The organism is Streptococcus infantis (assembly GCF_019929575.1).
GTDB classification, from domain to species: domain Bacteria; phylum Bacillota; class Bacilli; order Lactobacillales; family Streptococcaceae; genus Streptococcus; species Streptococcus infantis_L.
In genome coordinates this window covers 1-55829 of the sequence record NZ_JAHZPU010000012.1, presented here as the reverse complement: position 1 = coordinate 55829, position 55829 = coordinate 1, and the positions used below count along the sequence as shown (strand labels likewise).

Annotated in this window: 65 protein-coding genes and 2 pseudogenes; 7 read left to right on the top strand and 60 right to left on the bottom strand. The window is 39.6% G+C overall.

Going from position 1 to position 55829, the window contains the following annotated elements:
* Window positions 1-110: 110 nt before the first annotated feature.
* Window positions 111-752 (bottom strand): amino acid ABC transporter permease, encoded by a 642-nt coding sequence (locus tag K1I67_RS05720; protein WP_006154309.1) that lies wholly within the window; start codon window positions 750-752, stop codon window positions 111-113.
* 215 nt (window positions 753-967) lie between these two features.
* On the opposite strand from K1I67_RS05720, the gene plsY reads away from it, so the two are divergent.
* Window positions 968-1609 (top strand): glycerol-3-phosphate 1-O-acyltransferase PlsY, encoded by a 642-nt coding sequence (gene plsY / locus K1I67_RS05715; protein ID WP_049504383.1) that lies wholly within the window; start codon window positions 968-970, stop codon window positions 1607-1609.
* 30 nt (window positions 1610-1639) lie between these two features.
* Here the strand turns inward: plsY and K1I67_RS05710 are convergent, their stop codons facing one another.
* From K1I67_RS05710 to K1I67_RS05670, 9 genes are all read right to left on the bottom strand, one after another.
* Window positions 1640-2596, bottom strand: a complete 957-nt coding sequence (locus K1I67_RS05710; protein WP_049509105.1) for an ABC transporter permease — start codon at window positions 2594-2596, stop codon at window positions 1640-1642.
* Window positions 2597-2598: 2 nt separating this feature from the next.
* A complete protein-coding gene (locus tag K1I67_RS05705) occupies window positions 2599-3657 on the bottom strand; it encodes an ABC transporter permease (protein WP_006148712.1) in 1059 nt (352 codons plus the stop codon).
* A complete protein-coding gene (locus tag K1I67_RS05700) occupies window positions 3650-5185 on the bottom strand; it encodes an ABC transporter ATP-binding protein (RefSeq protein ID WP_223339201.1) in 1536 nt (511 codons plus the stop codon). Before K1I67_RS05700 ends, K1I67_RS05705 begins: the two co-directional genes overlap by 8 nt.
* 140 nt (window positions 5186-5325) lie before the next feature.
* Window positions 5326-6378, bottom strand: coding sequence for a BMP family lipoprotein (locus K1I67_RS05695; RefSeq protein ID WP_223339200.1), 1053 nt, complete (start codon window positions 6376-6378; stop codon window positions 5326-5328).
* 90 nt (window positions 6379-6468) lie between these two features.
* Window positions 6469-6858: a cytidine deaminase gene (locus tag K1I67_RS05690; protein WP_223339199.1), complete on the bottom strand. Its 390-nt coding sequence runs from the start codon at window positions 6856-6858 to the stop codon at window positions 6469-6471.
* Entirely contained in the window at window positions 6845-7507 is a 663-nt protein-coding gene (deoC, locus tag K1I67_RS05685; protein ID WP_223339198.1) for a deoxyribose-phosphate aldolase, read from the bottom strand. The genes K1I67_RS05690 and deoC overlap by 14 nt, the downstream gene beginning before the upstream one ends.
* Window positions 7508-7524: 17 nt before the next feature.
* Window positions 7525-8808 (bottom strand): pyrimidine-nucleoside phosphorylase, encoded by a 1284-nt coding sequence (locus K1I67_RS05680; protein WP_223339197.1) that lies wholly within the window; start codon window positions 8806-8808, stop codon window positions 7525-7527.
* Window positions 8805-9395 carry a class I SAM-dependent methyltransferase gene (locus K1I67_RS05675; protein ID WP_223339196.1) on the bottom strand — a complete coding sequence of 197 codons (591 nt, stop codon included), beginning with the start codon at window positions 9393-9395 and terminating at the stop codon, window positions 8805-8807. The genes K1I67_RS05680 and K1I67_RS05675 overlap by 4 nt, the downstream gene beginning before the upstream one ends.
* Window positions 9396-9502: 107 nt before the next feature.
* Window positions 9503-9781: a 1,4-dihydroxy-2-naphthoate prenyltransferase gene (locus K1I67_RS05670; RefSeq protein WP_223339195.1), complete on the bottom strand. Its 279-nt coding sequence runs from the start codon at window positions 9779-9781 to the stop codon at window positions 9503-9505.
* Window positions 9782-9905: 124 nt separating this feature from the next.
* Between K1I67_RS05670 and coaA the strand changes: the two genes are divergently transcribed.
* The 3 genes from coaA to K1I67_RS05655 all read left to right on the top strand — a co-directional run bounded on the left by coaA (window position 9906) and on the right by K1I67_RS05655 (window position 11713).
* Window positions 9906-10826 carry a type I pantothenate kinase gene (coaA, locus tag K1I67_RS05665; protein ID WP_223339194.1) on the top strand — a complete coding sequence of 307 codons (921 nt, stop codon included), beginning with the start codon at window positions 9906-9908 and terminating at the stop codon, window positions 10824-10826.
* Between the two features lie 52 nt (window positions 10827-10878).
* Window positions 10879-11127, top strand: coding sequence for a 30S ribosomal protein S20 (gene rpsT / locus K1I67_RS05660; RefSeq protein WP_029689628.1), 249 nt, complete (start codon window positions 10879-10881; stop codon window positions 11125-11127).
* Window positions 11128-11191: 64 nt separating this feature from the next.
* Window positions 11192-11713, top strand: a complete 522-nt coding sequence (locus K1I67_RS05655) for a DNA topology modulation protein (protein WP_223339193.1) — start codon at window positions 11192-11194, stop codon at window positions 11711-11713.
* A gap of 224 nt (window positions 11714-11937) precedes the next feature.
* On the opposite strand, the gene K1I67_RS05650 is transcribed toward K1I67_RS05655, so the two are convergent.
* The 11 genes and pseudogenes from K1I67_RS05650 to K1I67_RS05600 all read right to left on the bottom strand — a co-directional run bounded on the left by K1I67_RS05650 (window position 11938) and on the right by K1I67_RS05600 (window position 22207).
* Window positions 11938-12669: an NAD-dependent protein deacylase gene (locus K1I67_RS05650; protein ID WP_223339192.1), complete on the bottom strand. Its 732-nt coding sequence runs from the start codon at window positions 12667-12669 to the stop codon at window positions 11938-11940.
* Window positions 12670-12899: 230 nt separating this feature from the next.
* Window positions 12900-13610: a purine-nucleoside phosphorylase gene (deoD, locus tag K1I67_RS05645; protein ID WP_004253139.1), complete on the bottom strand. Its 711-nt coding sequence runs from the start codon at window positions 13608-13610 to the stop codon at window positions 12900-12902.
* Window positions 13611-13961: 351 nt separating this feature from the next.
* The gene (locus K1I67_RS05640) at window positions 13962-14672 is read right to left on the bottom strand and encodes a type 1 glutamine amidotransferase (protein WP_223339191.1); all 711 of its coding nucleotides are present in this window, start codon (window positions 14670-14672) and stop codon (window positions 13962-13964) included.
* Window positions 14669-15905 (bottom strand): annotated as a pseudogene (locus tag K1I67_RS05635) (chloride channel protein). The gene K1I67_RS05640 and the pseudogene K1I67_RS05635 overlap by 4 nt, the downstream one beginning before the upstream one ends.
* A 4-nt stretch (window positions 15906-15909) precedes the next feature.
* Window positions 15910-16719: a purine-nucleoside phosphorylase gene (locus K1I67_RS05630; protein ID WP_223339190.1), complete on the bottom strand. Its 810-nt coding sequence runs from the start codon at window positions 16717-16719 to the stop codon at window positions 15910-15912.
* The gene (locus K1I67_RS05625; RefSeq protein ID WP_223339189.1) at window positions 16716-17276 is read right to left on the bottom strand and encodes a DUF1697 domain-containing protein; all 561 of its coding nucleotides are present in this window, start codon (window positions 17274-17276) and stop codon (window positions 16716-16718) included. The genes K1I67_RS05630 and K1I67_RS05625 overlap by 4 nt, the downstream gene beginning before the upstream one ends.
* Window position 17277: 1 nt before the next feature.
* On the bottom strand, window positions 17278-18489 hold the full coding sequence (locus K1I67_RS05620) for a phosphopentomutase (protein WP_223339188.1): 1212 nt from the start codon (window positions 18487-18489) through the stop codon (window positions 17278-17280).
* Window positions 18490-18501: 12 nt separating this feature from the next.
* On the bottom strand, window positions 18502-19185 hold the full coding sequence (rpiA, locus tag K1I67_RS05615) for a ribose-5-phosphate isomerase RpiA (protein WP_223339187.1): 684 nt from the start codon (window positions 19183-19185) through the stop codon (window positions 18502-18504).
* A gap of 105 nt (window positions 19186-19290) precedes the next feature.
* Entirely contained in the window at window positions 19291-20220 is a 930-nt protein-coding gene (locus tag K1I67_RS05610; RefSeq protein WP_000411186.1) for a peptidase U32 family protein, read from the bottom strand.
* Window positions 20221-20457: 237 nt separating this feature from the next.
* Entirely contained in the window at window positions 20458-21138 is a 681-nt protein-coding gene (locus K1I67_RS05605; RefSeq protein WP_223339186.1) for an ABC transporter ATP-binding protein, read from the bottom strand.
* Between the two features lie 13 nt (window positions 21139-21151).
* Entirely contained in the window at window positions 21152-22207 is a 1056-nt protein-coding gene (locus K1I67_RS05600; RefSeq protein WP_223339185.1) for an ABC transporter permease, read from the bottom strand.
* Between the two features lie 350 nt (window positions 22208-22557).
* Between K1I67_RS05600 and K1I67_RS05595 the strand changes: the two genes are divergently transcribed.
* Window positions 22558-22833: a DUF3270 family protein gene (locus K1I67_RS05595; RefSeq protein ID WP_001145235.1), complete on the top strand. Its 276-nt coding sequence runs from the start codon at window positions 22558-22560 to the stop codon at window positions 22831-22833.
* A gap of 107 nt (window positions 22834-22940) precedes the next feature.
* Here the strand turns inward: K1I67_RS05595 and K1I67_RS05590 are convergent, their stop codons facing one another.
* From K1I67_RS05590 to K1I67_RS05405, 38 genes and pseudogenes are all read right to left on the bottom strand, one after another.
* A complete protein-coding gene (locus tag K1I67_RS05590) occupies window positions 22941-24275 on the bottom strand; it encodes a sensor histidine kinase (RefSeq protein ID WP_223339184.1) in 1335 nt (444 codons plus the stop codon).
* Complete coding sequence (locus K1I67_RS05585; RefSeq protein ID WP_000590623.1) at window positions 24268-24939, bottom strand: response regulator transcription factor; 672 nt, start codon at window positions 24937-24939, stop codon at window positions 24268-24270. The genes K1I67_RS05590 and K1I67_RS05585 overlap by 8 nt, the downstream gene beginning before the upstream one ends.
* Window positions 24940-25054: 115 nt before the next feature.
* Window positions 25055-27601, bottom strand: coding sequence for a M1 family metallopeptidase (locus K1I67_RS05580; protein WP_223339183.1), 2547 nt, complete (start codon window positions 27599-27601; stop codon window positions 25055-25057).
* Between the two features lie 122 nt (window positions 27602-27723).
* Window positions 27724-28163 (bottom strand): annotated as a pseudogene (locus K1I67_RS05575) (ASCH domain-containing protein).
* On the bottom strand, window positions 28160-29008 hold the full coding sequence (locus tag K1I67_RS05570; protein ID WP_223339182.1) for a putative PEP-binding protein: 849 nt from the start codon (window positions 29006-29008) through the stop codon (window positions 28160-28162). The pseudogene K1I67_RS05575 and the gene K1I67_RS05570 overlap by 4 nt, the downstream one beginning before the upstream one ends.
* A complete protein-coding gene (locus K1I67_RS05565) occupies window positions 28986-29486 on the bottom strand; it encodes an NUDIX hydrolase (RefSeq protein ID WP_223339181.1) in 501 nt (166 codons plus the stop codon). The genes K1I67_RS05570 and K1I67_RS05565 overlap by 23 nt, the downstream gene beginning before the upstream one ends.
* A gap of 40 nt (window positions 29487-29526) precedes the next feature.
* On the bottom strand, window positions 29527-30132 hold the full coding sequence (locus K1I67_RS05560; RefSeq protein WP_223339180.1) for a DUF6707 family protein: 606 nt from the start codon (window positions 30130-30132) through the stop codon (window positions 29527-29529).
* A 59-nt stretch (window positions 30133-30191) separates the two neighbouring features.
* The gene (locus K1I67_RS05555) at window positions 30192-30632 is read right to left on the bottom strand and encodes a hypothetical protein (RefSeq protein ID WP_223339179.1); all 441 of its coding nucleotides are present in this window, start codon (window positions 30630-30632) and stop codon (window positions 30192-30194) included.
* 134 nt (window positions 30633-30766) lie between these two features.
* Entirely contained in the window at window positions 30767-31354 is a 588-nt protein-coding gene (locus K1I67_RS05550; RefSeq protein WP_223339178.1) for an SMI1/KNR4 family protein, read from the bottom strand.
* Between the two features lie 64 nt (window positions 31355-31418).
* A complete protein-coding gene (locus K1I67_RS05545; RefSeq protein ID WP_223339177.1) occupies window positions 31419-31778 on the bottom strand; it encodes a hypothetical protein in 360 nt (119 codons plus the stop codon).
* A gap of 272 nt (window positions 31779-32050) precedes the next feature.
* A complete protein-coding gene (locus K1I67_RS05540) occupies window positions 32051-32362 on the bottom strand; it encodes a hypothetical protein (RefSeq protein WP_223339176.1) in 312 nt (103 codons plus the stop codon).
* Between the two features lie 182 nt (window positions 32363-32544).
* Window positions 32545-33096: a DUF4304 domain-containing protein gene (locus K1I67_RS05535; protein WP_223339175.1), complete on the bottom strand. Its 552-nt coding sequence runs from the start codon at window positions 33094-33096 to the stop codon at window positions 32545-32547.
* Window positions 33097-33146: 50 nt separating this feature from the next.
* The gene (locus tag K1I67_RS05530) at window positions 33147-33467 is read right to left on the bottom strand and encodes a hypothetical protein (protein WP_223339174.1); all 321 of its coding nucleotides are present in this window, start codon (window positions 33465-33467) and stop codon (window positions 33147-33149) included.
* Window positions 33468-33538: 71 nt separating this feature from the next.
* Entirely contained in the window at window positions 33539-33886 is a 348-nt protein-coding gene (locus tag K1I67_RS05525) for a hypothetical protein (RefSeq protein ID WP_223339173.1), read from the bottom strand.
* Between the two features lie 122 nt (window positions 33887-34008).
* On the bottom strand, window positions 34009-34938 hold the full coding sequence (locus K1I67_RS05520) for a hypothetical protein (RefSeq protein WP_223339172.1): 930 nt from the start codon (window positions 34936-34938) through the stop codon (window positions 34009-34011).
* 88 nt (window positions 34939-35026) lie between these two features.
* On the bottom strand, window positions 35027-35425 hold the full coding sequence (locus tag K1I67_RS05515; protein WP_223339171.1) for an NTF2 fold immunity protein: 399 nt from the start codon (window positions 35423-35425) through the stop codon (window positions 35027-35029).
* An 83-nt stretch (window positions 35426-35508) separates the two neighbouring features.
* The gene (locus tag K1I67_RS05510; protein WP_223339170.1) at window positions 35509-36249 is read right to left on the bottom strand and encodes a hypothetical protein; all 741 of its coding nucleotides are present in this window, start codon (window positions 36247-36249) and stop codon (window positions 35509-35511) included.
* A 161-nt stretch (window positions 36250-36410) separates the two neighbouring features.
* Window positions 36411-37106 carry an SMI1/KNR4 family protein gene (locus K1I67_RS05505; protein WP_223339169.1) on the bottom strand — a complete coding sequence of 232 codons (696 nt, stop codon included), beginning with the start codon at window positions 37104-37106 and terminating at the stop codon, window positions 36411-36413.
* Between the two features lie 27 nt (window positions 37107-37133).
* Window positions 37134-37694 (bottom strand): hypothetical protein, encoded by a 561-nt coding sequence (locus tag K1I67_RS05500; protein ID WP_223339168.1) that lies wholly within the window; start codon window positions 37692-37694, stop codon window positions 37134-37136.
* Window positions 37695-37751: 57 nt separating this feature from the next.
* The gene (locus K1I67_RS05495; protein WP_223339167.1) at window positions 37752-38036 is read right to left on the bottom strand and encodes a hypothetical protein; all 285 of its coding nucleotides are present in this window, start codon (window positions 38034-38036) and stop codon (window positions 37752-37754) included.
* Window positions 38037-38134: 98 nt separating this feature from the next.
* Entirely contained in the window at window positions 38135-38575 is a 441-nt protein-coding gene (locus K1I67_RS05490; protein ID WP_223339166.1) for a hypothetical protein, read from the bottom strand.
* A gap of 13 nt (window positions 38576-38588) precedes the next feature.
* The gene (locus K1I67_RS05485) at window positions 38589-39302 is read right to left on the bottom strand and encodes a hypothetical protein (protein WP_223339165.1); all 714 of its coding nucleotides are present in this window, start codon (window positions 39300-39302) and stop codon (window positions 38589-38591) included.
* 164 nt (window positions 39303-39466) lie between these two features.
* On the bottom strand, window positions 39467-39856 hold the full coding sequence (locus tag K1I67_RS05480) for an Imm50 family immunity protein (protein ID WP_223339164.1): 390 nt from the start codon (window positions 39854-39856) through the stop codon (window positions 39467-39469).
* Between the two features lie 97 nt (window positions 39857-39953).
* Entirely contained in the window at window positions 39954-40580 is a 627-nt protein-coding gene (locus K1I67_RS05475; RefSeq protein ID WP_223339163.1) for a hypothetical protein, read from the bottom strand.
* A gap of 80 nt (window positions 40581-40660) precedes the next feature.
* Window positions 40661-41110, bottom strand: a complete 450-nt coding sequence (locus K1I67_RS05470) for an Imm26 family immunity protein (RefSeq protein ID WP_223339162.1) — start codon at window positions 41108-41110, stop codon at window positions 40661-40663.
* Between the two features lie 19 nt (window positions 41111-41129).
* On the bottom strand, window positions 41130-41690 hold the full coding sequence (locus K1I67_RS05465; protein WP_223339161.1) for an immunity protein: 561 nt from the start codon (window positions 41688-41690) through the stop codon (window positions 41130-41132).
* The gene (locus K1I67_RS05460) at window positions 41687-42094 is read right to left on the bottom strand and encodes a hypothetical protein (protein ID WP_045615184.1); all 408 of its coding nucleotides are present in this window, start codon (window positions 42092-42094) and stop codon (window positions 41687-41689) included. The genes K1I67_RS05465 and K1I67_RS05460 overlap by 4 nt, the downstream gene beginning before the upstream one ends.
* Window positions 42095-42137: 43 nt before the next feature.
* Window positions 42138-42524, bottom strand: a complete 387-nt coding sequence (locus K1I67_RS05455; RefSeq protein ID WP_223339160.1) for a hypothetical protein — start codon at window positions 42522-42524, stop codon at window positions 42138-42140.
* Between the two features lie 55 nt (window positions 42525-42579).
* The gene (locus K1I67_RS05450) at window positions 42580-42918 is read right to left on the bottom strand and encodes a DUF7716 domain-containing protein (protein ID WP_223339159.1); all 339 of its coding nucleotides are present in this window, start codon (window positions 42916-42918) and stop codon (window positions 42580-42582) included.
* A gap of 18 nt (window positions 42919-42936) precedes the next feature.
* A complete protein-coding gene (locus tag K1I67_RS05445; RefSeq protein WP_223339158.1) occupies window positions 42937-43356 on the bottom strand; it encodes an SMI1/KNR4 family protein in 420 nt (139 codons plus the stop codon).
* A gap of 18 nt (window positions 43357-43374) precedes the next feature.
* Entirely contained in the window at window positions 43375-43710 is a 336-nt protein-coding gene (locus K1I67_RS05440) for a hypothetical protein (protein WP_223339157.1), read from the bottom strand.
* A gap of 36 nt (window positions 43711-43746) precedes the next feature.
* Window positions 43747-44445, bottom strand: a complete 699-nt coding sequence (locus K1I67_RS05435) for a 3-oxoacyl-ACP reductase (protein ID WP_223339156.1) — start codon at window positions 44443-44445, stop codon at window positions 43747-43749.
* Window positions 44438-44674 carry a DUF2829 domain-containing protein gene (locus K1I67_RS05430; RefSeq protein WP_223339155.1) on the bottom strand — a complete coding sequence of 79 codons (237 nt, stop codon included), beginning with the start codon at window positions 44672-44674 and terminating at the stop codon, window positions 44438-44440. The genes K1I67_RS05435 and K1I67_RS05430 overlap by 8 nt, the downstream gene beginning before the upstream one ends.
* A gap of 98 nt (window positions 44675-44772) precedes the next feature.
* On the bottom strand, window positions 44773-45699 hold the full coding sequence (locus K1I67_RS05425; RefSeq protein ID WP_223339154.1) for an aldo/keto reductase: 927 nt from the start codon (window positions 45697-45699) through the stop codon (window positions 44773-44775).
* A 98-nt stretch (window positions 45700-45797) separates the two neighbouring features.
* Window positions 45798-47795 carry a methionine--tRNA ligase gene (gene metG, locus K1I67_RS05420; RefSeq protein WP_223339153.1) on the bottom strand — a complete coding sequence of 666 codons (1998 nt, stop codon included), beginning with the start codon at window positions 47793-47795 and terminating at the stop codon, window positions 45798-45800.
* A 133-nt stretch (window positions 47796-47928) separates the two neighbouring features.
* A complete protein-coding gene (locus K1I67_RS05415) occupies window positions 47929-49188 on the bottom strand; it encodes an ABC transporter permease (protein ID WP_223339152.1) in 1260 nt (419 codons plus the stop codon).
* Window position 49189: 1 nt separating this feature from the next.
* Entirely contained in the window at window positions 49190-49891 is a 702-nt protein-coding gene (locus tag K1I67_RS05410; RefSeq protein WP_049494612.1) for an ABC transporter ATP-binding protein, read from the bottom strand.
* Window positions 49875-51062, bottom strand: coding sequence for an efflux RND transporter periplasmic adaptor subunit (locus K1I67_RS05405; RefSeq protein WP_223339151.1), 1188 nt, complete (start codon window positions 51060-51062; stop codon window positions 49875-49877). Before K1I67_RS05405 ends, K1I67_RS05410 begins: the two co-directional genes overlap by 17 nt.
* Window positions 51063-51301: 239 nt before the next feature.
* Between K1I67_RS05405 and gor the strand changes: the two genes are divergently transcribed.
* The gene (gor, locus tag K1I67_RS05400) at window positions 51302-52648 is read left to right on the top strand and encodes a glutathione-disulfide reductase (RefSeq protein WP_223339150.1); all 1347 of its coding nucleotides are present in this window, start codon (window positions 51302-51304) and stop codon (window positions 52646-52648) included.
* 188 nt (window positions 52649-52836) lie between these two features.
* Window positions 52837-53373, top strand: coding sequence for a biotin transporter BioY (locus K1I67_RS05395; protein WP_223339149.1), 537 nt, complete (start codon window positions 52837-52839; stop codon window positions 53371-53373).
* Between the two features lie 290 nt (window positions 53374-53663).
* Here the strand turns inward: K1I67_RS05395 and K1I67_RS05390 are convergent.
* Window positions 53664-55829, bottom strand: a 2166-nt coding sequence (locus K1I67_RS05390) for a collagen-flanked surface repeat-containing protein (protein ID WP_223339148.1), incomplete at its 5' end; no start/stop codon positions are given.

Sequence of the window (55829 nt, the reverse complement as noted above, 5' to 3'; positions counted from 1 at the left end):
CCTCTATACTGTTTTTTGCAACTCTAGTATATCAGATGAACATGTCTTTTGTGTTGCACTTCATTTTACAACAGGGCTGATATTTTTTAACTCTAACATGGATAACCCTCCTATCTATAGTAGCTAAACTTTTTCTCAAGTTTCTTAGCTAGGATTGTAACGATACCAATCATAAGCAGATAGATTGCTCCTGCTAGAAACATTGGAATCAAACTCGCATCACGATTGGCTGCTGTACGACTAGCTAGGATTAAATCTGAAATACCGAGTGCATAGACCAAAGAAGTATCTTTAACCAAACTCATAACCTCGTTAAATACACTTGGTAAAACAATCTTGGTTACTTGTGGCAAGATAATATAGCGGACGGTATCGATAGGTTTGAATTTCAAGACCTTAGCTGCTTCATATTGTCCTTGAGGAATCGTTGCAATACCTCCACGGAATATTTCTGCAAAGTAGGCTGCATAATTAAGCGTGAAGGCAATAATCGCTGCTGGTACCCGATCAAGTCGAATCCCGATACTTGGCAAAACATAATAGATAAAGATTAACTGCAAGAGCAAGGGTGTCCCACGCATCACCCAGATATAAACATCAATCATGTAATGGAGGGGTTTCCAATGGACCTGTAAGCAAAAGGCAACCAAAATACCTAAAGGAATTGAAAAGAGTAAGACCAGTGCAAATACTTGTAAAGTCATTGTCGCACCGCTCAATAAACTAGGTAATATCTCAAATAAGTAAGACATATTCCACCTCCTAAAAATAATTGTTCCTATTATAGCATAAATAAACATAAACACAAGATATTTCTGAAATTTTCATGAATTTTTAAAACTTTAGCCTTAATTTCCGAACAATAGTGTTCATGACAAAATTTTTCTACTTACATAAAGTATCAGATGTCACAATTTGAGAAAAGATTCCTTTCCGTTTCTCTCCAATTTCATGGTATAATAGAAGCATGATGACAATAGTATTATTAATTTTGGCTTATTTATTGGGTTCAATCCCTTCAGGACTGTGGATTGGGCAAATCTTCTTTAAAATAAATCTAAGAGAGCATGGTTCAGGTAATACTGGAACGACCAATACCTTTCGAATTCTAGGTAAGAAAGCGGGTATGGCAACATTTGTGATTGACTTTTTCAAAGGAACTATCGCAACCCTGCTTCCACTTATCTTTCATGTTCAAGGTGTCTCCCCTTTAGTCTTTGGCCTTTTAGCTGTAATTGGTCATACCTTCCCAGTATTTGCTGGCTTTAAAGGAGGAAAGGCTGTCGCAACTAGTGCTGGAGTCATTTTCGGATTTGCTCCTCTATTTTGCCTCTATCTAGCAGTGGTCTTCTTTGGAACCCTTTATCTAGGAAGTATGATTTCTCTCTCTAGTGTTACTGCTGCTCTCGCAGCTGTACTTGGGGTGATCCTCTTTCCGCTTATCGGTTTCCTACTGCCAAGTTACGATTTATTATTCGTAGCGATTATCCTAGCTCTCGCAGGTTTAATTATTATCCGCCACAAAGATAATATCAATCGTATTCGTAATAAAACAGAAAATCTTGTTCCCTGGGGCTTAAACCTCACACACCAAGAACCTAAACAATAAAACGTCAGTTTCAAACTGACGCTTTTTTGTTTATTTAGATTTGATATAGTTGATACCATCTGCCTTCGGTGCAACTGCTTTACCAAAGAAGGCTGCTAGGACGACGATGGTCAAGAGATATGGTGCAATTTGCAAGTAAACGGCTGGAACTCCTTGCAAGAAAGGAAGTTGAGAACCGATAACCGCCAAACTTTGTGATAGTCCGAAGAAGAGACTTGAAAGCATAGCTCCAACAGGATTCCACTTACCGAAAATCATAGCAGCAAGTGCGATAAATCCAGGTCCAACGATGGTAGTAACTGAGAAGTTAACGGAAATTGACTGAGCGTAGATAGCTCCACCGATTCCTCCAAGGAAACCTGAAATCACAACTCCAAGATATCTCATCTTGTAGACATTAATCCCCAAAGTATCTGCTGCTTGTGGGTGTTCACCAACTGAACGGAGGCGAAGTCCAAAGCGAGTTTTAAAAAGGACAAACCACGCTAAGAATGAAAAGGCAATTGCTAGGTAACCAAGTAAACTTGTTGACTTGAAGAAGATATCTCCGATAACTGGGATATTAGCCAAAAGAGGGAAATCAAAACGTCCAAAAGTTTGCGTTAAGTTATCCGTTTGTCCCTTGTTATAAAGCACTTTGACTAAGAAAACAGCCAAGGCTGGCGCCATCAAGTTAAGTACGGTACCACTGACAACATGGTCAGCACGGAAATGAACTGTAGCCACTGCGTGAATGAGAGAGAAGATAGCTCCAACTAATCCACCAACTAGCAAAGCCAACCAAGGAGTTAATGCTCCCAAATCCTGTGCAAATTCAAGATTAAACACAACTCCAGAAAAGGCACCCATAACCATGATTCCTTCAAGTCCAACGTTAACAACTCCCCCACGTTCAGAGAAAACGCCTCCGATACTTGTGAAAATAAGTGGTGCTGAATAAATCAACATTGAAGAAACCATAAGGGTTAACATTGTTGTAATCGACATCCTTATTTACCTCCTTTAAGTTGTTTTCTTGGTTTGACAAAGCGTTCGATGATGTAGTGAACGCTGACAAAGAAGATAATTGAGGCTGTAACGATACTTACAAGCTCAGATGGCACTTGTGCAGCATTCATACCAGGGGCTCCAACTTGAAGAACACTGAAAAGGAAGGCTGCAAATAGAATTCCAACTGGTGAGTTTGAAGCAAGTAGGCTTACTGCCATACCGTTAAATCCGATTGCTAATGATGAACCTTGAACATAAACGTTTTGGAAGGTACCAAGTCCTTCTACTGCGCCACCAAGTCCTGCAAGGGCACCAGAAATAATCATTGATAGAATAATGGTGCGTTTCGCTGAAATACCTGCGTATTCAGAAGCATTTGGATTGAGACCAACTGCACGGATTTCAAAACCAAGAGTTGTTTTCTTGAGCAAGAACCAGATAACTACTACTGCTATGATTGCAAAGAAAATTCCAATGTTCATACGAGAGTTTCCAGTCAACTCAGCAAGCCATGGTGTCTGATAGGTTGCATTTGCACTAACACGAATGGATGAGTCAGTACTTTGCATGATTTCTTTAGGGAAGTGATGAATAAAGGCATTGCCCACATAAAGAACAATGTAGTTCATCATGATGGTTACAATAACTTCAGATGTCCCAAGGTAGGCTCTTAAAATACCAGGAATAGCACCAACGATTCCTCCTGCAACTAAGGCAATTACAATCGTCGCAAGAATCATCAATGGTCGTGGCAAATCTGGGAAAGAGAGGGCGAACCAGCCACTCATAACCCAACCTGCGAGAGCTTGTCCTGGAAGACCAACGTTAAAGAAACCAGCACGACTTGCAACTGCAAATCCAAGGGCAATCAGAATTAAAGGTCCCATAGCACGGAAGATTTCACCGATTCCACGAACACTACCAAAGGCTGTGTAGAATAATTCTTCATAACCCCAGATAGCATCGTAACCGAAAATCCACATGACGATGGCTCCGAGTAGAATTCCTAAAATAACAGAAATCAAAGGAACCGAAATTTGTTGTAATTTTTTAGACATCACTCTTCTCCTTTTCCAATTCACCACCAGCCATCAAGACACCAAGCTCTTGCTTGTTGGTTGTTTCTGGCGTTACAATCCCTTGAATCTTACCATCATGGATAACAGCAATTCTATCAGAGACATTTAGAATCTCATCTAGTTCAAAGCTGACTACAAGGACAGCTTTCCCATTATCACGTTCTTGAATCAAGCGTTTGTGAATGTACTCAATAGCACCGACGTCCAAACCACGAGTAGGTTGACTGACGATTAGGAGATCAGGATTTCGATCGACTTCTCGAGCGATAATTGCTTTTTGTTGATTTCCTCCAGAAAGAGCTGATGCTGGAACAATCTCACTAGCAGCACGCACATCGAATTCTTGCATTAACTGTTTAGCGTACCCGATGATATTGGTGTAGTTTAAGATCCCCTTCTTGCTAAGAGGTTCCTTATAGTAGGTTTGAAGAGCGATATTTTCAGAAATCATCATTTCTAAAACTAAACCATCACGGTGGCGATCTTCTGGAACGTGGCCTACACTCATTTCTGTAATTTGACGAGGGTGTAAACCTACGATAGACTGGCCTTTCAACTCCACCCTACCAGACTCAATCTTACGAAGACCAGTGATAGCTTGGATTAATTCAGATTGACCATTTCCATCAATACCGGCAATTCCGACAATCTCACCAGCTCGAACATCGAGTGAGAGATTTTTAACAGCAGGAACACCACGGTTTTCGTTTACTACTAGGTCTTTAATAGACAGAATGACTTCTTTAGGTTGAGCTTCCTGTTTCTCAGTTTTAAAGGAAACAGAACGTCCTACCATCATCTCAGCTAAGTCAGCATTAGTTGCACCAGCAATCTCTACTGTTTCAATAGATTTACCACGACGGATAACTGTAACACGGTCAGATACAGCACGAATCTCATCCAACTTATGGGTAATCAAGATAATTGATTTACCTTCTTTAACCAAGTTCTTCATGATAGCCATCAATTCATCAATTTCTGATGGCGTCAAAACAGCAGTAGGTTCGTCAAAGATAAGAATATCAGCTCCACGATAAAGTGTCTTTAGGATTTCAACACGTTGTTGAGCCCCGACAGAGATGTCTGCAACTTTGGCGGAAGGATCCACAGCAAGGCCATAACGTTCAGACAACTCATTGATTTCTCGAGTTGCACGAGAAATATCTAGCACACCATTTTTGGTCAATTCACTCCCCAAAATGATATTTTCAGCAACAGTGAAAGCTTCTACCAACATAAAGTGTTGGTGGACCATCCCAATCCCTAAGCTAGCTGCTTTTGATGGCGAATCTAGTTTTACAACTTGACCGTTTACCACAATTTCACCACTAGTTGGTTCTAAAAGCCCCGCTAGCATGTTCATAAGAGTGGACTTACCAGCTCCATTTTCTCCTAAAAGTGCATGAATTTCACCTTTACGAAGTTCAAGGTTAATCTTGTCGTTAGCGACAAATTCACCAAAAACTTTGGTAATTTCACGCATTTCAATGACATTTTCGTGTGCCATGTGCTCTTCCTTTCAGAGTTTTATTTTGTTTCAATAAAACCTGCTAAAGAAACTTAGCAAGCTCTATTGAGACAAAACCATTTGTCTCAATTCTTAAAGAAGCGGCCCAAGGCCGCTTCCTAAGAAATGACTTCCATCAATTATTTTTCAGGAACTTTGATGCTACCATCAAGAATTTTAGCTTTTGCATCTTCAACAGCTTTTTTACCTTCTTCAGAAAGGTTTGTCACTGCCAAGTCAACACCTTTATCTTTCAATGAGTAAACGATAACTTGACCACCAGGGAATTCACCTTTTTCTGCTTTGTTAGAAAGGTCTTGAACTGTTGTTCCAACTTGTTTCAAAGTAGAAGCAAGTACGAAGTTTGATTCTTTACCATCTTTAGAAGTGTATTTACCTTCTTCAACTTGGTCACGGTCTACACCGATAACCCAAACTTTTTCACTTTCATTTTTGCTTTCGTTCAAAGATTTAGCTTCTGAGAAAACACCTGCACCAGTACCACCAGCTGCTTGGTAGATTACGTCTGCTCCTGCAGCGTATTGTGCTGCAGCAATTGTTTTACCTTTAGCAGCATCACCAAATGATCCAGCATAGTCTACTTGAACCTTGATAGATGGGTCAACTGATTCAACACCAGCTTTGAAACCAGCTGCAAAACGAGAAATAACTTCAGATTCCATACCACCTACAAAACCTACTTGTTTTGTTTTAGTAGTTTTAGCTGCTGCTACACCTGCGAGGTAAGCTGCTTCGTTATCAGCAAATGTTACGCTTGCTACGTTCTTTTGATCTTTAATTACATCGTCGATCAAAACATAGTTTTTATCTGAATGTTCTTTTGCTGCTTCTTCAACTGCATTGTGAAGGGCAAAACCAACACCAAAAATCAAGTTGTAGCTTCCCGCTGCTTGGTTCAAGTTGTTAGCGTAGTCAGCTTCACTTGTTGATTGGAAGTAAGTGTAGCCATTATCTTTTGAAAGATTGTGCTCTTTACCCCAAGCTTGAAGACCTTCCCAAGCTGATTGGTTGAATGATTTATCATCAACACCACCAGTATCTGTAACGATAGCTGCTTTAGTCTTCACATCAGAAGAAGAAGCTGCGTTACGAGAAGAGCGATTACCACATGCAGCAAGTCCAAATGCTGCTACTGCAACTAGACCAAGGCCTAGCCATTGTTTCTTGTTCATTACTGAACCTCCTAAATAAGATGCGCAACGAAGTTGCAAGTATGGATTGATTGGTCACAAGGACCCTTGCCACTCAGAGAGTGACACAGACTATTTCAAGTCTGTAAATGAGTATGGAAGTAATTCCCCGACCGTCATCTCGACCGTCGTTTTATCTTTGGCGACTAGAGTCACCTTTAGATCTGGTTTAAAAAATTCGACCATGACTTGGCGACAAGCTCCGCAAGGAGAAATAGGTTTTTCAGTTTGACCGTAGACAATCAACTCTGAAAACTCACGTTGTCCTTCAGAGACAGCTTTAAAAATGGCTGTTCTCTCACCACAGTTGGTCAAGGGGTAGCTAGCATTTTCAATATTGCATCCTGTATAAACACTGCCGTCCTTGGCAACCAGAACGGCACCAATTGGAAAGTGTGAATAGGGTACATAGGCGTTTTTACTAGTCTCAATCGCTAAGTCAATCAACTCAGTAGTCGCCATCTGCTAACTCTCCTTTTAAGATTGCTACACCAGAAGATGTTCCGATACGAGTAGCTCCTGCTTCAACAAAGGCAACTGCATCTGCATAAGAACGAGCTCCACCAGCAGCCTTAACACCCATAACAGGTCCAACTGTCTGGCGCATTAACTTCACATCTGCTAAAGTTGCTCCACCAGATGAGAAACCAGTAGAAGTCTTGACAAAGTCAGCTCCTGCTTTCTGAGCTAGCTGACAAGCTAGAACTTTTTCTTCATCAGTTAACAAACAAGCCTCGATAATAACCTTAACCAGTTTGTCTCCGCTTGCTTCAACAACAGCTCGAATATCTGACTCAACTAAAGCAGCATTCCCAGACTTGAGTGCACCAACATTGATAACCATATCAATTTCATCAGCACCATTTTGGATTGCTTCTTTGGTTTCATAAGCTTTGACAGCTGAAGTTGTAGCTCCAAGAGGGAATCCTACTACTGTACAAACCTTGACATCAGTATCTACGAGTGCAGTTTTTGCATGCGAAACCCAGCAAGGATTGACACAAACACTGGCAAAATCGTACTCTCTTGCTTCAGATAGCAAACGATCGATTTGTTCTTCGGTCGCATCTTGCTTTAAAAGCGTATGATCAATGTATTTATTTAATTTCATTTCGATTTTTCCTTAAATTAGGAGATGATTTCAATGATTTCACGCGTTTTTATAGCTTCATCACTTATCTTAATTTTAACATAATTTTGGAAATCTGTAACTAGTTCCGGAGAAATTTTGCCATTTGCATATACTTTTGCAACAATTTCACCCTTTTTGACTGATTCTCCAACTTTCTTCTCAAAAACAATCCCTGTCTCATAGTCAAGAACATCTGTTTTAACGGCACGACCAGCACCCAATCTCATAGCAAAAAGACCAAACTCCATGGCTGGAAGTTCTGCGATAAGTCCGTCTTCTTGAGCAGGAATATCAACTACATGGTCAACCTTTACTGGACGATAGAGGTCTTCTAGGTCTCCACCCTGAGCTAGAACCATCTCTTCAAATTTCTTGAGAGCCTTACCATTTTCAAGATGTTGCCTTACTTCCTCAATAGTTTTTTCAACATTTGCTAATGATAACATAATCTGGGCCAACTCACAGATAAAGTGGCTAATATCTTGACGGCCTTTACCTTGAAGAATTTCCAGAGCTTCTAGGATTTCTAAACGGTTACCAATGGCACGTCCCAAAGGTTGACTCATATCAGTAATAACTGCTACTGTCTTACGACCTACAGCCTTACCAAGGTTTACCATGGTTTGAGCCAGTTGGCGTGCCTCATCAACTGTCTTCATAAAGGCACCCTCACCCACTGTTACATCAAGTAAGATAGCATCAGCTCCAGCTGCAATTTTTTTACTCATGACCGAACTAGCAATCAAGGGAATGGTATCCACTGTTGCCGTCACATCACGAAGGGCATAAAGAAGTTTGTCAGCCTTAACCAGTTGATCGGATTGCCCAATAACTGAAACACCAATATCTTGAACTTGTTTGATAAATTCATCCTGACTTCGTTCAATCTGAAAACCTTTGATGGATTCTAATTTATCGATAGTACCACCTGTGTGTCCCAAACCTCGACCGCTCATCTTAGCCACTGGGACATCAAAACTGGCTACCAAGGGTGCTAGGATTAAAGTTACCTTGTCACCGACACCACCCGTAGAGTGTTTATCAACCTTAATGCCTTCAATTGGAGATAAATCAAATTCCTGACCTGTCTTAACCATGTTCATAGTCAAGTCAGAAATCTCATCGATAGTCATTCCCTGAAAATATACTGCCATAGCAAAAGCCGCCATCTGGTAGTCAGGGACGATTCCAGATACATAACCTTCAATCAGCCATTGGATCTCACTGGAGCTTAGTTCTTGGCCGTCTCTTTTTTTCTGGATTAGATCTACTGCTCTCATTCTTTCACACTTCTAAGGATATAATATCCCTTATCTTTCTTTACAACATCGCAATTGCCAAAGACTTCTTCCATCTTACTTTTGGCACTAGGAGCTCCTTGTTTTTTCTGGATGACGATCGTCAAATCTCCACCATCTACTAAAAAGTCGATACTTTTTTCGATGATTTCGTGAACTACTTGCTTACCTGCACGTATAGGTGGATTGGAAATGACATGGTCAAATTGTCCTTCTACCTGCTCATAAATATTAGACTGGAAGATAGTCGCTTGAACCTTGTTTTTTACTGCATTTTGCTGGGCTAAATCCAGGGCACGATTATTGATATCCACCATCGTTGCTTGGGCACCATATGCTTTCACCAAAGACAAACCTATCGGACCATAGCCACAACCAACATCAAGAATTTTTTCACCTTTTTCAATATCTAGACATCTTAACAACAACTGACTTCCAAAGTCAATCATTTTTTTGCTAAAGACACCCGCATCTGTCAAAAAGGTCATCTTTTGCCCAAGTAGCTCAACTCTAAGTTCATGAACATCATGGGCTGCATCTGGATTTTCTGCATAATACATTTTACTCATGACACTATTTTACCATAAAAATAAGTTATTTGTAAATCGTTTACAAAGGTAGCAAGCCCTTAAATCACATTGTATTTTCTCAAAAATAATATAAATTCGGATTAACATTAGGGACCTAGTAAAAAGCTCCCTAATGCCATGGTAATCGGAAAAGCAAAAATACAAGCAAGACCAAAAAAGAAGAGCCAGCACTTTCTTTTAAAGAAAGCTAGCACAAGGTAGCCAAGACCTATGAGTGGCAATAAGATAAAAAGGACAAAAGTGGTCCAGTTATGGCTCTGAGTTCCTATCGTAAAGGAGAAATTCACCCAGTTTGGTGATAACCATAAAACAACTACAAATAGGCTGAACAAAACCAGCGTCTTTTCTCTTAATCTAGCTTTCATCTTAGCACCTCCTTTTATAGGTTTTCACCCTTATATTTTAACAAAGAAAGCGCTTTTTCTCAATTAGTCAGATGGTTATTCTTTCTAAAATATGGTATACTAAGATATCAAACGAGGATATAGTATGACCAACGAATTTTTACATTTTGAAAAGATAAACCGCGAAACTTGGCAATCCTTGCATCGCAAAACAACCCCTCCCTTGACCGAGGAAGAGTTAGATTCTATTAAGAGTTTCAATGACCAGATTAGCCTTCAAGACGTTACCGATATCTATCTGCCACTGGCACATCTGATTCAGATTTACAAACGTTCCAAAGAAGACCTTGCCTTCTCAAAAGGCATTTTCCTTCAAAGAGAGAGCAAAAAACAGCCCTTTATTATTGGAGTTTCAGGAAGTGTTGCTGTCGGTAAATCAACCACTAGTCGGCTATTGCAAATTTTGCTGTCTCGTATCGTTCCTGAAGCAAGTGTTGAACTAGTTACTACAGATGGTTTTTTATACTCAAATAGTGTCTTAATTGAGCAAGATATCCTTAATCGTAAAGGTTTTCCTGAGAGCTACGATATGGAAGCTTTGCTTAATTTTCTAGACCAACTCAAAAATGGTCAGGATGTTGATATACCTGTTTATTCCCATGAAATCTATGATATCGTCCCAGGTCAAAAACAACGAGTAGAAGCTGCTGATTTTGTCATTGTTGAGGGAATCAATGTTTTCCAAAACCCTCATAATGCCCGTCTCTATATTACTGATTTCTTTGACTTTTCAATCTATGTAGATGCCGCTGTCGAAGACATTGAAAGTTGGTATTTGGATCGATTCTTAAAACTTTTGAGCTTTGCTCAAGATGATCCAGGCAACTATTACTACCGTTTTACTCAACTTCCTCTTAGTGAAGTCAAGGATTTTGCTCACCAAGTTTGGACCAGTATCAACCTCACCAATCTCCAAAATTACATTGAACCGACACGAAATCGAGCCGAGGTCATTCTCCATAAATCTAAAAATCACGAAATTGATGAAATTTACTTAAAAAAATAATTTTCCCTTGTCAAAACGTAAGTTTTCAGATATAATGGTATAGTTAGTAAAAATGGAGGTAAGAACATTGGCAAACATTAAATCAGCTATCAAACGCGCTGAATTGAACGTTAAGCAAAACGAAAAGAACTCAGCTCAAAAATCAGCTATGCGTACTGCTATCAAAGCTTTTGAAGCAAACCCATCTGAAGAACTTTACCGTGCTGCCAGCTCAGCTATCGATAAAGCAGAAACTAAAGGTTTGATCCACAAAAACAAAGCTAGCCGTGATAAAGCACGTCTTGCAGCTAAACTTGGTTAATCTTTAACTGCATACAAAATGAGCTCTTCGGAGCTTTTTTTGTGCACATTTTCTGGAGGTTATTATGAAAATAGCTATCATTGGATATTCTGGATCAGGCAAATCTACTCTTGCAGAAAAACTGGCCAAGCACTACTCTATTCCAAAACTTCATATGGATACTCTCCAATTTCAACCTGGTTGGCAGGACAGTGACCGTGACTGGATGCTTAAGGAAATGAAGGACTTTTTATCCAAAAACAAAAATTGGGTCATTGATGGCAACTACTCTTGGTGTTGCTATGAGGAAAGAATGGAGCAAGCTGACCAGATTATCTTTTTAAATTTCTCGGCTTGGACTTGTTTACTAAGAGCCTTTAAGCGCTATTTAAAATATAGAGGCAAAGTTAGAGAAAGTATGGCTGCGGGATGTCCCGAGCAATTCAACTGGGAATTTATCCGTTGGATTCTCTGGGATGGAAGAACAAATAATGCTAAGGAAAGATACCAAAAATTAAGTGATACCTACCCTGAAAAGATGCATATTCTCCATTCTCAAGCAGAGATTGATTATTTTTTACAAGCTCTAAAAAAGTCTACGATATAGTAGAATTTCATTAAGATCAGATCGAACTGAATGACCAAAAAAAGGAAGATTTTCATCCAGAAAATCTTCCTTTTGTGTTCCCTTTTATTCAGCAATTAAAAATAACTCAAGCAATTTATAAATTAACAATAAATTCCCCTGGAAATAAAGAGAATCGCGTTCATAGTTTCTGAGTTCATGATACAAGAAACTGAAGGAAGTATAGTCCTACTTCTTTCAGTTTTTTATTGTCTCAATTTAGAAAAAACTTCTCCAATCTTACCTTCGATAACTAAATCAGCTTTGCTATCTTGAGGAGTGCTGGACTTGTTGATAACAACAAGATTTGACCCTGAAAAATAATTGATTAGGCTAGCTGCAGGATAAACGACTAAGGAAGTTCCACCAATGATCAATAAATCTGCTTGCTGAATGACTTGGGCTGCTCGACTAAATACGTCCATATCTAGCGATTCCTCATAAAGAGTTACGTCAGGTTTAACCACATTGCCACAATCTAAGCAGTGAGGAACTGGACCTTCAAGTGCCAAAAATGCATTCAAATCATAAAATCGATGACAGCCCAAACAGTAATTACGATCTGCACTACCGTGCAGTTTCAAAACTTTCTGAGACCCCGCCATTTCATGCAAGCTATCAATATTTTGCGTCACAATCGCCTTTAATTTACCTGTTTTTTCTAACGACGCTAGATAATCATGTGCTAAATTTGGCTTGGCATCTGGATAGACGAGATACTTTTTGTAGAAATCAAAAAAATCCTCTGGATAGCGTTCAAACATGGTGCGTGAAACCAATTGCTCGGCAGTAAAATGGCGCCCCAACTTAAGACTATAAACACCATCAGAACTTCGAAAATCAGGAATATTAGACTCTGTAGAAACCCCTGCACCACCGAAAAAGACAATTCTCTGACTTTGGTCTATCAGTTCCTGTAATTGTTCAATCTTATCCATTTTACCCCTCCTTTAGTTTTTGTTCTAAAAAAGTTGAAAACCTTTAGCTTCTGTCAACCAGGCTTTCAACTTTATTTGATTATGATTTAGATATTAAACTGACTAGTCTCGGTTCTTTGACACAATTTGACGTTCTTCAAAGTCCTTATTCTCATCTATTTATAGGATTGAAGCAATGAACATGCTTATCATTTTGAGAACAAGAGTAATCTCATAAATGGAATCTGACTTTAGTCTGCAATCAAGGTCTCTAGACCAACCTTCATCATATCTGTGAAAGTATTTTGACGTTCTTCAGCTGTAGTGTCTTCTTCTGGGTTAACCAAACTATCTGAAATAGTCATGATAGCAAGGGCATCAACATGGTGTTGGGCAGCAAGATAGTAAAGGGCTGCTGCTTCCATCTCCACCGCTTTTACTCCCCACTTACCAAGCTCAATGTTCTTTTCAAAGTAGTTTGAGTAAAAGACATCTGATGACAAAACATTTCCTACGTGAGTAGTCATGCCGAGGTCTTTGGCAATATGGTAGGCTTTATCTAGCAAATCAAAGCTAGCAATTTGAGGAAAATCGTATTGAGGCCAGTCGTTACGGATGATGTTTGAGTTGGTAGCAGCTGCTTGCGCCAAGACCAATTCACGGACATGAACATCCTCATTCAAAGAACCAGCAGTTCCGACACGGATCAATTTCTTCACACCGTAATCGACAATCAATTCACGCGCATAGATGGAGATTGATGGCATTCCCATCCCTGTTCCCATGACAGATACACGATGGCCCTTGTAAGTTCCAGTGTAACCAAACATGTTACGGACTTCATTGAAGCATACAGCGTCTTCAAGAAAATTCTCAGCGATAAACTTCGCACGAAGAGGATCCCCAGGAAGAAGAATTTTATCAGCAATTTCACCCTGCTTAGCAGCAATATGGATAGACATAGTTTATGATACAAAGAGCGACCAGAAAGCGATTGAAAATTAGGAATCTGACGAGAAATCCTGATTTCTCAGTCAGATTATCTATTTTCCGAGCTTTCCGCTCGTGTTCAAATCTGAACACATGCTCTACCTTTCTTTTTGATATACAAGACAGGCGACAGAGAACAAAGTAAAAATAGGAAACTGGCGACGCATTGTAAATGCTAGACAGTTTATCTTTTTTACACAGTTCTCCGTCCGTATTCAGTTCAGCTAATACGGTTAACCCATCCTTTCTTTTTTAATTGAGTAATTAGAAAAGCTTTCCGCTCGTGTTCAAATTAGAACACACGCTCTACCTTTCTATTATTTTTAATTTGTTAATGAATCCAAAAATGCATAGAGTTTTGCATTCATTTCTTGATAATCATATGCACGAATAGCTTCAGGCTTTTGAACATAAGTCAAATTCTTGCTTTGTTCTTCCAAAACTTCTTCACCATCCGCAGCAATTAAGAGCTCTACTGCTTCTGGATCAAATTCCAAATGAGCTTGGAAGGCATAGTGTTTAGGACTAAAGCGAATAATCTGACGTGGACAACCTTGACTGGTCGCAAGGACGACAGCATTCTTTGTCAAACCTGGCATATCTCCATGCCAGTGGCCGGTATTTAAAGTTTGTCCAAAAACTTTGACATGATCGTCTTTTAATCCAGCTTCAGTTAGCATTATTGGAAAAACACCAATCTCACGCTCTGGACTATGTTCATACTCTGCGCCATAAGCAACAGACAAGAGTTGAGCACCAAGACAGACACCAACAATATAGATATCTGCTGTAATCGCTTCTTTTATAAAAGCAAGCTCAGCCTTAGGATCGTAGTATGGAAAAGCTTCTCGATCTTCATCTGGCGATTGAGGTCCCCCCATCACAATTAAGAAGTCGATTTCATCCACTGTCTCTGGTAAGACTTCATTCTCATAGACTTTGGTCGTGGTCACTTGATGGCCACGCTCCTGCGCCCATTTTAGATAAGCGCCCGGCACTTCAAAGGTTTCATGCAGTACAAAATGTACCTTCATCGTTTCTTCTCCCATCTCTTTCGAATCACGTAAGACAGACCAGCCGCAAGTACAAGCGGAATTGTCAAACTCCAAGTTTGGCCTGTAAATCCAAGGCTCAGGGCAATAGCTGTCAGAGGAGCTTTTAAGGTCGTCCCTAAAAAGACGGTCGCTCCTAGTAACATCCCTAGAGCAGGATCCATATGAATCCCAACTACAGTCAAAAGCAAGGTCACTAGATAGCCAGATCCAATCCCTAAGGCAAATGATGGTGTCAAAGTTCCCCCATAAGCACCATTGCGCAAGAGGAGATAAACCAGAATCCCCTTCACTGCAAGAGCCAGTGGAAGATAAGGAATCGACTGGCTAGACAAGAGGGCTTGCGCTAGTATCTGACCATTTCCCATAAAGATAGGGAAAAAGATTGCTAGGCCCCCCAGCACTAGAAAGGCTAGCGGAAGAGCCCAAAGAATCGTCCCATCCTTCCGCCGTTTGTGACTAGCCCGCTTGGCGAGGAATGCAAAGACCAGAGCCAAGGGAGTGACCAAGAAAGCAATCACAATAGCCTGTAAGAAACTGCTAGCCGACCATGAGACTGCGAACAGGTGATAAATAGCCTCCTGACCAACGATGGACTGAGCGACCCAGGTGGCCAGATAAGTGCTGGTCAAAACCAGTAGAAGGTTCTGCCAACTGTAGGCGAGTCCTAAGGTCTCAAAGACGAACAAACTACTGGCAAAGGGAACTTGATAGACCGCAGCTAAACCAGCTCCAGCACCACAGGCAAATCAAGACTTTTCGCTCTTTGAGGGCTAGAGAAAAACCTTTCGCCAAGCGACCGGCTAGAAGAGCCCCGACCTCACGTGGTGCTCCTTCTTTTCCGACCGAAGCGCCAGCTCCGACAATCGCAACCTGCATAGTCGCATGAAGGAGATGGGCTAGGGGCGCTGGATCTCTATCTCCAACCAGGTCAATTTGCTTTCGAATGGAAAGGATTTTATAACGCCCTTGTAGGATATACCAGAAGCCTGCTGCCAAAATCCCTGTCACAGATAAGACAAGAAATCTACGAAGGCCTCCAGCTTCTTGAAATTGCTGGAGCAGATCAGATCGTTCTTGGCCGAAAGCCAACCTTTGTACGCCATCTAGTAGAAAATGACAGGCGATTCCGACCAGACCCGTTCCTATTCCTAATGCAACAGTCGCTAAAAGCAGACGCCACCCGTAGGGCAGACATTGGAGTCGTGCTTTCATAGTCTTACAATTCAGCAAGAATCGCTTTAAGCAAGCCTTTGAAGTCTCCTTTAACGCGCTCAGTGACTTCTACCACTTCTTCATGGTTGAGCTCTTCTTGGAAACCAGCAGCAAAGTTAGTAATACATGAAATTCCCAGAACTTTCAAGCCAGAGTGAGCCGCAATGATAACTTCAGGAACCGTAGACATACCAACTGCATCTGCTCCCAGTGTCTTATAGGCACGAATTTCTGCTGGTGTTTCATAAGTTGGACCAGTAACACCGATATAAACACCTTCATCAAGCTTGATACCAAGTTTGTCAGCTACTTTGTGGGCGATTTCGCGGTAGGCTGGAGTATAAGCTTTAGACATATCAGGGAAGCGAGGACCAAACTCATCCAAATTTTCACCAATCAATGGGTTTTGACCAGTCATGTTGATGTGGTCACTGATAGCCATCAAGGTACCAGGTCCATAGCCGATACCACCAGCAGCGTTAGTTACAAGAACACCTTCACAGCCCAAGACTTTCATAACACGAACTGGGAAAGTAACAACTTCCAGCGGATTTCCTTCATAGAAATGGAAACGTCCTTGAAGGGCTAAAACTTTACGTCCTGCAAGCTCACCGTAAACCAATTTTCCAGCGTGTCCAACAACAGTAGAACGTCCCCAGTTTGGAATCTCAGCATAGTCTACCACAACTGGATTTTCGATTTCTTCAGCAAGTTCGCCAAGTCCTGATCCAAGAATCAAGCCGAACTCTGGTGCTTCTACTCCCTTTTCTTTTAAGAAAGCAGCTGTTTCATTGATTTTTGCTAATAATGTCATTGTCTGTCTCCTTCATAATCTTTTAAAAATTGACCGATTTTGTCAAAGGTTTTTGCATTTCGAATAGTAATATTACAATAGAAAGGCATCTTAAGTAGGTACTTGTGATAGGCTGTTTTGCTATAGGTTGCTTCTGAGAATTTGCCCCAGAATATTCCCAGTTTCCCGAAATGAAGCACTTCATCTACCAGTTCCATACTTTCGACTTTCTCAATGACTTGCTTGATATCCAGTCCCTCAGTATAAAAGAGAACATCCTTTCGAGCCATTTCTTGGAACCACCATTCCGGAAGAGTTCTAAGCTCCTCTTCGTAGTCTTCCTGACTTAACAAGGAAAAATGTTGGATAAATGGATAATGCTTGTCAAAGAAAGCCTGTAAGATCTCCACTAGTTGAGTCTTCGAGATACTTGTATCAAAGAAAATATTGCCACTATTGATGTAGGTTTCAACAGTTTCTAATCCCAACTCTGTCAATTCTTGACGAAGCTGGGCCATAACCACCTTATGTTTTCCACCGACATTGATCCCTCTAACCAGTAATGCAAAGCGAGTCATCTTAAACCAATTTATCTAAGAAGCTTTCACCAATCATAGCCTTATCAACGCCAAAGTTATCAGCGATTGTCGCAGAAATATCAGCAAAATGACCGATTGGTAGGTGTCCATTTCCTTTTAGTGATGGGCTGTAGGCCAAAAGTGGAATGTATTCACGAGTATGATCTGTACCAGCATAAGTAGGGTCATTACCATGGTCTGCAGTAATCATGAGTAAATCATCTTCTCTCATAGCAGCGATAAGCTCTGGCAAACGTTCATCAAACTCATGCAAACAATCGCGGTAACCATGTGGATCACGGCGGTGACCGTAAAGGGCATCAAAGTCGACCAAGTTAGTGAATGAGAATCCTTTTTCAAACTCAGTAAGGCCCATTGTTGTCAAAAGTGTATCAATTCCGTGGCTATTTGACTTATTGTGGCCCATATCGTGGTTAATACCAGCACCGTTGAAGATATCGTTGATCTTACCAACCGCATAGGTATCAATACCAGATTCGTTCAACTTGTCCAAAACAGTCGGCGCAAATGGTGATACAGCCAAATCACGACGATTTGCAGTACGTGTGAAGTTTCCAGGCTCGCCAACATAAGGACGTGCAATGATACGACCTAGAAGAGCTGGACGTTCCAATGTAATCGAACGAGCGTATTCACAGATACGATAAAGTTCATCTAAAGGAATGATGTCTTCGTGGGCCGCAATTTGAAGAACTGGGTCAGCAGATGTGTAGATAATCAACTCGCCTGTTTCCATTTGGCGTGGTCCAAAATCATCGATAACAGCAGTTCCTGAGTATGGTTTATTTGCTTCACGGATTACTTTACGACCTGAGAATTCTTCAATCTTTGTAAGGATTTCTTCTGGGAATCCGTTCCAGAAAGTATCGAAAGGCTCCGTAATGTTGAGTCCCATGATTTCCCAGTGACCGGTCATAGTGTCTTTACCTAATGACACTTCCTCAAGTTTAGTGTAGTAACCGCTAGGATTTTCCTCTACTGGAACCGTTTTTAGTGCTGTTTCACGTTCAATATTCCCAAGACCAATTTTAGCCATGTTAGGAACATTCAAACCAACTGATTTTGAAATATGGCCTAGTGTATCAGATGCTCCATCTGGAACCCCTGCATTGACGAAGTTATTAGCATCTGGTGCTGCACCGATTCCTACAGAATCGAGCACTACCAAATGAATACGTTTAAATTTTGACATCGTTTGTCTCCTTTATTTTCCTTTTGTTGAAGTTAAAACCTGAACGCCAGCTTGCCCTGCTACAATCACTTTATCAACCATTTGATTAAATAAACCGTGCTCAACAATACCGACCTGAAGATCCAGTTGATGACCAAAAGCAATCGGATCTTCAATAACACCTAAATCAAGATCAATGATGAAATTTTTCATATCCGTCACAAAACGTTGGCCATCTTTTTCACGAAAACTTGGCTTATAACCAGCTTTTTCAAAACGACGGAAAACCTGTTCTGCTCCGTATTGGACAACTTCGACAGGTAGATTGAAAGCGCCGAGTTTCTCAACCATTTTGCTCTCATCTACCACCCAGATATACTGTTTGGTTGGTGTCGCAACTACTTTTTCCATTAGAAGCGCACCACCGCCTCCTTTGATACCATTAAACTGGCGATCTACCTCATCAGCTCCATCAACAGTCACATCAACCTCATCCACCTCGTCAATCGACTTAAGTGGGATATTCAATCCTTGTGCCTGTTTTGTCGTTACACTCGAGGTCGTTACGGCTGTAATTTGAAGTCCTTCTTCTTTAATTCTACGTCCGATCTCCTCTACGAAATAATAGGCAGTCGAGCCTGTTCCAAGTCCTACAACCATTCCGTCGGTTACGAACTCAGCAGCCTTGATGCCTGCTATTTTTTTCAGATTTTCCACTTAAACACCTCCAAACAAAAAGCTACTTTTATTATAACATGAATACGCTTTAAATTCATCCTTGCACTAGAAAAACCCGAACATTTTATTTCGGGTTTTTGATTCTTACTTAACCATGTCAGGATCGTAATCATAAAATCCTGTGTCAAGGAAACGATTTTTTGGATGGAGTTTACGGACTTGCTCATCCAACAAGAAGGCTTGGTCATGCGTAAAGCTTCCCTCTTGAATCAAGCTACGGGCTTGGATGAAGAGTTTTGCAATCTCAACAAAATCTTGCCCTGGAGTATAAAGTCCCTCTAGTTTCCAATGAGTGAAACCATGCTCTACCAACTCTGGCAATTTGGTCATCAAATCGAGGTCGTTATTGGCAAAAATGTGAGTTCCATGATTGTCTTCAAAAATTGAGTAATGGCTATCTGGATCACTAGGCTCTGCTAAGAAGAGGTCGCGTTGACGTGTTTTTTCATCATCAATCTGAGTAAAATTATAGTAATTCTGCAAGAGTGGACGCTTAGAGTGGTGGATAACACTTGCTCCATAGACCAAAATTTCAGCAGGAATTTCCAAAATTTCAGGCATTTTAAAGAGTTCAGCTGATGGAATTTCACGAGCCAATACTGCCTCTGAAGCGCCAGCCTTTTGTCCCCAGAAATTGATCTGACGGCTGCTAGTTACCATGGTTGAGGCATCATAGATGGTTTTAAAAGAATAACCATCGCGATTGACAACATAAAAAACACCCGCATCCCCAACAGTAATGTAGTCTGTTTTAATTTCTTCCAAGAAATCAAGAAAGGGTTTGATACGATCCATCATATCCTGATGCATAAGAGCATTGACCGCTACGATCAATTCCTTACCTGCATCATGAACCAGACCAGCGATGGTTCTCAGTTCATCATAAGAAAAAGTCTTTGGTAGGCGAAGTCCAAAATCTTTCTCACCAACATAGATGCGGTCAACTCCCGCCTCTAGTAATTCTTTTACTTGTTCAATGCTTTCAGCAGTTGCTGTAATAATAATCTTTTCCATAAGAAAAATTATACCATATTTCTGAAAAATCAGCTATGGGCAATCTATTTTTTAAGAAAAGTTAGTTTTTCCCCCTCACTTTTATACTCAATGAAAATCAAAGAGCAAACTAGGAAGCTAGCCGCAGGCTGTACTTGAGTACGACAAGGTGAAGCTGACGTGGTTTGAATTTGATTTTCGAAGAGTATTAGAAAAAGAAAAGTGAACCACCTTTACTACAGTTCACTTTATATTCTTTTATGCTTGTATTTCTTCAACAAGGTGACCATCATTCATGATAAAGACACGATCGACCTTATCGAGAAGTCTGGTGTCATGAGTAATCATTACCACTCCTCTTCCCTGCTCATGGGCAATTGAAGCCAGCATATCCGTCACTTGGTAGGCTCTTTGGGTATCAAGACTAGCCGTTGGTTCGTCAGCAAGTACGATGCTGGGATTGTTATAGAGTGCTCTGGCAATTGCTGCTCGTTGACGTTCTCCCCCAGATAAGGCCTTTGGATAATGATTTTGAACTTTGTTCAGGTCCAACAAATCAAATAACTCTTGACGGTCACTTTTCGAAGATTTGTCTTTATCTAGTCGATCAATTAGGTCTAATTGTTCCTTAACGGTTAAAAAAGGAATCAAATTTGAAGCCTGTAAAATAAAACCAAATTCCTTAAATCGAAGATCTGTTTTCTCTTTTTCAGTCAAATTACCCGTTTCTGTTCCCTTTACTAAAATCTTCCCACCTGAAGGCTCCTGCAACTGCCCTAAGGTGGTCAAAAAGGTTGTTTTACCAGATCCAGAAGGACCAACTATGGCAACAAATTCACCAGCATTTAGTTGAAAGTTCGTCTCGTGTAGTGCAACGACTTTCATCTTTCCTTCTCCGTAACTTTTCGTCACTTGCTTCATTTCTATCAATGGTGTCATATAAGTCTCCTTATCATTCTGCAATAGCCGTTATTGGATCAACTTTGAGCAAACGAGGGAGAGAAATTACTCCTCCAAGTAATGCCATCAAGCAAATTCCCAAACTCAATCCTAAATATGCTAACCAACTTGGATAAAAAACGAAGGTTGCAGGTAAAACAAGGATGACAGCTACAATTGCCAATAATGCTAGACCGATCCCAAAACCTGCCAGCAATATAATTTGACAAAAAAGCGACCAAACAATAGTTTTAACCTGAATTCCTTGGGCTCTCATAATTCCATAGAGGCCTAGTTTTTGAATGGTAATAATATAAATAAAAATACCAATAATAAGACCTGATATGATAATCATCGCTAAAATCATGCCTGAAAATACGTTTACTTGAGGTGTGTAGCCCGGAATATGGGCAATCATGTTTTGAATGGTTAATTGACTTAAACCATCAGCAGATAGCTGAACATCATTTTTTAAGACCAAAGCAGAAATCGAGCGACCTGCATTCAGACTACCTTGCAAAGTCCAATAGTTAGTCAAATTTGTAAATACTACAGGTTCTGTAAAAAATTTATTCCCTTTCGTAAGTCCAACGATTGTATAAGAATTTTCACTTCCATTCAGTTGAATGGCATCACCAAGTTTTATTCCATAGTTTTCTAAAGACTGATCCACGACAACTTCATTGTCACTTTCTGGATAATGTCCCTCAATCAAGGAAGGAGAGATAAAACTGTCCCAATCTTGTGCAAAAATAGAGATGTTTACCTTCCCACTATCATTGACGAGATTGGTCACCGCAAACATATACCCCAAAGGTGCTGCATCTTCGGAAATCTGATCCTTATAATTCTTTTCTGGAATAAAGGATGCTGTCAGATTATCATTTGCATAATCTGATAAAACAATTCCTGTCGCTTGCCAATTATCCACGGCTGCTCTATTATTTCTAACAAGCCCCAGAGCTAAACTTGTCATAAAAAAGACCATAAACGCTATAAGAAAGATCGTCGTTAAAATCAAACTATAACGAAGTTTATTTTTTAAAATTTCCTTGATTGCAAGATACACTGCAAATCTCCTTTTACTTTTCTAAGAGTGGAAAAAGCTCACTCAGCATCAAAAATAAAAGACAGAAAAATCTGTCTTTCATGCAAATCTTTTCATTCATCCTACAAAGTGGTTCTAAATTTACGGAAACAACCAGCAATTGCTACTTATATTTATTTCGCTTCCTCATTACAAAAACTTGAACAGGCAAGATGTTTTGAGTTGTTCACCCATCCTATCACCTTTGGGTAAGAGTGTCAAGAAATTTGTTTCATCATTTGAAAACAGACTTTATTCTTTTTGTAACCTTACTGTAATAATTTTTTTCTTGAAAAATGGTAAAATGAAAGAGTACTGTTAAGGAGAGAATCATGCCCGTAAGAAAATATCAATCGTATGAGTTTGAAGAAGAGGAAACTCAAACAACGCTATACCAAGACTATGTTCCAGAAACCACTTCCGTTGCTAGTTTGAAGGAAGTTCTTTTCTTTGTAAACATTGCTTGTTTTTGCGTCTTTTTAGCCTTGTTTAGCTTTATCTTTTTAGCCCTCAAGTTTAATACAGTCTTAGCTTTTAGCCTAGCAATTGCCTTGAGTTTAGCGGCATCAAACTTTCAACGTTCAATGATTAAGAAGAAATTATACTAGATTCAAAAGGTCGGGATTTTGTCCCGACCTATTTTTTATAGGATAGCTAAAAGGCTGCGACTAGAAAAGCGATACTTGGTCTACCGCTTTCTAAGTCACAGCTTTTGTTATTTATTTTTACGCTTGGATGGTGTTTGGATGGCGATTTTTACTTCAAAAATCGTACCATGAGGTTTGTTATCCTTAACACTAATGGTTCCTTTTAAGGCATCGACAATCTGTTTAGCTAAGGACAAACCTAACCCAAAGCCACCTTTTTGGCGAGTACGAGCTTTGTCAACCCGATAAAAGCGATCAAAAATTTTCTTTTTATCTGCTGCAGAAATACCAATTCCATCATCAGCTACTGACAAATAGAGATTACGCTCCGTCGTAGCAATGACAAAATGAATATCTCCTTCTTCTTCTGTGTACTTGACAGCATTGTCAAACAAGATAGTCATCAGCTGCTTAAGAAGCAGCTTATCTGTTATGATGGTCCGATGGATGCGATTTTCAAAATGAAAAACACGGTTATTTTCAGACGCAATCATTTCATAGTTGGTAAAGGTTGTGTTAAAGAAATTCGGCTCTACCTCTCCTAACTCCGGTTTAATGCCGTCATCACGACGAGCTAAATTAAGTAGATTAGTCGTTAAAAAGCGCATGTTCCGAACTTCTTCTAGACTGGAGGCAATACTCTCACTTGACTCCATAATGGTTGCCTCAGGTTTTCTGAAAAGAGTTTCTAGACGATTTTGAAGAACAGCCAGTGGAGTTCGTAACTCATGACTGGCATTTTCCACAAAGCTCTGTTGCTTTTGCATGCTCTCAAGTAAAGGTTTAACACTGACACGCGCAAGATAAAGGCTGGCAAGTATGGATAAAATCCAGAAGCTGGCCATGACTACCACGATTAATTGCTCATGGTTTTGACTGATTTGCTCTATCTGACTGGTATTTATCAAAACTGCTGCATACTTAATATTGGTCGAGACAGAATCGATATTTATTTCAGATAAAATCACTCGGTAAATCTCATCCTGACCGTAACTATTCTGAACATGAAGCTGTCGAATGTGATTCAAATCCTTTTTATTAAATGTAACCCTATCAAGACCTAAAAAGCGATTTCCAGCTACTAGTTGATTTAAATTAGAGTCCAATAAAATCACTTCTGTATTGGAACTGACCGTTGGTTTTTTATCCGTTGATGGAGTCACGGATTGACTATTGAAATCTTTGACTTCATCTGTTGCTCGATTAACAGCCAACTGGATGACATCTTGAGGATTGCCACTGAGAGACAGAAGCTTCTCATCAACCGATGTGTAGAGACTGGAGTGCATAACCTGCAAGATAATCAAGGTCATAGCAGAGAAAATCAGAGTAAATACTCCAAAGTTACGGATAAAATAACTGAAATCCTCCGCATACCAATTCTTTTTGAATTTATTAAACATGTTTTAAAATATACCCAACACTACGCAAGGTTTGGAGGTTTTCAGCAAAGACTGATCCCTTTAATTTCTTACGAACTTTTGATACGTAAACCTCTACGACAGAGATAGTCGTATCACTGTCGAATCCCCACAAACGGTCAAAGATCTGGGTTTTGGGTAAGATTACATTTTGATTTTGGAGGAAATAAACCAAGAGATCAAATTCTTTACCCAATAATTCAACAGCAGTCTCATTGACTTTAACCTCATTAGTAGAGAGATTGACAGTCAAATCACCATAGGAAAGGGTATTTTCATTGAATTTGCCAGAACGTTTGAGCAGGGCCTGGATACGCATCTTGAGTTCTTCTAGATAAAATGGTTTTGTTAGATAATCATCTGCCCCAAGCTCAAATCCGTGTCCCTTATCATCGAGACTTTCCTTGGCTGTCATGATCAGAACAGGAGTCGAAATACCTTTTTCGCGCAATTCTTTTAAAACTTGGAACCCATTTTTTTCAGGCAACATCAAGTCCAATAGAATCAAATCATAAACACCACTTTCAGCCTCATAAAGACCTTCTTCACCATCAAAAACCTGCATGACATCTGCAAAATCATCCAAAAAATCAAAAACTGAATTTGACAGGCCTAGGTCATCTTCCACTAATAGAATTTTGATCATCAAAAATTCCTCCTTATTAAGCTTATTATAACAAAAATATCTTAAAAAAAACTCAACTTTCCTTGTTTTTCTAGGAAAAAGTTGAGTTTTTATCATCTATTTAGACTTGAATGTGTTAAGCCTTGCTATATTGTGCAACTGCTGCTTCAACGGCTGGTTTTTCACGCTTAATCAATTCGACGCGAGCTGCGATATCCTTGATACCCATACGGATATTACGGCTAAGGGCAAGGTCAGAAAGTTGTGGTTCATAGAATGTCTTGTATTCTGTCAAGCGTTGCTCTGTTTTAAAGATGTGTGATGGGAAGATGACAAAACTGTCAAAACTCATATCACCACCAAGAGCTGCCTTAATCCAATCCCAGTTTTCACGTGCCCACACCCATACAGTTTCTTGAGTTGCTTGGTGTCCTAAGAATTGGAGATACCATGCTGAAAGATCCTGTGGTTTCACGACAAATTTGTCCTTCCAAGTTGCAAGCAGTGTTTGGATGTTCTCTGCATCTGTTGCATAAGCAAGGGCTGCTGCCAATTGGCGTTTAAAGGCGGCATCTGTCGCATGAGTATAAAGATCGAGATAAGTTGCGACCAATTCCTTAGTCTCATGGTGTTTCATTTCATTGATGAGAACTTGTGAACGAATAGCTGCTGGAAGTCCTGAAAGATTATCCTTGTGAGCTGCGAAAATTTGGCTAGCAACTTGACTGGCTTCTTCGTCATTTGAACGAATCATCATAGAAATTGTCAATTGACGAACCAATTCATCCTCATCAGATTCACCCTCTTTAGCTTCAAAACCAAGTCGTTCATAGTTGTAACGAGCCAGTTTAGCAATAAGGGCTTTAAAGGCTTTTTCTGCCTCTGTTCCTTCATCAATGAAGCGTTCAAGAGCTGTAATAACTTGAGAAACGGCAGCAACAACTAGGTAAGATTCTTCTTGTGCCAATTGATCCACTACTGGAAGTAAGTCTGCGTATGAAATGTGCCCAGCTTCAGCTAGCAAACGACGTTCTTGAACGATTTGAAGTTTACTTGTGTTATCAAGTTCTACTAACTCAGAAAGAACAGCATCCAGCAAGTCGCCTTGATAGTCCGTAATGTAATGTGCTGTATTTTCTGTGTTAAGACGAAGGGCTCCTTTGTTTTCAGCAAGAAGAGCTGCATAACCTGGAATTTCGATGCTTTCAGTTTCGAGTGTATCTGGTAATCCTTTCCAGTTGCTGTTAAGTGGCACTACCCAAAGACGGTTCTTGTCTTCATGTTCACCGATAAAGAATTGTTTTTGTGAAATCTTCAAAACATCATTTTCAACTGTAGCAGTAAGAACTGGATAACCAGGCTGCTCCAACCAAGAATCCATGAAGGCTGCTACATCACGACCAGATGCTTGTCCAAGTGCATTCCAAAGATCACGACCAATGGTATTTCCGTATTGGTGTTTTTCAAAGTAAGCATGCAAACCTTTAGCAAAATCAGCATCTCCTAACCAACGGCGAAGCATGTGCATGAGACGGCTTCCTTTGGCATAAACGATAGCACCATCGAAGAGCGTATTAATTTCATCTGGGTGGCTAACTTCAACGTGGACAGATTGAACGCCATCTGTCGCATCACGTTTAAGAGCGGCTGGCACTCCACTTGTTTGGAAGTCTTCAAAGATATTCCAACTTGGCTCGATGGCATCCACACAGACGTATTCCATCATATTCGCGAAACTTTCATTGAGCCAGAGGTCATCCCACCACTTCATAGTCACAAGGTTACCAAACCATTGGTGAGCAAGCTCATGGGCAATAACGAGGGCTACTTGTTGACGGCTGGCAAAGGTAGAGTTTTCGTCCACAACCAAGTAAACTTCACGATAAGTTACAAGACCCCAGTTTTCCATAGCACCTGCTGAGAAGTCAGGAAGGGCGATGTGAAGAGATTGAGGAATTGGGTACTTGACTCCGTAGTAATCTTCGTAAAACTCGATTGAACGAACAGCGATATCCAGTGAGAAATCAAGGTTTGAAAGTGGATGCGCCTTAGTTGAGTATACACCTACCAAAGTACCATTTTTTGTCTTAGCAGTTACCCCTTGCAAATCACCAGCAACGAAAGCTAGCAAGTAAGAAGACATACGTGGAGTTGTCTCAAACTTCCAGATACCAGTTTCCTTGCGGTTTTCAACGTCAATCTCTGGCATGTTAGACAAGGCAAGTTCGCCTTCTGCTTGGTCAAATCGAAGAGCTAGATCAAAGGTTGCTTTAGCTTCTGGTTCGTCCACACATGGGAAGGCTTCACGAGCAAAGTGACTTTCAAACTGAGTTGACAAAACTTCCTTCTTAACACCATCAACTGTATAGTATGATGGGTAGATTCCTGTCATGTTGTCTGTGATTTTACCTGAAAAAGTAATAACCAATTCGACTTGACCTGCTTGCTCAAGTTCGATATGAAGAGCTTCGTTTTCGTTATCAACTGTAAATGGACAAGCTTGACCTGCTACTTCAACAGAAGCAATTTCTAGGTCTTTTTGGTGAAGGGAAATACGGTCACTTTTAGCTTGACCAGTAATAGTTACTTTTCCTGAAAAAGTCTTGGTCTCACGACTCAAGTCTAAAAATAAATCATAATGTTCAGGAACAAATTGTTTAATATAATGTTCAACTGCTTGCATCATTTTCTCCTATTCTATATTTCTGAGCAAATGCTCTAGTTCAAACATACCTATTTTATCATATTTTAAGTCAGAAAAAAGCTTTGGACGGTGATTTCCAAAACTTTCTTCCTTCTAGTAGTCTACAGAGGGTAGACCTTGCGAAATTCTTCCAAAACAACCTTGCTTTCAGGTGTAAAAGTCAAACCTGCTTCTCCTAACCAGTCTTTGAAAAAATCTTCATGAACTTGACGCCAGTAGGCTAAAGATTTGTCTCCCTCACCTTCCTTGTAGGCATGGTCGGCTGAAACCTGATGGAAAGGCTGAACGGAAACCTTTGTAATTTCGACGATGCAAACAGCTTGATCCTTACTGTCTAAAATAACATCAAAAGTTCCTTCTTGTGGAAGGGGTTCGTCCTCTACTGCATAGAGGTCGTAGGCTGAGGCTGTTGCCGTTTTTTCGCCTTTAAAGACCAGATCCGCTAAAAGGTCTGGATCCACTCCAAAGGTCCAGGCGTCTATCTCATCTCCGATAGAGGGTTGATTTGCTTGTAGGCATTCCACATTTCTTGAGGTGTCATAGGTTGCTCCTTTGTATTTTTTTACTTTCTTCTTTTACATGTTTGAGATGGTCTGGATGGTCAATTTTTAAATCAAAAATCTCTGGAATAGAACTGTAGTGGATCATGCATTTGATATCCATCTGATTCATTCTTTGCATGAAAGAAGTATTCAGATATCCTGCCACGGCGAAATCTATCTTTTTCGTCCTTGCTTTATCCTGCATCTGTCTCAGCATTTCTAACATAATGGGACTTTCCATATCATGCCATTGACTGTTCCTCACAGTCGCAAAAACAAAAGAAGTCAAATCATTCATTCCCACTACAATCTTTGAAATACCAGTTTCCAGTATCCTGTCCAAGTCAAAATAAGCTGATGGTAATTCAATCATTGTTCCAACTTTTCCAGTAAAACCATGCTGGCGCAATACTCTAATAGCTTGTTTTAATTGGTCGGCATCATTGACAAAAGGAAAAATAACAGACAAATTGGGATTAGTTTGATAAACTTCTGTAACAACATTTGCTTCTGCATGAAATTCATCCAAACACGCCAGCAAACGCCTAGTTCCTCTATATCCAAATAAGGGATGGCGTTCATCAAAATACTCTTTAGTCCCGTCTAGACTATTTGCTTCTGCATTTGTTAACTCTGAAAAGCGATACCAGACTTCTTCATCTGGGTACAAATGGCAAATAGTGTCTAGATAATCTTTTACAAATTGCTGACAACTTTTTAGCAGTATATTTTGACTGATCTCCCTCACCAAATATTCGCCACGAATCATACCAACATGATGAAATAGTTGTGGGTAAATCTTTTCAACAATTCTTTCGCCACTAAGAGCTAGTTGATTTTGCATGTTTTACCTTCCAATTATTATAGCTTGTCATGTCCAATTCTGGAAATCCTCGTAACTCTGCCTTCACCTTCAATACTAAGGGGGAGGCATTTTCTTGGGTAATCTGCTCAAGAGGAAGCCAAATTGCCTTTGCTGAATCATTGCTTCCATCAAGAACCTCCTGAGAAAGGGATTGTTGAGTGCCTTCGAAATCGAGTACGATATCATAAAAGGCCATGATATGGTGAACTGCAAAGTCTTGCCCCTCTTCTTGAACCATTACATCATAAATCCTAGGATTTGAATAACTGCTAAGAGAATACCCTGTCTCTTCCAGAACTTCTCTCTTGAGGGTTTCTGTCAACCCCTCCCCTACTTCCTGGCTACCACCTGGTAGGTCAAAACGATGCTGATAGGGGCCTCTTGTTTTTTCAATGCAAAGCAGTTTCCCATTTTCAAAGCAAATGCCATAGACACCAAAGTGTTTTTTGATTTCCATTTTCTACTCTTTTCTAAAAGTCCAAGATCAATAACTTTCCTTATCCCTTAAAAGGAAAGAGGCTATAGATTTCATGCTCCTTGATATACTTCTTCAGTATCTCCATATTTTCTTCGATTTTTGTCTGAATATCTGTCTCTTCAAACGTTGACTCAGCAATAAAGAGGTGAATCTTCAATAGATCTGTCAAGTATAGCAAACGGCGTTCCATTTCCGATTCAGTACTTGAGGCTTGCTCGATTTTTGCAAGCTTTTGCTCCAAGCTATCACCATTCAAAAATCTCTGATGAACTATCCTTCTAATTTTTTGAGTGGATTCCTCCCCTTGTTCTAACGGAGACAAAAGGAGCTTTTTATAGACGAGTACCTGATTTTCTTTTTCTCTTTCCAGATAGGCTAATAAAACCAGAGAGCCATCAACAAAGGTCCAAGTGTTATAATTCCCTTCAAATGGAATCTGTATAATCCTATCTAATAATTCCTTAGCCATTTCCTCTTGACCATCCAGATAAAGTAAATAGGCCAGATGATTCAGTGATTCGAGATAGCTAGCTTGGGTCTTCTTATTCTTTTTAGGGATCCGGTTTAAATACGGTACTAACTCGACATCATTTTCAACCTCTTCGATTAGTTCTTTCACATTCATTTCTTTTCTCCTATCCAATTCACTTTTTGTTACTGAGAAATGCTTTTCTCAGGTCAATCTTACCGAAGTAGATATTCTTTCGCTATCGCTTGGACGTCTGGGGAAAGGTAGCGCTCTATCAAGTCACCTGTCCCTACAATATATTCCTCCAGAGGGACATCTTCTCTTTGTTTCCAAAAATTTGAAAAAGCGAAATAGAACTCCAAAAACTCCGTCAAACTTGCGCTGAGTTTATAGAAGTTAGGATCTCCTGGACTGCCCGCGTAAACAGGAGAACTTTCATCTTTAATATCACAGAAAAGAATATCATCTGTATCTGTAGTAGCGAATATCTGGTATTGCCCTTCACTAAACTGAAGAATATCTTGTAAGGCCCAACATTCGACTGTCCTTGCAGGAGAATCTAATGCCAACAAAATGATATTAAAAGTTTGATTAGCAAAAAATAAATCCTCATTGAACACTATATGTTGATAATAATCAAGTAATTCTCCTGTCAAATCTGAGGACTAGATACTTAATTTTTCGTTTGAAAAACTCACTGGTTGGGGAATAAACGTTGTTTCCTCATAGAGTCTAATGATCTTTTTTAATACAGTCACTACTGCCATTTTTCTCTCCTTGGTCATTCCTCTTACGTCTCCTTTAAGAATTCAAGCCATATCTTCAGATCTGGATTTATGTCATGCGCTATCTCAGCATGCTTCCTATAATCCATATCCAAGTAGCCTTGTTCATTCCGGAAAATAATGCCTTGTTCATAACAGTTTTTAAGAGCTGTGAGCATAGATTCTAATGACCGGTATTCGACCTGGGCCTCTTCTTCAAATACATAAAAACCAAGGATTTGCCCCTGACCTTCTGAAGCTAGGTTCATGGCATAAAAATCTCCACCTCCGCTGGCAAAAATTGGGAACCAAGATTGATTCCAAGTAGAAGTCTCCCTCAACTCCTGATAGGTCTGGATACTTTCTTCCAAAGACATCAAATAGAAACCAGGAAAAAACGCCAGCTCACCGAGTGTGATTCCCTCACTATCTTTTGATCCGTTTCTCCAAGTATAAAGAGCACGCAAGTCCTGAGTTGGCTGCAATGGGATTTTCTCAAACAATTCTTGAATCTGTTGAGAAGATATTCCCGGATTTAGATGGTCTACACAAGGATGATCTAGCTGTTGGAGACTTTTTTCAATCTCATTTAATAATTGGGTGATCGTTTCCATTTGTTCTCCTTGCCTTGTAAATCATTAAAGACGAGTTTCTTCGTCCCTAGAAAAGAGCTTGCGATTATTCAATCACATCCTCTTTATTGTACTCTATCATGCATTTGACTGCATATTCTACCCATTCCCAAAAATCATTAAACTCTTTTCGTTGCTCCCAGCCTTCTGCAGCAAAATCATGAATGAGTTGGACCTTATTGCCCTTTCCTATTTCAAAACAAGCTGTATCATCACAATCTCCTCTTTTAGCAAATGGAACCAACTTTCTGCTTGGGTACCTTTCCTGCAATCCCTCATACAAAGACAGGGCCCATTCTGAATCCAACAGATACCAAATATCAAAATCAACTAAATTAAGTTCGATCAATTTTTTAAACGATTCAGGATACTGAAATATCCTTTCGTCCAGTAAATAGTTTTTCATTTCTTATTTCCTTTTAGAAGCATTTTCTTCTGATCTATTTAGATTTATAATCACATTACAAAGACAAGTTTAACCATTTAGAATCATCAAACCATTCTTTCTTGTCTATCCGCTATTCTGCGTAAGTACTATTCCCAGGTGAGGATTATAAACCTTAAATAGATCATCCTCACTCAGTAAGTCTTGGGTTTAGGCTGTCAACTACTCTTAAAATACGCGACCTCGAAGTCCTTAAATTTCAATATTCTTCAAATTCAAAGGAAAATAGATGACTAGTCTGAGATGGACAAATAAGAGACTAATATATCCTTAACCAATTCTAGAAAGGCAACTTTATTTCTTGGCTCTTTTGAAGCAAAACCAAATTCATATTCAAAGAAATACTCAACTACTTTATCTCCAGCCTGTAATACATCCTCAATGACCTTTAGCACTTGGTGTTGTTTTTCTTCTTCTAAACTCAAGAAATACTCTTTCACAAATGCATCAAATACTGTAACGACATCTTCTTCTTTGCTCATATCCAAAGGATACAGTAACTCAGCCTCTTTACTGGTTACAACATTACTTTCTATGGACATCATTAGATTCCACAATACTAAATATTGTCTATGAAAACTGTCTCCGCTTTTCAACTTTTCCCCCAATTTTTACGACATATCCTTTATGGAACAGATTTAGACTAACATTCTTGGCTATAACCTACTCTATTAAGAAATCCTAATCTTTGCATCCATCTCTATCTATATTTACTACAAGTTATAGTTTAAACTTCTCCCAAACGAATATAGGTTTTAAAGAAGTTTTTGGGTACAGAGGCAATCTTAGGTGTAATGGATAAGCCATAGTTTGCAAAATCTAAAGCTAGCTTCTTAGAATCGATTGAATCATAATACTCAACATACAATCTGCATAAGTTCACTTTGGTGATAGAGAATTGTTTTAACAACCAATCCTTCTCCAGATCCTTCTCAAGATCCTTCTCGGGATCTATGCTCGAAAATACGGTAGGATAGGATGAATACTGAGCAGTGAAATCGATGGCCTCTTGGACAGCCTTTTCCAATTCAGCTTGATCCATGCCATTGCTATGATCGATAGAACCTAATCGAGTTCTTAAGGCACAATCCACTTCTTCTAACAGTCCCGAGTCCAGAAAGAGGGGATGAAGGCCAACATTCACGAAATAGGCAGTCCCATCTGATTTTCGTTGAAAATAGATCACCGTGTAAAAATCATGATTGATTTTATAATAGTTATGGGTTCGCTTTAGTCGCGAAAAGCCATTTTTTACGAAGAGTTCTTTGGCCTCTTTCATTTCATTACCTGCTCTTTCATAGGATGTTAAGAGTTGTTCGTTACAGTTTACTAGGAATCTAAATGGATATAGGTTATCCCTACAACTTTTCCATTCTCAATATTGTATTGTTTCACTGTATCAATGTAGCCAATCAATCCTTGAGAACTAATCTCTTCTAGCGTTGCTGGCACTATTTGACCCTTTAATTTAAAATCCCGAGCCTTATCTATCTCCCCCACATCTTCAATAGACGTCCAAAAGAGCATATATTCATCGCAATAAAAATAGATCTGATCATCACAAAACTCCGGTATTTTACAGAACTCAGCTCCATCACTTTGCCTTTCCAAGGCTTCACTATCTCGATAAACAAAGTAGGTCTTTTTCATCTTCATTCTCCTTTGATATTAATGGGGGGATTATGCGCAATTCGTTAAACTAACTGATTTGCATTTCTAATCTAACAAAATGCTCTATCAGCGTCTCCATAGTCAATGATAGTCATCTCTTCAAGTGAAATCTTCATTCCTCTTCCATGCTCTACTTCAGCGTCCACTCTAAATAATAAGCCAAAAATAAAATCGGATGATGTCTGTTCGGGGAGCAGATAGATCGCCATTAACTGCCCCATCATGGATAGTTCCGAAAAGATTCGTTTTTCAGCTAACTCATGCCAATAAGCAGATGACCCAAGCATATGAACGATTTTTTCTTTGTAGTCATTAGCCATTATTTCATCTGCTAAAGCAAGCTCATCCGATAGAACCAGACGAATAGAATCTTCTTGCTCTGATATAAAAACGTTCATTTAAAGACCATCATCAAATTTTATAGATTCTAGATTCACGTGTTTTCCCCTCTTTTCAGTCTTTTCCTTACAATGACAATCGATTCCACGGGATGTTGACAATTCCCTTCTATCCTACACAACTAGTCTAAAATTGTTTTTAGAATCATCTTGTTTTGCTCAGAAATCTGAAAGTCATCCATGAAATAGGGTAGGAAGTCATTAATCAATAGATGGTCAATACCATCTATTGGCAATCCTCTTTTCTGGCGTTCTTTTAATAAAACTAATATTTCAATTGGAAAATATTTCCAAAGCAAGGTATTGAATTCTACTAAATGGCTATCTTGAGTATTCTCTAAATGATAATCACACATGGATAAAATTGTTTCTCTAAAAACATCAATATCCCCTGAAAAAATAGTTTCAATCACCCGTTTATAGGTGTCATTTACATTATAATAAGGATTCAAGTCCAATGGTTTATATTTAGCATCACAAGTATCTTCCAGTAGTTTAGCAAGTCGTTTACCCTTACCATTTCCATAAAGAAAAACGACTAAAGGCAATAAACTACTAGACGAAAGGAAAATACATTTTTCCCCTTTCTTAACTTGAACTTCTTTAAAATAAACTAATTTATCAATTAAAAGCTCTACATATGTATGATCTAAATAAGCTAAGGCAAATAATATATTCAAACAAATATCTGTATCAAAGTTTGAGCCGCCTTCAGCTAAATATTTAGCTGAAGCTATATCTGCCATTACCGAGCAAAAACAGCCATTTAGCAGAGATTGATAGGTTTCTGATGTCTTGTTTTTAATAAACTTAGAAACCAAAGTATATGGTTTAATAGCTTGAATCATTTTCACGTATTGATAAGAGTACGTTCTTAGTTTTCCATTTACTTCACTACTAAGTACAAGGCTTTTTTTACCAGCTTTTAATGCTTCTAAAATTGCTTCTGTGGTAGAAAGCTGTTCTTTTTCAAGAGCAAAATCTCTCTCCATGAGTACTTGATTTCTGCTGGTTGCTAATTTCCTTTTTTGATTTGAAAGTATTTTGTTCATATTTACCTCGTCGAATTTCATTACTTACACCTAACTACTACTGTTTTTTGATGTACATCTCTCCTACATTCCTATACCATCTAGTATATCACAAGAAAGAATTAATCCACTTCCCATCATCAAGCCATTCTTTCTTATTAATCCACCATTTTCCCTTTTGAAACACCATTTGAAAACGATAGAGAGTTTCTATACCAGAACGATTCTCCTTGATGTAGAAATAAGCTTGATTCCCGTCATGCTCTTCATCCACGATGGGATGCGTTTCCAATTTATAGTCAAACGGAAATCGGACAGATAAAGATACTTCCCTTGCTCTGAGTGTTTTTTTAGATGTACAAAACTGATCAAAAATCGGAGCTAATTCATCCTTCAACATCTCTTTATCAGCTTTGTTTCTTAGGCTCCTAGTGGCCTTTTTCTCCCAAGAATACATAGCCTGCATAAACTGGAGTAAGGTTTCTTTTGCTCGATTCGTATGGCTCATATTTCCTCCTACTTAAACAACGGGACTAAAGGTTCGTTTATTATGAAGACATCGGTCATAAAAAGCTGTATTAAAGGCATTTTTTACTCCTCACGCATGCAAACATGTGGTAACTCGCTTCTAAGAAGTTCCCTTTGCTTTTGATTTGTTCTTCCCGTTGTTAAAAAACGAAGATGTTTCAGACTCTTCAGGTAGCTAACTGTTGATGCGTAGTTAAAAATAGACGTGTCAACAAAATCTAAAAAACGAAGCTCACTAGAGGACTGGATAAAATCCAATTCTGGTAAATTTTTATTTGCTGTAAATGAAAGATAGAGCAACTGATTTAAATCCCTTATAAAATCAAAGTCCGGCAACTTTACACCATAATCAACGTGCAGATAACGCATACCTGTATGAAAAGAAATGTTCTCTATCGTCTCCAAATTTGTCATAGAAGATATCCCTAGAGCTTTCACACAATCTTTCTGGGGTAAGATGATCTTTCTTACTCTTCTAGCCCCAACTAATAAAATCTTTTCTACTTGTTCGTATGTTGAAAAGTCTAGCACATCAGATTTACTTCCCATCAAGTAAATCACTCTCGTATTGCTAGGTAACGAAAGCTGATTAAAATCCACATTCTTCAGCATATCCTCTGGGTTTTCAACAATGTACTTTTGTCTTAATAAGCGATTGATATCGATGAATTCTTTATAAGTCAATGTTTCATCCAATAATGGTGCAATCTCTTCAATAGAATGTAGAGGCTCCATTGCCATTAGATTCTCTCTTTCGGAAAATCCTTTTTTAATGATCTCTAAATATTTATCTAAACTGGTCATCATTCACCTTTTTTCATGAATATCATACTTCGTTTTCTTTGTTCAACCTATCTATTTTTACAATGACACTTTTACAAGAAGAATAAGCCATTGCTTGTCTCAAAAACTAAAATCATGAATCTCAAGAGTATTCTTTTCTATATAAACTTTATCCTGCTTGCTCAATCTCGATCAAAGATAACCTTGACTCTAGCTCTACCCAAAGCGTCTAGATATTGCTCCAGTTTCGTAATCGACTCCTCCGAATCAGATAATTGAACAAGCAAATCCCCATTGATAGTCATGACATCCTTTGTCGGTAAAAGCATGAGATTCTCAACGCTTGGATCATTCACAATCATTAAGGAAGGGGAATAAATACAGCTTGTGGAGAGGTCTAGATTTCCAAATCGCTCCCTAGCAGACACAAAAATAGATTCCATCCCACCTTGGGCTTTCAGAATAAATTCCCTCTCGAAAAATGCTTCAAAACTGTCGTAGATCTCGATGACATCCATAGTAATCCCATCTAAATAATAAACTTGATGACTTTGAATGTTCCCATCCTTCAATCTATAAGCGAATTGATCTCCAATAGCAGACATACCAAAAAAATAGTAGTCTGATGCATAATCTCTCCAGACATCTTTCCATAGCTCATCCGAATTCCAAGAGTCCAGCGTGATGGCTTGAGCAGAATCTGTACCAAACAAACGATAATAGCCACCATAAAATTCCAAGCCGTTGGTTATGGAGAGCAAATCCAGGTGAGCTTGAGGAAACTGTCTGGCTTTGAGTTTTTCTAGTTCAAGAGCTGAGGCCCCACTTTCTTGTATGACCAGATCCTCACAACATTTTAAAAAATTCTTCATTTCCATTTGCTTCTCATCTCTCTCTATTTGGCTTTAACCAAGCATAAATTCAATAAAGTCTTTTCGATAGTCTTCAGGAAGTTGCTCCTCGATAATAGCATTGATTCCTGGTAAAAAACCTTCTTTATAGTCCGACAAGTCCTCATCAATGTAGATGCTATTCTCAAACTTGGTGATTTCTAGCTTTTTCATCTGACTATAGGTAGACAAAAAAGTAGATAAAGAGGGGCTTAAGCTATAGAGCTTGGAATTTCCAGGAATCTTGCCATATACAGGACTAAGCTCACTAGTTAGATCACAAAATATTGGCTCATCTCCCATCATGTGAGCAAAAACCATATAACTCTCTTTCCAGCTAGGATCCTGCCATCCTTCTGATGCATCTTCACATAGAGGGAGAGGAATTAGAGCAAGATCATAGGGAGCTCCTCTAAAATAAGCTTCTTCATCAAAGTCTAAATGCTGGTAGAACTCTTTCAATTGACCAGACAAATCTGGCTTTTCGACATGGAGACAGTCACTAGTAAATACAAGCTCTCCTAAGCCCTTGTTTCTATGATAGACTTCTACGAATTCCTTCAACAAATTGAGCATCACTATTGGACTCCTCTCACATTTTTGGGATTATATTTGGCTATTTTCAACTGACGATTACGTATCATTCTGACCGTTAGCGACAGCCTGAGCCCAAATTCGTTCAAATTCCTCTTGACTAATCTTGATGGAGTCTGATAGATCCAACTCATCTTTTCGACCATCATAGAGTAGAAACCCTACTTCTGGAACATAATCCTGTAGGCAAGAAGAAGCATAAGAGTGCCCATTCAAAACGTTAATTTGTCGACTTGCACACTGACCAGTAAACTCTGTATAAATAACTCCTAGGCCTGACATAAACTCACTATTGCCATAATAATAATATTCTTTTTCACACATTAGAATCTTCCTTTATCATTTGTCTCTCCAAGAATAGCATTCTTTCCTCTTTGCCTCTTTCATCTATTAATTCTATGTTCATTTTCAATTTATAGAATCTACCGGTTCTTAGCCTTATTCTCCAAGACTCTCACTTCTACTTTATCCTCCGCTAAATGGAGATCCAGTACTTTTTCCTGGTCTTGAAAGAAAAGTGTCAGGTCCTTAGTAGAAAATTCAGTAAAATAAGAGGGCAAAAAGTCATCCAAAGACTCCATTTGAAACAAGACGTAAACTGGTGAAAACTCCCAAAAAACTAGGATAAACCGACTGCTATTGCCAACAAGACTTTGAATTGACCTACTTAGATCTTTAGTAGTAAGGTCGATAGAAAACTCATAAAGGCAAGAAATCGGAGAATCGATAGGATTCAACTCCCCAGCATACCAATCAATTTCTTTAGGTTTATCGGTCAGAAAATGGACATCCTTAACTCCCCTCAACTGATTGATTCGTTTTTCTACTTTTAATAAGGATAATCTCTTTTTTAAGTCACTCATGGTTCTTGCTCTATCATTCTAAAACAGAAATTCTACTCACAACCTCATTCTGTTGATCCAACAGATAAAGGAAGTTCCCTTTTGTTTCCAGTTTACCAAGCTTAGCCCCATAGTCCATCTCGTGAGCAGGGCAGGATTGAATCAACTGACGGATGCTCTTATCCTTGTGCTCTATCTTCCAAAACAAATCCACCTTATCTAGCTGATGCTCCACTTGAATGGAATAGCTCGTGGATTGGATCTTCTTCCTTTTCCACTCCCAGCTATTTTCATAATCGTTTTTCTCTATTTTATTGATTACATCCTCTATCAAGGAGTATGGAATAGAGAGCTCCTGAAACACGCGCCTCGCCCCTTTTACCAAGGCCTCTAAGAGCATCTTTTTCTGATCCAATGGACTCAAACTTTCATAGCTAGAAAAATCAAATAAGACCTGAACAGTATAGACACCAAGTAGATTCATGATAGCTGGATTGCTAATCGTATCTACACATTCTACGTTGATTTTCCAACAATCCTTGGTCACAACCGGTTTAAAGAGGCGCTCTATCATAGAGGTCATACATTTGGATTCATATACGAACGCTCTTCGCTGACCTTTCCAATTCTGTCGATAGTCTTCAACTCTAGCTTCCTCGTAAGTTAGCGCAGCTGAGTCCATCAACTCCTCAATCCTCTGTTGATTTTCTACATAGGGCTTATCTAATTCAAAATACTGTAACTTCATATTCGTGGTCTCGTAGTTTTGTTCTTGTAGAAAGGTCTAGCCTTAGGTCAAGGTCTAATGTTTGTGCTCTTCCTTCACTTTTTCCCATAGTCGTGGTGCCCCTCCTAATAAAGGAGGATTGTTTGATCATCCTGAATCTCCGCAAATAAGCTAGGAATACATCTTTAAGTATCAATCTTCACAGGACCAATCTCAGCAATTCTAACAAGGTCAGAAGATCCTGATAACATCACATCATTTTGGTTTATAAAATTGAATTCAACCTTATTCTCTAAAAAGAGCAGTTCCAGTTGACCATTCACCTTATGAATCCCCTTAGAATAAAAATGGATTTCATCTAAATTAAAAAACTCTAAATTAATTTTTATGGCATTAAATGCACTTTTCTGCCACTTTTCAGGGAAATTAGTTGGCAAATCAAATAAATAAAAGACAAGATCTAATTTGTAATCGTAACATAACACAGTATCAAGAAATACATTCTTCAAGTCCAAATCACCATCAAACAAATGAATAATCTTTTCCTTCCCCACTACTTTTTCAAACCATTTCACAGTATGAACTCCTTTTTAAAAATGAATATAAATCTTCTTTTTAAGATTCATTGTTTCCCTCTTTAAGGAAGTGACAGCTTCTCTCTTTAAGTAGGTCTTAGAATAGCCTAATCCTCCTGCCGTCCTTTCCTTTGGATACATCCTCAATGATCGTATTTATATGTACTTCATTAAATTGACGAGAAAAGTCTACAATTTTCTGGCGATTCTGTTCTGGATATAGATAAGATGTAGCCAAAATGAACATAAACGGAGCGATTGTTCCTCTTATATTTTCCAAATAAACATCCTTGGTGATAAAGGTCATGATTTTCTCAAAATCGTCATCTTTCAGAACAATCTTTCTCAGATAGAGTGCTGCACAAGCACCTGCAGCTTGCAATAAATTATTCGATTCCAAGGACTCATAAACAAAAGACAAATTCTCTGTTTCTAAATTTTCTAGATAAGCAATCGCTACTGCTAAAGAGCGATAGGTTACAGGGGTTGGAATATCTATCAGCAGTAATGACTTGAGATAGGGGATTTCTTCTGTGCAATCCGTTGCGGCCATGGCGTAGAGCAAGTACATTTGTGTTTCCCATGATTTAGGCTTTTCCATCTCCCCTTCCAAGGCCTGATGCAAGAATGGTCCATATCCTTTTAGTCTGCCTCTTAAAATTTTTTTCGCTGCCTTTTTTACCAAGGGCGTTCGTCCTGAAGTTAACTCATCTACATAGTCCATCTCAAACTCCTTTATTTCATTTTCTTGTCCAGTTCTTCTTCCAAGATTCTGTTATAAACTATAGTTCCGACACAAGCTTCCTAGTCCAGCTCCTCAACTTCTTCCCTAGAAAAAATCTTAGGTTCCCGCCTACCATCTAGCCAGACCTTCCCAAAGTGAAGACCATTTGGGTCTCCCCATTTAAAGGCTAAATCCTTAAAAGGGCTTGGATCAAAATCCGCTTGGTGACCAATTATCTGCCAAGACCATACTGGACTTCGATCAAACAAGGTGTAGGAATCTATAATGATGGGCTTACCTATAAATTGAGCACGACTTAGCTCCTCAACTGTTATAGTAGGACTTGCTTGAAAGATATCGAAAAATTGAATGACATGACCAACGTTCACTTTTCCAAGGATTTGACCAAATACAAACATTTCCTCTGAAAATTGATAGCAAAAAATATCACCAATTTTAATAAATCGAAGTTTTGTTCTTGGCTTTTCATTCCACTCACGAATCTTTATCTGGGGCAATTTTTTCTCCATAATTAATTTAATTCTATTCCTACTGCTCTTTATTTAAGATATGAAAGAGATCATCTCTTAGAACGATTCCATCGTCTTCTATCAAATAGGCCATGTGCTCCCAGAAGGGCAATTCTTGTTCAAGGGGCTTCTCCAAGGCAAGTACTTGATCCTTCAAGTTTGCTGCAATTTCTTCGACTTCATCTTGCTCAATCTCATAAAACTTTGCTTTCAAAAGAAAGATGCTTGATAGAAAGAGCGAATAAGAGGAAACAAAAGTATGTAAGGAAGAATTGACATAAACCATTGATTCTTGAAAAACTTCTCTTCCTTCTCGATTGCAAAGTAAGAAGACTTGTTCCTCTTCTCCAATTACAAAAGCACCTAAAAAACACTGGCCAACAAGCCTATAACTCTCTTGCTCTTTCCTTAGTTCTACTAGATCAGTAGCTACTTTAACAAAAGAAAAACCCATTTTGGAATAATCCTCTAAATATGCCAAAATGTTGAAACGGACCTCATCCAGACTAAATGGTTTCTCCTTTGTAGGCACCACACAAAAACCAAGCTCCTTCACTAATTCATTGATTTTGACTGTCATTTCTCTATCCGATCTCCTAGATTCTTTTCACCCAATTTTTTTAACTTCCAAAGCTTGATAGCCGCATCTTTTCTGAGTCCCATAAAGAGGCTTGCTAAAGTTACTGCTTCCTCTTTTTTATAGACTTGAGAACTAATACTGGCCCATCCATCTTGCAGGCATTCAATTTTTAAATAGAAATCTCGCTCTTGTCCAAGTTTCCCTGTTACATCGTCTATCTCATAAGAAGCAGACAGCAAAGACACTGAGATAAAGTCCCCCGGTCTTCGATACATTCGCATGACGGATTCTTTCTGATTAACAGAGTGGATATCCTCTTTTGTTTCAGCTCTGTCACGTTCTGATAAAATTACCCACTCCCTATCATCCTCTGATGAATAAAAACGCCATTCTTTCTCAACCATATCCTGCTCCATCTTCTAGTGCTTCTCTTGTTATCGACTACACCTAGTAATAAGCTACTTCGCCTATACCATATTCTAAAATTTCAAAACTATTGAGGGAGAATTTAAGTCCTCTACCATGCTCCGAGTCCTCTCTTAGTCCAAATTCCAAACCAAAAATTAGGTCTATATCCCTTTGTTCAGACAAAATAAAAATGGATAGGAGTCTAGCGTGCGCTAGTTCTGGAAATTCCTCCTGAATTTTTTCCAAAGCTGTGGGATACCATACTGATGATTGATCCAGGAGATTATCGAGTTTTGCTTTATAAGACGGAGTTAACTCCTCATTGATAACCTTTAAAGAATCACTTAAAGCAAGGCAGACCTTTTCTCTTTCCTCTGGAATCGATACAAACATCTCGTTATGGACATCAAATTTATATTCTCTCATCATTTTCTCTCCTTATGCTATCAGTCATCAGATACCATTTCTCTAATCAACTTAGCTAATCATTAAAGGGCATAAAGTTATCGTGCTGATTATAATAATTCAAAGCATCAACCAAGTCTTGGAGACTTGCATTTGGCTTTTCTTCAAGCGCTACGTTGAGAACATCAATCAACTGTTCTCCATAGTAGACTAGCTGGAGATCTTGCTTCGCTACATCCATCGGATAGATATCACGGTCTTCCACGACATTCGGATAATCTGATACCCAATAGGACCTAGCTAGTGCTAGTTCTCCATCCTCCTTGGCATAGAGGCAAAAATCATCTGATGATAACTTGTTCACACGCATCTGCTCGATGATCTGCTCTAGTGAAAGTTCTTGGTATTTCCGCATCCCTTCTCCTTTTTAGTCTCACTCTTCAACAAAGGAATTCAAAAAATCCTCAAAAGATGGCCATTGACCATACAAATCAGCTTTTTCTTCTAAAACATAGAAATACACCTTGCCATAATCCTCTTTCCTTAGAGAAAGAGCATAGTTGCCCGATCCAGGATCATAGGCAAAATGGAGAAGATCTGCGGCCTTAAATCCCTCAGGCACAGCCTCATCGTCAAACCAGGAAAGAGACTTCTTCATCTCATCAAGTGAATCAAAGGAATTAAAAGGAAAGAGATGATGTTCATCGTGGACTCCCCTTACTTGGGGTTGACCACCGTTGTGCTTGAGATAAAAGTCCAACATAGTTTTTGGCAATTCCTTCCCAAGAATCTCCTCAAATTGTAAAAGGTCTTCTTTTGAAATCGGTAAATCCGAATCTAGCATTCTAAACATGATTAATTTCTTCCTCTTTTACAATTCTTCTTCCAATACCTTATCAATAAAGTCATAGACGTTTGAAGCTACTTTTTGCATTTCTAAGGATCCTAAAGCTCCTAAGTCATTTTCATAAATGCAATCATCTGCATTTTTCTTGATGAAGTAGGCCAAATCTCCTTCCTGTCCAATCATAAAATAATCTGGCTCGACCTCCTCAATCTGATAAGTCTCATTACGCTCCTCTAGATCCTCCTTAGCATACAAACAAATACCTGAATCTCCAATTTCATAGGGATCAACCTCTTTCCACTCCGTTAAAAACTGATAGTAGAGATTGGGTATGATAAATCCAAACTCATCTCTTTTCATAACTTACCTCCACATATTCACAGAATACCAACCATGCTACTTCAAAGACCAACCACCATCAATGGTCAGGATTTGCCCTTGCATGGCGCTTGCTTTTCCACTTGCTAGGAAAAGTGTAACATCTGCTATTTCCTCTGGCTCAATCCAGCGTTTGATTGGTGTCTCACTAGCCACCCAATCTGCCAATCCACCTGGCTCAAAGTCAGCTGCGGTCATACCAGTCTTTACTGCACCAGGAGCGATACCAAAGACCTGAATCCCAGCTTCAGCATAGTCTAGAGCCAATTGTTTGGTAAAGCCAGCCAAGGCGTGTTTAGACGAGGTATAAGCGTGACCACCTCCGCCTGCTAGATTTGAAGCTATGGAGCACATATTGATAATGATGCCCTTCTTTTTCTCCAGCATGATTTTCAAATAAAGACGAGTCAGCTCAACTGGAGTCACATAGTTGATTTCAAAAATCTCTTGGATTTCCTGGACAGATTGTTCTAGTAAGGGCTTGTAGTCATCCAAAACTCCAGCTGTATTGCAGAGAATATCCACCTGAGGACACCAATCAAAAATGGGTTCCAAGTCAAGCGTTAAATCACGTTGTAAAAAGTGAAAGTCACCCTGTAAATCAGGATTTTCACCCTGATCCACTCCAAAAACCTGATAACCTTTTTCTAAAAAGAGTCGAGCTTGAGCCAGACCAATCCCTGAGCTAACACCTGTAATCAATACACGTTTAGTCATGGACTTCCACCCAATCCGTCGCTAAGACATCACAAGGAGTTGGACTCCACATAGAAAATCCTTCTCCTTCACCAGATACGTTGATGAGGAAATAGGGTGTCACTTCAAGGGCGACGCCATTTTGCTCGATGGTATCAAAAAGCTGCACATAGTTTTCAGCTCCATCCCAGCCAGTTCGTACATATTTCTTTTTTGCCTTTAGTCCAGGCAGGATTTCTTCGAATGTCATGTTTTTCTCCTTTGTTATCTATAAATCTTAATTTCATTATAACAAAAAACCGTTTTTCAACGGCTTTTTGACTGTGATTTCTTAAAATGCATTTTTTCCTATGGCAAATCATTCCCTGCTGCTAGGTAAAGCTCATACCATTCTTTTCGAGTTAGGTTAACATTACTTGCTTGGCTGGCTTCTAGCAAATGTTTTGGATTTGTTGTCCCTACCACCGCTTGCATCTTAGCTGGATAGCGTAACACCCAAGCGATAGCAATAGCTGATGGGCTCACACCGTATTTTAAGGCTAGTCGATTTAGGACTTGGTTTAATTGTTTGAACTTCTCATTGCCGACAAAATTCCCTTTGAAATATCCGAACTGCAAGACTGACCATGCCTGAATAACCATGTCGTTTAATTTGCAGTATTCAAAGACGCTACCATCACGCAAAGCTGCCTTTTCACCTTCCATATTGACATGGAAACCTGATTCAAATCCTGGCGTGAAAGCTGCGCTTAGCTGTAATTGATTGATAGATAAAGGTTGTTTGACTTCCTTCTTCAGCAATTCCATCATCATGGGATTTTGATTGGACACACCGAAGTCTCGAACTTTACCTGATTTGTGTAGAATATCAAAGGCTTGAGCTACTTGATCCGCTTCCATCAAAGCATCTGGTCGATGGAGAAGCAAGCTATCTAGATAATCGACCTGCAATCTTTTTAGAATCCCGTCTACTGATTCTAAAATGTAATCTTTTGAAAAATCAAAATAGGTAAATTCTTCTATGCGAATGCCACACTTGGACTGGATCCACATCCTTTCTCGCAGGTCAGGACGATTGTTTAACACTTGTCCCAGTAATTCTTCGCAACGACCTCCACCATAGATATCTGCCAAGTCAAAGGCATTGATTCCTACAGATAGGGCTGTTTCAACCAGCTCCTCCACTTCCTTAACCGGCTTGTCACTGATTCGCATCATGCCTAGAACGATTTCGGACAATTCTCTTTTCTCTTGACCAAATGGAATGTATTTCATGGCAATTTCCTCCGTTTTTCTTCATTATAAAGCAGAATGACACTTTTATCAACTTTTATCAAACGAAAAAGAACCAGTTCAAACTGGTCCTTTTTATTTTAGCCAATCACACTTCCGTTTGGTACAGCTGGATCAACTGTTAGAAGGGTTAATTTGCCATCATGTTCAGCTGAGAGGATCATCCCTTGGCTGACATATTTTTTCATCATCTTGCGTGGTTTGAGGTTAGCAACGATTTGAACTTTCTTGCCGACCAATTCTTGTTCATTTGGATAGTATTTTGCAATTCCTGAGAGGATTTGACGATCTTCACCATCACCAGCATCCAAGCGGAATTGAAGCAACTTATCAGAACCTTCTACTTTAGAAACTTCTTTGACTTCAGCAACACGAATTTCAACCTTGTCGAAGTCTTCAAACTTGATTTCTTCCTTGTTTAGTTTGAGTTCGACTTCATCTGGATTCCATTCTTTCTCGACGGCTGGCTTGTTGCCTTCCATTTGTTCCTTGATATAGGCTATTTCTTCTTCCATATCGAGACGTGGGAAGATTGGTGTTCCTTTGGCAACTACTGTTACACCTGCAGGGAAATCAGCTAGGCTCAAGTTTTCAAGGCTAGAAACTTCTGCTAGACCAAGTTGTGTCAAGACTGCACGACTGGTTTCCATCATAAATGGCTCAATCAAGTGAGCTACGACACGAAGGCTAGCTGCCAAGTGGCTCATCACACTTGCCAATTGCTCACGGTGCGCTTCGTCCTTAGCCAGTACCCATGGAGCTGTCTCATCGATATATTTGTTAGTGCGAGAGATGAGGGTCCAGACTGCTTCAAGTGCACGTGGATAGTCAACTGCTTCCATGTAGGTATTGTAGTCAGCGATTGATTGTTCTGCCACTTGAGCAAGTTCATTGTCAAAGTCTGTTACACCTTCTACATAGGCAGGGATTTGACCATCAAAGTACTTGTTAATCATTGAAACCGTACGGTTGAGGAGGTTTCCGAGGTCATTTGCTAATTCATAGTTGATACGACCTACATAGTCTTCTGGAGTAAAGGTTCCGTCTGAACCAACAGGAAGGCTACGCATGAGGTAGTAACGAAGTGGATCGAGACCATAGCGCTCTACCAACATTTCAGGATAAACGACATTCCCTTTAGACTTAGACATCTTGCCGTCTTTCATGACAAACCAACCATGGGCAATCAAACGGTCAGGCAATTTGATATCCAACATCATAAGAAGGATTGGCCAGTAGATGGAGTGGAAACGAAGGATGTCTTTTCCTACCATGTGGAAGACTGTTCCATTCCAGAACTTATCAAAGTTACCATGCTCATCTTGACCATAACCAAGAGCAGTCGCATAGTTGAGAAGGGCATCAATCCAAACATAGACAACGTGTTTTGGATTAGATGGGACTGGAACTCCCCATGTAAAGGTTGTACGAGAAACCGCTAAGTCTTCCAAACCTGGCTCAATGAAGTTACGAAGCATTTCATTGAGACGACCATCAGGAGTGATGAAATCAGGGTGCGATTTGAAAAATTCGACCAAGCGGTCTTGGTACTTGCTGAGGCGAAGGAAATAAGACTCTTCTGAAACCCATTCAACTTCGTGTCCTGATGGTGCGATACCGCCAGTTACATTTCCAGCTTCGTTACGGAAAACTTCCGCAAGTTGGCTTTCTGTAAAGAATTCTTCATCTGATACTGAATACCAACCAGAGTATTCACCTAGGTAGATGTCATCTTGAGCAAGCAAGCGTTCAAAAACTTGTGCTACTACTTTTTCATGATAGTCGTCAGTTGTACGGATAAATTTATCATATGAGATATCCAGTAATTGCCAGAGTTCTTTGACTCCAACTGCCATGCCATCAACATAGGCTTGAGGTGTGATCCCAGCTTCTTCTGCTTTTTGTTGAATCTTTTGACCATGCTCGTCAAGACCAGTCAGATAAAAGACATCATAGCCCATAAGACGTTTGTATCGTGCTAAGACATCACAGGCAATAGTTGTGTAGGCAGAACCGATATGAAGTTTACCAGATGGATAGTAAATCGGTGTTGTAATATAAAAATTCTTTTCAGACATATTTTTTCCTTTCCAGGCTAATGAAACCTGTTTTTCTAACACTTCATTATACCATATTTTTAGTGATTTTCGATAGAGAAATCCATACAAAAACAAGACAGACAAATGTCCATCTCGTTTTTTATCTTTTAAATTATTCATAGCGAAGTGCTTCGATAGGATCCAGCTTAGAAGCTTTATTGGCTGGTAGAACACCGAATATCATGCCGATACCAGCCGAGACCGCTAAACTAAAGAGAGCGATTGGGATGGATACTCCAACTTCGATTCCTGCAATCAAGTTTTGAAGAAGAACTCCTGCAAGCATGGTCACCCCTGCAGCCAGTACAAGACCGATGAACCCTCCTAACAAGGTTAAAATCATGGATTCAATCAAGAACTGAACCAGGATATTAGCTCGTGTTGCTCCTAGCGCTTTGCGTAGACCAATCTCACGGGTACGCTCTGTCACAGAAACAAGCATAATGTTCATAACACCTGTACCACCAACAAAGAGGGAAATTCCCGCAATAGCACTAATAATCGTAGTTATAAAGCCGAACATTTGTTGCACTTCGTTGAAGGCTTCCGTTGCATCTGCTATCTGATACTCCCCTTGTTGGAGACCTGCAATCTCCGTCATTTTCCTAGCCAGCTCTGGTCCTAAAGTCTGAGTTAAGCTAGTATCATTGACACGGAAGACAATACTTGAAATCTCGTCTGTGTTAAAATTAGCTGCAAGAGAAATATTGGTCGTAATTGGTAGTCCTCCGACTCCAAAGGATTTTACAGCCTTAGCTTCTTTACTTGCATAAACACCAATAACACGGTAACTGATTTCATTTACTTCAACAATCTGATTGAGTGCTTCCTGTGCAGAACCAAAAAGGCTATTGGCTAGTTCTTCATCTAGGATAATCACACTTGCGAAATCCTTATAATCTTGCGCTCTAAGGCCACGACCTGCAATGATTTCATTTTCGACCGCATCCATATAGGTGACATTCCCACCCGTCATGTTAGCGTGTTCGACCTTTTTATCCTTATAAGTCAAGGTCACATTGGCTGAGTTGGTCACATAGTAGCTATCCACTCCCTTGAGCTTAGCAGCTTCCTTGACCCATGCTTCTTGAGGTTTTGGTGGTTCAACAAAATTTTCTTCTTGACCTCCAGACAAGGTTAATGCAGATTGTCTTTGTGTAAAGGAACCGTCCTTACTCTTTGTAGGTGAGAAAAAGACATGGATATCTTTCTGGGACTTGGTCATATTTTTATTGACCTGACGAGACATGGAATCTCCCAAGGCCATGATAACGACAACTGAGGAAACACCGATGATGATACCAATCATGGTCAGGAAGGACCGCATCTTGTGAGCCATGATAGATGAAAAGGCAAATTTCAGATTCTGCATCTTAGTTTTCCTCCTTTTCTACGATACCACTATCAGACGAAATGACACCATCTCGGATGACGATTTGACGTTTCGCATAGGCAGCAATTTCAGGCTCATGCGTAACCATAATGATGGTTTTTCCTTCTTTGTTTAATTCAACCAAGAGTTGCATGATTTGATTTCCAGTTTTAGTATCAAGAGCTCCAGTCGGTTCATCTGCCAAGATGATAGAAGGATTATTGACCAATGCACGTGCAATGGCAACCCTCTGCTTCTGACCACCTGACAACTCCGAAGGTAAGTGATGACTACGCTCAGTCAGTTCAACCTTTTCCAGATACTCTTCTGCTAGTTTGCGACGTTTAGAAGCTGAAACTCCTGCATAAATCAAGGGAAGTTCTACATTTTGTAGAGCATTCATTTTGGACAAGAGAAAGAATTGTTGAAAGACGAAGCCGATTTCTTGATTTCGAACCTTGGCTAATTGTTTTTCACCCAAACCGGCCACTTCTTTTCCGTCTAGAAAATACTGACCACTTGTAGGTGTATCTAACATACCAATGGTATTCATGAGGGTTGACTTACCTGAACCAGATGGTCCCATGATAGCCACGAATTCTCCCTCATGAACTTCTAGGTTAATGTCTTTGAGAACTTGAAGTTCTTGATCACCATTTCGATAGCTACGGCAGATATTTTTGAGGCTAATTAGTTGTTTCATCAGTCTTCACCTCTTTTCCTTCTTGCAAGGAAGCTGTCGGATTACTGATGACTTTTGCTCCATCTGTCAGACCAGATGTGATTTCTTGGTTTTCTGCATCTGCATTGCCCAATCCAACTTCAACTTTTTTGGCCTTTTGATTTTCATCAAGAATCCAAACATAGTTTTTATCTTCTTCCATGACGATACTTGTAATAGGAACAAGCAATGCTTTACTCATGCTTTTCACTTCGACACTGACAGTAAAACCTTGTTTCAGATCACCAATTTCACTAGTTACATCGACCGTATATGGGTATTTAGAACCTGTGTTTGAACCAGCTAAGCTACTGCTTGCTTCACTACTGTTCTTTGGATAATTTGAAATATAGCTAATCTTACCATTCCAAGTTTTATCTGGGTAAACCTTAGAAGTAAAGGTAACTTCTTGGCCTACAGATAGATTGGCAAGGTTGTACTCAGAAAGTTCTCCCTTGACCTGCAAGTTATCGTTACTTACGATATGTACCAATACTTGACTATTTCCCGTTGGAGATTTTGAAACGTTGCGATTCACTTCAACAACTGTCCCCTCCACCGTACTCAATACCGTAGCAGCATTCAATTGGGCTTGAGCTTTTTCAAGTTGCGCTTCTGCATCTGCACGCACATCACGTGCATCGCTGATTTGAGAATCAATAGCAGCTGTGGCAGAACCGGATGACTGAGCTGGCGCTTGTCCAGTTGCTCCTTCTAGACCTGTTTGAGGAAGGCTAGGTGTTGCTGCGGCGGTATTTCGAGACTCATTTAGTTCATTGATATGACGGTTTGCTTTAGCAACGGCACGACTGGCAGCATCATAGGCAGCCTGGGCTTCTGCACTACTGTACTTGACGAGAGCCTGTCCTTCGCTGACCTGATCTCCAACAGAAACCAAGACCTCATCCAAGTCACCCTTGCTTGCATCATAATAGATGTATTGTTCATTCTGAGCAGTTACTGTACCAGATAAAAGAACTGAAGATGCCACAGACCCCTCTTTAGCAAGGACAATCTTAGCAGTTTCATCTTTTGCTGCAGCTTGATTTGGTTGTCTCAATAGAAGAACAGCTGCTGCTCCCACTACAAGTACTGACGCCACTCCAATAGCAGTAAATAAAGGCCATTTCTTAGCTTTTGACTTTCTTTTCATAGCAATACCCCTTTTATAAATATATATGTTAAGATTATAGCACATATCCTAAAAATGGACAATTTATTTCTCATTATCCAAAAACATTTGCTGAATCTTTTATTGTTGTATTAGTTATATAATACACTTTCTTTTTTATTTTTGCAAGCATTTTCTTAAAAATTTTAAACGTAGCAGATTTTTGCATTGACCTTCAAAAAAAGATAGAATATGACTAGAAAACAACAAAGGAGCTTTCTATGAGAGAATACGATATTATCGCCATTGGAGGAGGTAGCGGGGGTATTGCTACCATGAATCGTGCTGGTGAACATGGTGCTAAAGCGGCAGTTATTGAGGAAAAGAAATTAGGTGGAACCTGTGTCAATATTGGCTGCGTTCCTAAAAAAATTATGTGGTACGGAGCTCAAATCGCAGAGAGCATCCACAAATATGGACCTGACTATGGTTTTACAAGTACTGGTAATGAATTTGATTATGCAACACTTCGTAAAAATCGTGAAGCCTATATTGATCGTGCTCGCTCTTCTTATGGTGGAAGCTTTAAGCGTAACGGAGTTGATTTGATTGAAGGACGCGCCGAGTTCGTTGATGCTCATACTGTTAGTGTCAATGGAGAGTTGATCCGTGCTAAGCACATCGTGATTGCAACTGGGGCACATCCTCATATTCCTACCATTTCTGGTGCTGAACTAGGTGGTAGTTCTGATGATGTCTTTGCTTGGGATAAGTTGCCTGAATCTGTAGCCATTCTGGGTGCTGGTTACATTGCTGTCGAATTAGCTGGCGTGCTCCATACCCTTGGTGTGCAGACAGATTTATTCGTCCGTCGTGAGCGTCCACTTCGTGGATTTGACAGCTATATTGTTGAGAGTCTAGTTCAAGAAATGGAGAATACTGGACTAAAACTCCACACCCATAAGGTTCCTGCTAAACTTGAAGAAACTGAACAAGGCATTACCATTCATTTCGAGGATGGTAGTACTCATACTGCCAGTCAAGTTATCTGGGCAACTGGCCGCCGTCCAAACGTTGAAGGACTCCAGCTAGAAAAGGCAGGCGTTACTCTCAATGAACGTGGTTTCATCCAAGTTGACGAATACCAAAACACGGTCGTTGATGGTATCTACGCCCTTGGCGATGTCACAGGTGAAAAAGAACTGACTCCTGTTGCTATCAAGGCTGGACGTACCCTATCCGAAAGACTTTTCAATGGAAAAACCAATGCCAAAATGGACTACACTACTATTCCAACTGTTGTCTTTTCACACCCTGCTATTGGAACTGTCGGTCTAACTGAGGAAGAAGCTATCAAAGAGTATGGACAAGCAAACATTAAAGTCTATACTTCAAAATTTGCTTCTATGTATTCAGCAGTTACCAGCCACCGTCAAGAAGCTCGCTTCAAGCTCGTTACAGCAGGTGCAGACGAAAAGGTCGTTGGCCTTCATGGTATCGGCTATGGCGTCGATGAAATGATTCAAGGTTTTGCAGTTGCAATCAAAATGGGTGCTACAAAAGCTGACTTTGATGCGACTGTTGCTATCCATCCAACCGGTTCAGAAGAGTTTGTAACTATGCGTTAATACACTATGTTCTCTCAAAACAAAGACAAATATTATTTTTTGGCGTTTGTCTTTGTTTCTTTTTTAAAACTATTTGCTGTTTCTAAATCGGCTGTTACATTTTTGTAACCATATTTTTTAAAACTGGTTGACAAATATGTTGCTTCAAGTATAATAGTTACTATAAATTATAAAAGAGGTTAACTATTATGAAAAAAGCTCATATCTATGCTATTCCTGCCATCGGTGCTGCTCTTATTGCAGTATTAGCTCAAATCAGTGTCCCAATTGGTCCAGTACCATTTACTCTGCAAAACTTTGCAATCGGACTCATTGCTACTGTTTTTAGACCTAGGGAAGCTGTCCTTTCTGTCGGACTTTATCTCTTACTAGGTGCTATTGGTCTTCCTGTCTTTGCTGGCGGAGGAGCTGGTTTTCATGTTTTAGTAGGACCAAGCGCTGGTTACCTTTGGTTTGACTTATTATACGCTGGAATTACTTCATACCTTATTCATAAAAATAGTAGCTATGTTCGTATTTTTATTGCTAATCTCTTAGGAGATTCTCTTGTCTTTGTTGGTGGCATACTTAGCCTCCACTTCCTTGCTGGTATGCCTTTTGATAAAGCACTAGCTGTCGGTGTGCTTCCCTTTATCATTCCTGATCTTGCGAAAATTATTGCCATTAGTTTCGTTGGAAAACCACTTCTAAAACGTTTAAGTAAAGAAAGTAACTATAGCATTTAAAAAAAAGAGTCTGGGACAAAAATAGTTCTCAGCCACAAAAAAGCTAGAGATTCCCAATTGTGGAACTCTAGCTTTTTAATTTTGTTTGATTTGTGTTATAGTGAATATGCATGGGATAGCCTTTCTAAATGGTTTATTAAGCAATTCTATTTTACCAAGACTATCGAAACCATGCAAAAAAGCAACGGCACAAAACCGTTGCTTTTTTGATAGAATCGAGGCACTATTGTCCCAGACTCTTTTTATGCTATCCAATTCTGTTTTAAATCACTTAGTAAAGCAAGAATTGATTAGTATTCTTCTCTTCTCTTACGAGACAAAGCATATCCAGCAGTTGCTAATCCAGCAATCGCTGCAAGTGATAGGAATGGAAGATCCTCTGTACCAGTGTTTGGTAATTCTTTTTGAGGTTCATCATTTCTAAACTTGTTGATTGGGATAAGTTTGTCTTCGATTGGTTGAGGTTTCGGATCTGGTTGTGGTTGTGGTTTTGGATCCGGTTGTGGTTGTGGTTTTGGATCCGGCTGTGGTTGTGGTTTTGGAGCCGGTTGTGGTTGTGGTTTTGGAGCCGGTTGTGGTTGTGGTTTTGGAGCCGGCTGTGGTTGTGGTTTCGGAGCCGGTTGTGGTTGTGGTTTTGGAGCCGGTTGTGGTTGTGGTTTTGGATCTGGTTGTGGTTGTGGTTTTGGATCTGGTTGTGGTTGTGGTTTTGGATCCGGTTGTGGTTGTGGTTTTGGATCCTCTTTCTTAGGACATCCACAATCACGGATAAAGATACGGTTTGTTTCTTTACCATCACCATCCTTGATAATGATCCAGTATCCTGATTGACCTTCCTTGTTCTTACCAGGTTCAGTAGTGATACTTGGTGTCTTACCATCTTTACCATCACGAACAAAGGTACGGCTAGTTTCCTTACCATCACCATCTTCAGTGATTACCCAAACACCAGTATTTCCTTCTTTATCTTTACCTGATTCAGTACGAACTTTTGGTGTCTTACCATCAATACCATCACGGATAAAGTTACGGCTAGTGATGTTTCCTTCAGAATCACGTACGATTACCCAAACACCTGAACGACCTTCTTCGTCTTTACCAGGTTCGGTAGTAATAGTTGGTGACTTACCGTCCTTACCATCTTTACCGTCCTTACCGTCTTTACCATCTTTAACAAATGTACGACCTGTTTCTTTGCCATCACCATCATGTGTAATTACCCAAGTACCAGTATTACCATCTTTATCTTGGCCTGTCTCAGTTGTTACACGTGGAGTCTTACCATCCTTGATAATAGTTTGAACCTTCTGACCGTCAACATTAATAACAGTTACAGTATGAGTTCCATCTTCATTATCAGTTACAGTAACGCTTGGTGACTTACCATCTTTACCATCTTTGATGATAGTTTCAGTCTTAGTTCCGTCTGGATTTTCAACAGTGATTGTATGTGTACCGTCACCATTTTCAGTGACAGTGACTTTCGCAGATTTACCATCTACTCCGTCTTTACCATCTTTACCGTCGACTCCGTCTTTACCATCCTTAACGAATGTACGGCCTGTTTCATTTCCTTCTGGATCACGAGTAATTACCCATGTACCATCGTTACCGTCTGTGTCTTTACCACGTTCAGTAGAAACTCGAGGTGATTTACCATCTCTGATAATTGTTTCTGTTGTTTGACCATCGACATTGACAACTTTAACTGTGTGAGTGCCATCTTCGTTATCTTTAACAGTAACGCTTGGTGACTTACCATCTTTACCGTCTTTGATAACAGTTTCAGTCTTAGTTCCATCTGGATCTTCAACAGTGATAGTATGTGTACCATCTTCATTATCTTTGATAGTTACTTTTGGTGATTTACCATCTTTACCGTCAATACCATCTCTAACGAATGTACGACCTGTTTCTGTACCTGCAGGATCATGTGTGATTACCCATGTACCTGTGTTACCTTCAGAGTCTTCACCACGTTCAGTTGTGACTGATGGGTTCTTACCGTCTTTGATGATGGTTTCTGTTGTTTCGCCATCTGGGTTTACAACTTTAACTGTGTGAGTACCGTCTTCGTTATCTTTAACGGTTACAGTTGGTGTCTTACCATCTTTACCATTCTTGATAACTGTCTCAGTTGTTTCACCATCTGGGTTCACAACTTTAACTGTGTGAGTACCGTCTTCGTTATCTTTAACAGTTACGACTGGTGATTTACCATCTTTACCGTCTTTACCATCTTTAACAAATGTACGACCTGTTACTGTACCAGCAGGGTCATGTGTGATTACCCATGTACCTGTGTTACCTTCAGAATCTTCACCACGTTCAGTTGTGACTGATGGGTTCTTACCGTCTTTGATGATGGTTTCTGTTGTTTCGCCATCTGGGTTCACAACTTTAACTGTGTGAGTACCGTCTTCGTTATCTTTAACGGTTACAGTTGGTGTCTTACCATC

Excerpts from the sequence above, each read along its gene's own strand:
- K1I67_RS05720 (WP_006154309.1), bottom strand. The coding sequence starts at position 752 with ATGTCTTACTTATTTGAGATATTACCTAGTTTATTGAGCGGTGCGACA.
- plsY (WP_049504383.1), top strand. The coding sequence starts at position 968 with ATGATGACAATAGTATTATTAATTTTGGCTTATTTATTGGGTTCAATC.
- K1I67_RS05710 (WP_049509105.1), bottom strand. The coding sequence starts at position 2,596 with ATGTCGATTACAACAATGTTAACCCTTATGGTTTCTTCAATGTTGATT.
- K1I67_RS05705 (WP_006148712.1), bottom strand. The coding sequence starts at position 3,657 with ATGTCTAAAAAATTACAACAAATTTCGGTTCCTTTGATTTCTGTTATT.
- K1I67_RS05700 (WP_223339201.1), bottom strand. The coding sequence starts at position 5,185 with ATGGCACACGAAAATGTCATTGAAATGCGTGAAATTACCAAAGTTTTT.
- K1I67_RS05695 (WP_223339200.1), bottom strand. The coding sequence starts at position 6,378 with ATGAACAAGAAACAATGGCTAGGCCTTGGTCTAGTTGCAGTAGCAGCA.
- K1I67_RS05690 (WP_223339199.1), bottom strand. The coding sequence starts at position 6,858 with ATGGCGACTACTGAGTTGATTGACTTAGCGATTGAGACTAGTAAAAAC.
- deoC (WP_223339198.1), bottom strand. The coding sequence starts at position 7,507 with ATGAAATTAAATAAATACATTGATCATACGCTTTTAAAGCAAGATGCG.
- K1I67_RS05680 (WP_223339197.1), bottom strand. The coding sequence starts at position 8,808 with ATGAGAGCAGTAGATCTAATCCAGAAAAAAAGAGACGGCCAAGAACTA.
- K1I67_RS05675 (WP_223339196.1), bottom strand. The coding sequence starts at position 9,395 with ATGAGTAAAATGTATTATGCAGAAAATCCAGATGCAGCCCATGATGTT.
- K1I67_RS05670 (WP_223339195.1), bottom strand. The coding sequence starts at position 9,781 with ATGAAAGCTAGATTAAGAGAAAAGACGCTGGTTTTGTTCAGCCTATTT.
- coaA (WP_223339194.1), top strand. The coding sequence starts at position 9,906 with ATGACCAACGAATTTTTACATTTTGAAAAGATAAACCGCGAAACTTGG.
- rpsT (WP_029689628.1), top strand. The coding sequence starts at position 10,879 with ATGGAGGTAAGAACATTGGCAAACATTAAATCAGCTATCAAACGCGCT.
- K1I67_RS05655 (WP_223339193.1), top strand. The coding sequence starts at position 11,192 with ATGAAAATAGCTATCATTGGATATTCTGGATCAGGCAAATCTACTCTT.
- K1I67_RS05650 (WP_223339192.1), bottom strand. The coding sequence starts at position 12,669 with ATGGATAAGATTGAACAATTACAGGAACTGATAGACCAAAGTCAGAGA.
- deoD (WP_004253139.1), bottom strand. The coding sequence starts at position 13,610 with ATGTCTATCCATATTGCTGCTAAGCAGGGTGAAATTGCTGATAAAATT.
- K1I67_RS05640 (WP_223339191.1), bottom strand. The coding sequence starts at position 14,672 with ATGAAGGTACATTTTGTACTGCATGAAACCTTTGAAGTGCCGGGCGCT.
- K1I67_RS05630 (WP_223339190.1), bottom strand. The coding sequence starts at position 16,719 with ATGACATTATTAGCAAAAATCAATGAAACAGCTGCTTTCTTAAAAGAA.
- K1I67_RS05625 (WP_223339189.1), bottom strand. The coding sequence starts at position 17,276 with ATGACTCGCTTTGCATTACTGGTTAGAGGGATCAATGTCGGTGGAAAA.
- K1I67_RS05620 (WP_223339188.1), bottom strand. The coding sequence starts at position 18,489 with ATGTCAAAATTTAAACGTATTCATTTGGTAGTGCTCGATTCTGTAGGA.
- K1I67_RS05610 (WP_000411186.1), bottom strand. The coding sequence starts at position 20,220 with ATGGAAAAGATTATTATTACAGCAACTGCTGAAAGCATTGAACAAGTA.
- K1I67_RS05605 (WP_223339186.1), bottom strand. The coding sequence starts at position 21,138 with ATGACACCATTGATAGAAATGAAGCAAGTGACGAAAAGTTACGGAGAA.
- K1I67_RS05595 (WP_001145235.1), top strand. The coding sequence starts at position 22,558 with ATGCCCGTAAGAAAATATCAATCGTATGAGTTTGAAGAAGAGGAAACT.
- K1I67_RS05590 (WP_223339184.1), bottom strand. The coding sequence starts at position 24,275 with ATGTTTAATAAATTCAAAAAGAATTGGTATGCGGAGGATTTCAGTTAT.
- K1I67_RS05585 (WP_000590623.1), bottom strand. The coding sequence starts at position 24,939 with ATGATCAAAATTCTATTAGTGGAAGATGACCTAGGCCTGTCAAATTCA.
- K1I67_RS05580 (WP_223339183.1), bottom strand. The coding sequence starts at position 27,601 with ATGCAAGCAGTTGAACATTATATTAAACAATTTGTTCCTGAACATTAT.
- K1I67_RS05570 (WP_223339182.1), bottom strand. The coding sequence starts at position 29,008 with ATGCAAAATCAACTAGCTCTTAGTGGCGAAAGAATTGTTGAAAAGATT.
- K1I67_RS05565 (WP_223339181.1), bottom strand. The coding sequence starts at position 29,486 with ATGGAAATCAAAAAACACTTTGGTGTCTATGGCATTTGCTTTGAAAAT.
- K1I67_RS05560 (WP_223339180.1), bottom strand. The coding sequence starts at position 30,132 with ATGAATGTGAAAGAACTAATCGAAGAGGTTGAAAATGATGTCGAGTTA.
- K1I67_RS05550 (WP_223339178.1), bottom strand. The coding sequence starts at position 31,354 with ATGGAAACGATCACCCAATTATTAAATGAGATTGAAAAAAGTCTCCAA.
- K1I67_RS05545 (WP_223339177.1), bottom strand. The coding sequence starts at position 31,778 with ATGAAAAACTATTTACTGGACGAAAGGATATTTCAGTATCCTGAATCG.
- K1I67_RS05540 (WP_223339176.1), bottom strand. The coding sequence starts at position 32,362 with ATGATGTCCATAGAAAGTAATGTTGTAACCAGTAAAGAGGCTGAGTTA.
- K1I67_RS05535 (WP_223339175.1), bottom strand. The coding sequence starts at position 33,096 with ATGAAAGAGGCCAAAGAACTCTTCGTAAAAAATGGCTTTTCGCGACTA.
- K1I67_RS05530 (WP_223339174.1), bottom strand. The coding sequence starts at position 33,467 with ATGAAAAAGACCTACTTTGTTTATCGAGATAGTGAAGCCTTGGAAAGG.
- K1I67_RS05525 (WP_223339173.1), bottom strand. The coding sequence starts at position 33,886 with ATGAACGTTTTTATATCAGAGCAAGAAGATTCTATTCGTCTGGTTCTA.
- K1I67_RS05520 (WP_223339172.1), bottom strand. The coding sequence starts at position 34,938 with ATGAACAAAATACTTTCAAATCAAAAAAGGAAATTAGCAACCAGCAGA.
- K1I67_RS05515 (WP_223339171.1), bottom strand. The coding sequence starts at position 35,425 with ATGAGCCATACGAATCGAGCAAAAGAAACCTTACTCCAGTTTATGCAG.
- K1I67_RS05510 (WP_223339170.1), bottom strand. The coding sequence starts at position 36,249 with ATGACCAGTTTAGATAAATATTTAGAGATCATTAAAAAAGGATTTTCC.
- K1I67_RS05505 (WP_223339169.1), bottom strand. The coding sequence starts at position 37,106 with ATGGAAATGAAGAATTTTTTAAAATGTTGTGAGGATCTGGTCATACAA.
- K1I67_RS05500 (WP_223339168.1), bottom strand. The coding sequence starts at position 37,694 with ATGCTCAATTTGTTGAAGGAATTCGTAGAAGTCTATCATAGAAACAAG.
- K1I67_RS05495 (WP_223339167.1), bottom strand. The coding sequence starts at position 38,036 with ATGTGTGAAAAAGAATATTATTATTATGGCAATAGTGAGTTTATGTCA.
- K1I67_RS05490 (WP_223339166.1), bottom strand. The coding sequence starts at position 38,575 with ATGAGTGACTTAAAAAAGAGATTATCCTTATTAAAAGTAGAAAAACGA.
- K1I67_RS05485 (WP_223339165.1), bottom strand. The coding sequence starts at position 39,302 with ATGAAGTTACAGTATTTTGAATTAGATAAGCCCTATGTAGAAAATCAA.
- K1I67_RS05475 (WP_223339163.1), bottom strand. The coding sequence starts at position 40,580 with ATGGACTATGTAGATGAGTTAACTTCAGGACGAACGCCCTTGGTAAAA.
- K1I67_RS05470 (WP_223339162.1), bottom strand. The coding sequence starts at position 41,110 with ATGGAGAAAAAATTGCCCCAGATAAAGATTCGTGAGTGGAATGAAAAG.
- K1I67_RS05465 (WP_223339161.1), bottom strand. The coding sequence starts at position 41,690 with ATGACAGTCAAAATCAATGAATTAGTGAAGGAGCTTGGTTTTTGTGTG.
- K1I67_RS05460 (WP_045615184.1), bottom strand. The coding sequence starts at position 42,094 with ATGGTTGAGAAAGAATGGCGTTTTTATTCATCAGAGGATGATAGGGAG.
- K1I67_RS05455 (WP_223339160.1), bottom strand. The coding sequence starts at position 42,524 with ATGAGAGAATATAAATTTGATGTCCATAACGAGATGTTTGTATCGATT.
- K1I67_RS05450 (WP_223339159.1), bottom strand. The coding sequence starts at position 42,918 with ATGCGGAAATACCAAGAACTTTCACTAGAGCAGATCATCGAGCAGATG.
- K1I67_RS05445 (WP_223339158.1), bottom strand. The coding sequence starts at position 43,356 with ATGTTTAGAATGCTAGATTCGGATTTACCGATTTCAAAAGAAGACCTT.
- K1I67_RS05440 (WP_223339157.1), bottom strand. The coding sequence starts at position 43,710 with ATGAAAAGAGATGAGTTTGGATTTATCATACCCAATCTCTACTATCAG.
- K1I67_RS05435 (WP_223339156.1), bottom strand. The coding sequence starts at position 44,445 with ATGACTAAACGTGTATTGATTACAGGTGTTAGCTCAGGGATTGGTCTG.
- K1I67_RS05430 (WP_223339155.1), bottom strand. The coding sequence starts at position 44,674 with ATGACATTCGAAGAAATCCTGCCTGGACTAAAGGCAAAAAAGAAATAT.
- K1I67_RS05425 (WP_223339154.1), bottom strand. The coding sequence starts at position 45,699 with ATGAAATACATTCCATTTGGTCAAGAGAAAAGAGAATTGTCCGAAATC.
- metG (WP_223339153.1), bottom strand. The coding sequence starts at position 47,795 with ATGTCTGAAAAGAATTTTTATATTACAACACCGATTTACTATCCATCT.
- K1I67_RS05415 (WP_223339152.1), bottom strand. The coding sequence starts at position 49,188 with ATGCAGAATCTGAAATTTGCCTTTTCATCTATCATGGCTCACAAGATG.
- K1I67_RS05410 (WP_049494612.1), bottom strand. The coding sequence starts at position 49,891 with ATGAAACAACTAATTAGCCTCAAAAATATCTGCCGTAGCTATCGAAAT.
- K1I67_RS05405 (WP_223339151.1), bottom strand. The coding sequence starts at position 51,062 with ATGAAAAGAAAGTCAAAAGCTAAGAAATGGCCTTTATTTACTGCTATT.
- gor (WP_223339150.1), top strand. The coding sequence starts at position 51,302 with ATGAGAGAATACGATATTATCGCCATTGGAGGAGGTAGCGGGGGTATT.
- K1I67_RS05395 (WP_223339149.1), top strand. The coding sequence starts at position 52,837 with ATGAAAAAAGCTCATATCTATGCTATTCCTGCCATCGGTGCTGCTCTT.